The 57,456-nt window shown below is 67.7% G+C and carries 49 protein-coding genes, 1 tRNA gene and 2 pseudogenes (2 of these 52 cut by a window edge); 28 read left to right on the top strand and 24 right to left on the bottom strand.

Annotated elements, in window-relative coordinates:
* On the top strand, positions 1 to 364 hold the 3' end of the coding sequence (locus tag IG75_RS39390) for a hypothetical protein (RefSeq protein ID WP_156059262.1). It extends 545 nt beyond the left edge of the window; only the last 364 of its 909 coding nucleotides appear in the window; its start codon lies beyond the left edge, outside the window; it ends in the stop codon at positions 362 to 364.
* 996 nt (positions 365 to 1,360) lie between these two features.
* On the opposite strand, the gene IG75_RS0130830 is transcribed toward IG75_RS39390, so the two are convergent.
* Both IG75_RS0130830 and IG75_RS0130825 read right to left on the bottom strand, forming a co-directional pair.
* Positions 1,361 to 1,942 (bottom strand): GNAT family N-acetyltransferase, encoded by a 582-nt coding sequence (locus IG75_RS0130830; RefSeq protein WP_030524864.1) that lies wholly within the window; start codon positions 1,940 to 1,942, stop codon positions 1,361 to 1,363.
* Positions 1,939 to 3,258, bottom strand: coding sequence for an NsdA family TPR-like regulatory protein (locus IG75_RS0130825; RefSeq protein WP_486644355.1), 1,320 nt, complete (start codon positions 3,256 to 3,258; stop codon positions 1,939 to 1,941). Before IG75_RS0130825 ends, IG75_RS0130830 begins: the two co-directional genes overlap by 4 nt.
* Before the next feature lie 756 nt (positions 3,259 to 4,014).
* On the opposite strand from IG75_RS0130825, the gene IG75_RS0130820 reads away from it, so the two are divergent.
* From IG75_RS0130820 to IG75_RS0130805, 4 genes are all read left to right on the top strand, one after another.
* Positions 4,015 to 4,488 carry a hypothetical protein gene (locus tag IG75_RS0130820; RefSeq protein WP_036515583.1) on the top strand — a complete coding sequence of 158 codons (474 nt, stop codon included), beginning with the start codon at positions 4,015 to 4,017 and terminating at the stop codon, positions 4,486 to 4,488.
* Positions 4,485 to 4,778 carry a hypothetical protein gene (locus IG75_RS0130815; RefSeq protein ID WP_030524861.1) on the top strand — a complete coding sequence of 98 codons (294 nt, stop codon included), beginning with the start codon at positions 4,485 to 4,487 and terminating at the stop codon, positions 4,776 to 4,778. The genes IG75_RS0130820 and IG75_RS0130815 overlap by 4 nt, the downstream gene beginning before the upstream one ends.
* Before the next feature lie 233 nt (positions 4,779 to 5,011).
* Entirely contained in the window at positions 5,012 to 5,551 is a 540-nt protein-coding gene (locus IG75_RS40470; RefSeq protein WP_030524860.1) for a helix-turn-helix domain-containing protein, read from the top strand.
* A 12-nt stretch (positions 5,552 to 5,563) separates the two neighbouring features.
* A complete protein-coding gene (locus IG75_RS0130805) occupies positions 5,564 to 6,136 on the top strand; it encodes a PIN domain-containing protein (RefSeq protein WP_030524859.1) in 573 nt (190 codons plus the stop codon).
* Between the two features lie 306 nt (positions 6,137 to 6,442).
* Here IG75_RS0130805 and IG75_RS0130800 read toward each other — a convergent pair whose 3' ends face one another.
* The gene (locus tag IG75_RS0130800) at positions 6,443 to 7,303 is read right to left on the bottom strand and encodes a MaoC family dehydratase (protein ID WP_030524858.1); all 861 of its coding nucleotides are present in this window, start codon (positions 7,301 to 7,303) and stop codon (positions 6,443 to 6,445) included.
* Positions 7,303 to 8,661 (bottom strand): 3-oxoacyl-ACP reductase, encoded by a 1,359-nt coding sequence (locus IG75_RS0130795; RefSeq protein WP_030524857.1) that lies wholly within the window; start codon positions 8,659 to 8,661, stop codon positions 7,303 to 7,305. Before IG75_RS0130795 ends, IG75_RS0130800 begins: the two co-directional genes overlap by 1 nt.
* 190 nt (positions 8,662 to 8,851) lie before the next feature.
* On the opposite strand from IG75_RS0130795, the gene IG75_RS0130790 reads away from it, so the two are divergent.
* Entirely contained in the window at positions 8,852 to 10,144 is a 1,293-nt protein-coding gene (locus IG75_RS0130790) for an acetyl-CoA C-acetyltransferase (RefSeq protein ID WP_030524856.1), read from the top strand.
* A gap of 338 nt (positions 10,145 to 10,482) precedes the next feature.
* Here the strand turns inward: IG75_RS0130790 and gnd are convergent, their stop codons facing one another.
* Entirely contained in the window at positions 10,483 to 11,514 is a 1,032-nt protein-coding gene (gnd, locus tag IG75_RS0130785) for a phosphogluconate dehydrogenase (NAD(+)-dependent, decarboxylating) (protein ID WP_030524855.1), read from the bottom strand.
* 839 nt (positions 11,515 to 12,353) lie between these two features.
* Here gnd and IG75_RS0130775 point away from each other — a divergent pair.
* Complete coding sequence (locus IG75_RS0130775) at positions 12,354 to 14,636, top strand: VanW family protein (protein ID WP_245713368.1); 2,283 nt, start codon at positions 12,354 to 12,356, stop codon at positions 14,634 to 14,636.
* A 58-nt stretch (positions 14,637 to 14,694) separates the two neighbouring features.
* Here the strand turns inward: IG75_RS0130775 and IG75_RS0130770 are convergent, their stop codons facing one another.
* The 3 genes from IG75_RS0130770 to IG75_RS0130760 form a co-directional block, all read right to left on the bottom strand.
* A complete protein-coding gene (locus tag IG75_RS0130770) occupies positions 14,695 to 15,786 on the bottom strand; it encodes a glycoside hydrolase family 183 protein (RefSeq protein WP_030524853.1) in 1,092 nt (363 codons plus the stop codon).
* Positions 15,787 to 16,161: 375 nt separating this feature from the next.
* Positions 16,162 to 16,689: a CAP family protein gene (locus IG75_RS36730; RefSeq protein ID WP_156059260.1), complete on the bottom strand. Its 528-nt coding sequence runs from the start codon at positions 16,687 to 16,689 to the stop codon at positions 16,162 to 16,164.
* A 711-nt stretch (positions 16,690 to 17,400) separates the two neighbouring features.
* Positions 17,401 to 19,236 carry an acyl-CoA dehydrogenase gene (locus tag IG75_RS0130760; protein ID WP_030524851.1) on the bottom strand — a complete coding sequence of 612 codons (1,836 nt, stop codon included), beginning with the start codon at positions 19,234 to 19,236 and terminating at the stop codon, positions 17,401 to 17,403.
* A 319-nt stretch (positions 19,237 to 19,555) separates the two neighbouring features.
* Between IG75_RS0130760 and IG75_RS0130755 the strand changes: the two genes are divergently transcribed.
* On the top strand, positions 19,556 to 20,155 hold the full coding sequence (locus IG75_RS0130755; protein WP_030524850.1) for an alpha/beta hydrolase family protein: 600 nt from the start codon (positions 19,556 to 19,558) through the stop codon (positions 20,153 to 20,155).
* 180 nt (positions 20,156 to 20,335) lie between these two features.
* On the opposite strand, the gene IG75_RS0130750 is transcribed toward IG75_RS0130755, so the two are convergent.
* From IG75_RS0130750 to IG75_RS0130740, 3 genes are all read right to left on the bottom strand, one after another.
* Complete coding sequence (locus tag IG75_RS0130750; protein ID WP_030524849.1) at positions 20,336 to 21,001, bottom strand: class I SAM-dependent methyltransferase; 666 nt, start codon at positions 20,999 to 21,001, stop codon at positions 20,336 to 20,338.
* A gap of 40 nt (positions 21,002 to 21,041) precedes the next feature.
* Positions 21,042 to 22,301: an erythromycin esterase family protein gene (locus IG75_RS0130745; protein ID WP_051715167.1), complete on the bottom strand. Its 1,260-nt coding sequence runs from the start codon at positions 22,299 to 22,301 to the stop codon at positions 21,042 to 21,044.
* Positions 22,302 to 22,396: 95 nt separating this feature from the next.
* Positions 22,397 to 23,500, bottom strand: a complete 1,104-nt coding sequence (locus IG75_RS0130740; RefSeq protein WP_030524847.1) for a glycoside hydrolase family 183 protein — start codon at positions 23,498 to 23,500, stop codon at positions 22,397 to 22,399.
* Positions 23,501 to 23,805: 305 nt separating this feature from the next.
* Between IG75_RS0130740 and IG75_RS0130735 the strand changes: the two genes are divergently transcribed.
* Positions 23,806 to 25,326 (top strand): thiolase C-terminal domain-containing protein, encoded by a 1,521-nt coding sequence (locus IG75_RS0130735; protein ID WP_030524846.1) that lies wholly within the window; start codon positions 23,806 to 23,808, stop codon positions 25,324 to 25,326.
* Complete coding sequence (locus IG75_RS0130730) at positions 25,326 to 26,090, top strand: crotonase/enoyl-CoA hydratase family protein (RefSeq protein WP_030524845.1); 765 nt, start codon at positions 25,326 to 25,328, stop codon at positions 26,088 to 26,090. Before IG75_RS0130735 ends, IG75_RS0130730 begins: the two co-directional genes overlap by 1 nt.
* 84 nt (positions 26,091 to 26,174) lie before the next feature.
* On the opposite strand, the gene IG75_RS0130725 is transcribed toward IG75_RS0130730, so the two are convergent.
* Positions 26,175 to 26,972, bottom strand: a complete 798-nt coding sequence (locus IG75_RS0130725; protein WP_030524844.1) for an alpha/beta fold hydrolase — start codon at positions 26,970 to 26,972, stop codon at positions 26,175 to 26,177.
* 278 nt (positions 26,973 to 27,250) lie between these two features.
* Between IG75_RS0130725 and IG75_RS0130720 the strand changes: the two genes are divergently transcribed.
* The 5 genes and pseudogenes from IG75_RS0130720 (at position 27,251) to IG75_RS0130700 (ending at position 30,332) form a co-directional block, all read left to right on the top strand.
* Positions 27,251 to 27,586 carry a hypothetical protein gene (locus IG75_RS0130720; RefSeq protein ID WP_030524843.1) on the top strand — a complete coding sequence of 112 codons (336 nt, stop codon included), beginning with the start codon at positions 27,251 to 27,253 and terminating at the stop codon, positions 27,584 to 27,586.
* 71 nt (positions 27,587 to 27,657) lie between these two features.
* Positions 27,658 to 27,804: pseudogene (locus IG75_RS40950) on the top strand (cadherin repeat domain-containing protein); the annotation flags it as partial.
* Between the two features lie 484 nt (positions 27,805 to 28,288).
* Complete coding sequence (locus IG75_RS0130710) at positions 28,289 to 28,798, top strand: NADPH-dependent FMN reductase (protein ID WP_030524841.1); 510 nt, start codon at positions 28,289 to 28,291, stop codon at positions 28,796 to 28,798.
* 10 nt (positions 28,799 to 28,808) lie between these two features.
* Entirely contained in the window at positions 28,809 to 29,306 is a 498-nt protein-coding gene (locus IG75_RS0130705) for a flavin reductase family protein (protein WP_030524840.1), read from the top strand.
* A 222-nt stretch (positions 29,307 to 29,528) separates the two neighbouring features.
* Positions 29,529 to 30,332, top strand: a complete 804-nt coding sequence (locus IG75_RS0130700; RefSeq protein ID WP_051715165.1) for an alpha/beta fold hydrolase — start codon at positions 29,529 to 29,531, stop codon at positions 30,330 to 30,332.
* A 163-nt stretch (positions 30,333 to 30,495) separates the two neighbouring features.
* Here the strand turns inward: IG75_RS0130700 and IG75_RS0130690 are convergent, their stop codons facing one another.
* Positions 30,496 to 31,311, bottom strand: coding sequence for a class I SAM-dependent methyltransferase (locus IG75_RS0130690; RefSeq protein WP_030524838.1), 816 nt, complete (start codon positions 31,309 to 31,311; stop codon positions 30,496 to 30,498).
* An 85-nt stretch (positions 31,312 to 31,396) separates the two neighbouring features.
* Here IG75_RS0130690 and IG75_RS0130685 point away from each other — a divergent pair, with 85 nt between their 5' ends.
* Positions 31,397 to 31,879 carry a GbsR/MarR family transcriptional regulator gene (locus IG75_RS0130685; RefSeq protein ID WP_030524837.1) on the top strand — a complete coding sequence of 161 codons (483 nt, stop codon included), beginning with the start codon at positions 31,397 to 31,399 and terminating at the stop codon, positions 31,877 to 31,879.
* A gap of 379 nt (positions 31,880 to 32,258) precedes the next feature.
* Here the strand turns inward: IG75_RS0130685 and IG75_RS0130680 are convergent.
* Both IG75_RS0130680 and IG75_RS0130675 read right to left on the bottom strand, forming a co-directional pair.
* Positions 32,259 to 32,332: transfer RNA gene (locus IG75_RS0130680), tRNA-Gly, on the bottom strand.
* 92 nt (positions 32,333 to 32,424) lie between these two features.
* Positions 32,425 to 32,799 (bottom strand): VOC family protein, encoded by a 375-nt coding sequence (locus tag IG75_RS0130675; RefSeq protein WP_030524836.1) that lies wholly within the window; start codon positions 32,797 to 32,799, stop codon positions 32,425 to 32,427.
* Positions 32,800 to 32,943: 144 nt separating this feature from the next.
* Between IG75_RS0130675 and dcd the strand changes: the two genes are divergently transcribed.
* Both dcd and IG75_RS0130665 read left to right on the top strand, forming a co-directional pair.
* On the top strand, positions 32,944 to 33,519 hold the full coding sequence (gene dcd, locus IG75_RS0130670; RefSeq protein ID WP_030524835.1) for a dCTP deaminase: 576 nt from the start codon (positions 32,944 to 32,946) through the stop codon (positions 33,517 to 33,519).
* 93 nt (positions 33,520 to 33,612) lie between these two features.
* Positions 33,613 to 33,789: a hypothetical protein gene (locus IG75_RS0130665; protein ID WP_156059258.1), complete on the top strand. Its 177-nt coding sequence runs from the start codon at positions 33,613 to 33,615 to the stop codon at positions 33,787 to 33,789.
* 10 nt (positions 33,790 to 33,799) lie between these two features.
* Here IG75_RS0130665 and IG75_RS0130660 read toward each other — a convergent pair whose 3' ends face one another.
* Positions 33,800 to 34,369: a TetR/AcrR family transcriptional regulator gene (locus IG75_RS0130660; RefSeq protein WP_030524833.1), complete on the bottom strand. Its 570-nt coding sequence runs from the start codon at positions 34,367 to 34,369 to the stop codon at positions 33,800 to 33,802.
* A 94-nt stretch (positions 34,370 to 34,463) separates the two neighbouring features.
* On the opposite strand from IG75_RS0130660, the gene IG75_RS0130655 reads away from it, so the two are divergent.
* The gene (locus tag IG75_RS0130655) at positions 34,464 to 34,967 is read left to right on the top strand and encodes a hypothetical protein (protein ID WP_051715157.1); all 504 of its coding nucleotides are present in this window, start codon (positions 34,464 to 34,466) and stop codon (positions 34,965 to 34,967) included.
* Positions 34,968 to 35,055: 88 nt separating this feature from the next.
* Here the strand turns inward: IG75_RS0130655 and IG75_RS0130650 are convergent, their stop codons facing one another.
* Positions 35,056 to 35,499, bottom strand: a complete 444-nt coding sequence (locus tag IG75_RS0130650; RefSeq protein WP_030524831.1) for a hypothetical protein — start codon at positions 35,497 to 35,499, stop codon at positions 35,056 to 35,058.
* Positions 35,500 to 35,735: 236 nt separating this feature from the next.
* On the opposite strand from IG75_RS0130650, the gene IG75_RS0130645 reads away from it, so the two are divergent.
* The 3 genes and pseudogenes from IG75_RS0130645 to IG75_RS0130635 form a co-directional block, all read left to right on the top strand.
* The gene (locus tag IG75_RS0130645) at positions 35,736 to 37,112 is read left to right on the top strand and encodes a helix-turn-helix domain-containing protein (protein WP_036515578.1); all 1,377 of its coding nucleotides are present in this window, start codon (positions 35,736 to 35,738) and stop codon (positions 37,110 to 37,112) included.
* 176 nt (positions 37,113 to 37,288) lie between these two features.
* Positions 37,289 to 38,542: a pyridoxal phosphate-dependent aminotransferase gene (locus tag IG75_RS0130640; protein WP_030524829.1), complete on the top strand. Its 1,254-nt coding sequence runs from the start codon at positions 37,289 to 37,291 to the stop codon at positions 38,540 to 38,542.
* 323 nt (positions 38,543 to 38,865) lie between these two features.
* Positions 38,866 to 40,143, top strand: a pseudogene (locus IG75_RS0130635) (YibE/F family protein); the annotation flags it as partial.
* Between the two features lie 382 nt (positions 40,144 to 40,525).
* Here IG75_RS0130635 and IG75_RS37610 read toward each other — a convergent pair.
* On the bottom strand, positions 40,526 to 42,223 hold the full coding sequence (locus tag IG75_RS37610) for a DUF7159 family protein (protein ID WP_081877243.1): 1,698 nt from the start codon (positions 42,221 to 42,223) through the stop codon (positions 40,526 to 40,528).
* A 155-nt stretch (positions 42,224 to 42,378) separates the two neighbouring features.
* Positions 42,379 to 43,701, bottom strand: a complete 1,323-nt coding sequence (locus IG75_RS0130625; protein ID WP_030524826.1) for a UDP-glucose dehydrogenase family protein — start codon at positions 43,699 to 43,701, stop codon at positions 42,379 to 42,381.
* A 437-nt stretch (positions 43,702 to 44,138) separates the two neighbouring features.
* On the opposite strand from IG75_RS0130625, the gene IG75_RS0130620 reads away from it, so the two are divergent.
* The 3 genes from IG75_RS0130620 (at position 44,139) to IG75_RS0130610 (ending at position 47,184) form a co-directional block, all read left to right on the top strand.
* A complete protein-coding gene (locus tag IG75_RS0130620) occupies positions 44,139 to 44,672 on the top strand; it encodes a YdcF family protein (RefSeq protein ID WP_081877242.1) in 534 nt (177 codons plus the stop codon).
* 134 nt (positions 44,673 to 44,806) lie between these two features.
* Entirely contained in the window at positions 44,807 to 46,039 is a 1,233-nt protein-coding gene (locus tag IG75_RS0130615; protein WP_030524824.1) for an acyl-CoA dehydrogenase family protein, read from the top strand.
* Positions 46,039 to 47,184, top strand: coding sequence for an acyl-CoA dehydrogenase family protein (locus tag IG75_RS0130610; RefSeq protein WP_030524823.1), 1,146 nt, complete (start codon positions 46,039 to 46,041; stop codon positions 47,182 to 47,184). The genes IG75_RS0130615 and IG75_RS0130610 overlap by 1 nt, the downstream gene beginning before the upstream one ends.
* Positions 47,185 to 47,286: 102 nt before the next feature.
* Here IG75_RS0130610 and IG75_RS0130605 read toward each other — a convergent pair whose 3' ends face one another.
* Positions 47,287 to 47,940 carry a Uma2 family endonuclease gene (locus tag IG75_RS0130605; RefSeq protein WP_030524822.1) on the bottom strand — a complete coding sequence of 218 codons (654 nt, stop codon included), beginning with the start codon at positions 47,938 to 47,940 and terminating at the stop codon, positions 47,287 to 47,289.
* Between the two features lie 54 nt (positions 47,941 to 47,994).
* Positions 47,995 to 48,771, bottom strand: coding sequence for a phytanoyl-CoA dioxygenase family protein (locus tag IG75_RS0130600; protein WP_030524821.1), 777 nt, complete (start codon positions 48,769 to 48,771; stop codon positions 47,995 to 47,997).
* Positions 48,772 to 48,954: 183 nt separating this feature from the next.
* Here IG75_RS0130600 and IG75_RS0130595 point away from each other — a divergent pair, with 183 nt between their 5' ends.
* Positions 48,955 to 49,386: a PPOX class F420-dependent oxidoreductase gene (locus IG75_RS0130595; protein WP_030524820.1), complete on the top strand. Its 432-nt coding sequence runs from the start codon at positions 48,955 to 48,957 to the stop codon at positions 49,384 to 49,386.
* A 234-nt stretch (positions 49,387 to 49,620) separates the two neighbouring features.
* Here the strand turns inward: IG75_RS0130595 and IG75_RS0130590 are convergent, their stop codons facing one another.
* Entirely contained in the window at positions 49,621 to 50,040 is a 420-nt protein-coding gene (locus tag IG75_RS0130590; RefSeq protein ID WP_081877259.1) for a MerR family transcriptional regulator, read from the bottom strand.
* A gap of 53 nt (positions 50,041 to 50,093) precedes the next feature.
* Here IG75_RS0130590 and IG75_RS0130585 point away from each other — a divergent pair, with 53 nt between their 5' ends.
* A complete protein-coding gene (locus IG75_RS0130585) occupies positions 50,094 to 50,942 on the top strand; it encodes an LLM class F420-dependent oxidoreductase (protein ID WP_030524818.1) in 849 nt (282 codons plus the stop codon).
* Between the two features lie 119 nt (positions 50,943 to 51,061).
* Here the strand turns inward: IG75_RS0130585 and IG75_RS0130580 are convergent, their stop codons facing one another.
* A complete protein-coding gene (locus tag IG75_RS0130580) occupies positions 51,062 to 54,424 on the bottom strand; it encodes a (Fe-S)-binding protein (RefSeq protein WP_030524817.1) in 3,363 nt (1,120 codons plus the stop codon).
* Between the two features lie 470 nt (positions 54,425 to 54,894).
* On the opposite strand from IG75_RS0130580, the gene IG75_RS0130575 reads away from it, so the two are divergent.
* Positions 54,895 to 55,629, top strand: coding sequence for a DUF8020 domain-containing protein (locus tag IG75_RS0130575; RefSeq protein WP_245713359.1), 735 nt, complete (start codon positions 54,895 to 54,897; stop codon positions 55,627 to 55,629).
* A gap of 759 nt (positions 55,630 to 56,388) precedes the next feature.
* On the opposite strand, the gene IG75_RS0130570 is transcribed toward IG75_RS0130575, so the two are convergent.
* Positions 56,389 to 57,456: the 3' portion of a S1 family peptidase gene (locus IG75_RS0130570; protein ID WP_435824602.1), read on the bottom strand. Its footprint extends 249 nt past the window's final position; 1,068 of the gene's 1,317 nt are visible here — the last part of the coding sequence; the start codon falls outside the window, past its right edge; its stop codon occupies positions 56,389 to 56,391.

Raw genomic sequence — 57,456 nt, 5'->3', positions numbered from 1 at the left:
TAAAGTCGACCCTACAACAAGAGATGCTATAAACTTGTTCGATGAACGAAACGTTCAATCTGGCGATTTCTTAGCCACTTTAGGTATAGCCGCAGAAGACTATGAGATCGGTTCATTTCAATCGGTTCGTAATATTAGAACCGCTTTGGAGGGAGATGCGGTTATGTGGGAATCTAAAATGAAGCGAGTTATCAATGAGGTCAATCCTCCAGTAATGGGGTCATTCAGAAATATCATTCCGTTAGTATGCACTACATTTGTGCCCTATGTGGCATCACCGCATGCGATCGAAGAACTCCTTCCTGGGCTTAGGCGAATCGTTTCAGCCAGTGAATTGAGTAACTGGTTGCGCAAGGCTCCGTAGATTGCCGTTGCAGCAAAGATAGGCGTCGCTGAAACGGCAACCTCGGCCACAGATCCACGAGGAGAGTTCAGGGGGCTTATTATTCCAGAGCCGCTGGGAGCCCTCACAGGTAATTTAAAGGTCTGGCGGCAAAGCCCCCTTTGATAAAATATATGAGCTTGACCCGAGCGCGCCGACTTGGTACTAGAGCTCCTAACGGGATCGGTTGTGGAGCCTTCGCTGACACATCAAAGCCGCACGAGCTCAAGGAATCGCGGGGAGGTCGGAGCGACGTCCCAGCGGACGGCCAAACGTCGGCATCTTTGCAGCAGAGCCAGGGTGCCCCGGCGTGGTGTTAAGCCGACGGTCCGCAATGCGCCGAGGCCTTCCCGAAGTCATGTTTCGAAAGGGCGCCACGCCCAAGTAGCGACAATGTAAGACATGGCTAAATGTCTATGGGGGCGGGACCAGAACGGGACCACACGCTACAAGCGCTGCTCCGCCACCAGCACATCCGGATATCTGGCGAACAGCCAAACAACCCTTGTGACCTATGGTTTCGGGCCACGCCCGAGCTGGGGGTGAAGTGGGTCGGTGACGACATGTCGACGACGCCGCCGACGACAGCAGCGCCAGTCGCACCGTCCACTTCGAGCTGCCGGAGGGGCGAACCGCCCTGATCGTGGACCGGTCCAAGTCGGGCAGTGTGGAGTGGTCGTGTCTTCCGTGCTTGCCACGTCGGTCAGCCTTGGTGCCTGGATGACACCAGTCGTGACACCAACGCTGACACCAATACAAACCAGGCCGACACATCAGACAGGTCAGACACTCACGCAAAAGGTCCTGCCAGGAGCTCCGCTCGACCCTCGTAATGAAAGGTCCGGAGTCGGTTCGCCCTGCGGTCCAATTCTCCCGCTGGCGATAACCCGAGGTCATCGCCTTCATACCTGCTGGCGGGCCTGGAACGATAGGAACGCGCACTCGCCCAGAATGATTTGTTCGTTGAGCTGTCTCGGTTCAGAGCGGCAGGTCTCGCATCAGCACATCGAACCTTGGGGCGTTATCCCAGTCCGGACGTTGCCAACCGACCCGGTACCACCCCCACTTCCGATACCGGGCGTAAGCGCGCTCGTTGCCCGGGTTCACGAGCAGCGTCGCCCGCTGCTCGGGGCGACCCGCCAACAGTTGGTCGTGCAAGGCGCGAGCGAGTCCGCGCCCGGTGTACTCGACGCACACCATGATCTCCGAGAGAGCGAAGGTTCGTTCACCAGTCTCGATTGTGAACTCCTCCAGATCGGAGTCATTCAGCCCGCCGTCGTCCAGGTGCAGCCCGCCCCATCCCGCCGCGCCTGGTGACAGCGGCCAGCCCCAGGTCTGCCCTGCCGGTGCCCCGTCGATATATGCCGCCACCAGGTCGAACCCCCGGTTGCGAGCGGGATCGGTGTAGGCATCGAACCTGTGCATAAATGCCGCAATGGATTCGAACGGGTCGCCCGAGGCGATCGCATCGACGTAGGAACGCCGGTAGATGTCTTCGACGATGTCTCGTATTTCGCGGGCATGGGCGGCGGAGTAACGCCGGAATTCCGGTTCGATCATGCGCTTTCCTTACGTGTGGCATTCTCCAGCGCCGCGAACCGATCGCGGAACTCTTCAGCCGCAGGATGGTCGACGGTGCGTACCGGGTCCAGTACTCGCAGTGTCCGGCCCGACGTGACGTTCTCCAGTTCGGTGAGTACAGCCGTCCCCAAGGCGAGGGCCGACTGGATATCGCCCATGCGGACATGCGCCACCGCCGCGTGCGCTCGATCGTTCACGGCATTGCGGGTGCCTGCCTCCTCCGATGCCGAGGCATCGAGTAGTTCGATGCTTTTGCGGATCTCACCGATCTCGCCGTAACCGCGTGCCTCTAGCCCACGGATCTCTGCAGGTGTCACGAACCGCAACAGTTGTGGGCACTCTTCCAGCGGCTCATAGCAGATGGCATGTTCCACTTCCCGCCACGCGGTGGCGACCGCGCGACCGAATCCGATCCGGTCACCCAGCAACCCGCGTGCCGAAGCCTCCCGCCCAGCGATCAAAGCGTGAATCCGGCCCGGCGGGCGGCCGTGCGCCAGCGTGCGGGCACGGTCGATCAACTTCAGGGCGTGGTAAGGGCTGCTCTGTCCGCTGCGCGCAAGCACAATTGACTGATTCGCCGCACATAGGCAGATCTGAGCGATCAGGTCCTCGTCACCTGCCTCGCTCGCCAGCGCGAGTGCATCGGCGTAGCAGCGCCGTGCCACCTGGTGAAGGTCGGAGTCGTAGGCCAACCAGCCCGCGAGCACAGCCAGATGGCCTGCGGCCGAGGCGAATGCGTTGCCGGCTGCGGTGTCGTAGCTTGCTGTGTCGAGAGTGTGCTTGGCGTATGCCAGCTGTTCGAGCGCGAATTGGACCAGGGCACCGCCACCCATTTGCTGGTCTCGTTCATACAGTTCGTCGACAGCCGCCAGCAGTCGCTGCGCGTCCGCCGCTCCGATATGGTCCCCGCACGACCAACCAACCGCGGACGCGGTTACCGCAGTGGCCAGCTTTCCGAATTCACGACGTCTCACATCACTGTCGACTTCCCACGCATACGTCCCGAGTGCCATGCCCGGCCGGCCCACGACCTCGGCGCCACGAGGTATCGGGCCACCCACGGCTGCGGTCTCTGTATCGAACCGGGCACGTTGCTCATCGTCCAACTCGCGCAGCATTGTGTCGAGTGCTTCGGCGGAACGACCCCGTACCGGCTTGTCCCATGTCGCCCGGTGCCATTTCTTGATGGTCGGGAGCATGTACCCGGCGCGTTCGGCGAACTCCTCTTGAGTTTCGCGGAGCGCGGCCACGCGGAGTGCCCGCACTTCCATGCTCGTCCATCTGCTGACAGTCATTCCACCCCTCGGAGCAGCGGTCAACGTACTCGTTATCCGAAGCGTATTCCCTCCGTGGGCTTTTCGAGGCTCCTACAGCAGCTTCGGGTGCGTGACGCTGAAAGCGGCCCCGGCGCCGGGTGAATACAGAGATCAACGGTCGAAACGGCGACGTATATCGCCGGCCGAGGGAAGGCCCCGGCGCCGGGTGCCGGTCAACCGAGATCCGTCAGGAGGCACCATGCATCGCGAGCGCAATGAGAGAACCCCGACCCCGCCGTTGCCACCGAGGCCGACGACCAACCAGGCGATGTCCACGACGCTGCACCTGTGGAGTGAGAGCGAAAGCCACGACCGCGCATGTGCCCAGGACGTTCGCGCCCGTGATACGCCGACTGCCGCCGAGCAACCTACCGCGCAACGCGAGGTAGACGGTGTGATCGCCCGGTGGCGTGCCGCACATCCGGCCGAGGTGTGGCGTGTCTGCTGATAACGCGGTTCTGTATCGAATCGCCGCGCGTCTTCGGTCGGCGCCTACCGATTACATACCTCAGCCGACCAACGAGCGAACCGCGCGCGTACGTGCCGAATTCGCCGCGACTGTTTCCGCCTTGCGGAGCAGACCGCTTATAGATGTGACTCCGAACCTGCTGGAACAGGCACCATCTCGGCATTCCGGTGCGGAGCGCACCGGTATCGCGAACCACACAACGATCAGAGTCTCGCTGCTCTCCGCGCCTGTCACGCCCTTGCCGCCGAACCCAAGGGCGCTTCGTCATGAATGAGAAAGCAGGTGCTCACTGCGGAGATACGCCCACGACCCGATGCGCCTTCTACCGCTCGTGCGGACTGGCGGCAGTGGTGCAGCCAGAAACAGAAAGGATCGTCGTCGCGGCCGGGCCTCACCTCGGTGCAGTCACGATGCCCGCCGAGTTGGGTGCGGCGGCACATCGCTCGCTGCTCGGGCGTGGCCTACTTTCAGGGCCGGTGATCTCGCATCCCCGTTCAGGCCGGTGGACGTTTCTGATCACTCCTGACATCCCCGACGAGACCATGCTTTTCGCCGAAATGTTCCGCCTCAACGTGTCGGTGGTACGGAGCGGCACCATCGTGTTGCCCTCGCCGTCCCGACGTAGCGAGGCCTTCCGCACCTGGGTAACGCAACCCCGCGTCACCGGGACGCAGCCCTCGGGGATGGCGCTGGTCGCGGCGATCCGTGAATGCTCGGTCGGTAGGGAGAGTCGGTCGTGACCACCGAGGATCGGCGACGACGCGCGGTCGTTGTGGGCAGGTACAACACCGACACGCCTGATCTGGACGGCCTCGTCGCTCGTCATCACTTGAAGGTGGTGTTCACGATCACCGCACCCTCGGCGCCGAAACTGGCGACGCTGATCGCCGTTCAGCACCTCTTCGAGCACGATGCCGAGGTGGTGGTTCTTCCGCATCTCAGCGCGGCCGAGATCCGGGCCGAGCGATGTTGGCTGGCAGTGAGCGGACTGGCCGATATCCTCGCCGCCGACGGTGGTTGGCTTCGGTGACAGTATCAACAGTCTCGACCCCTGATCGAGCAGGGAGATCCGCCGAACAGGCCTGAGACCGGGACCAAGGCCCGGAGCCATGATGCCTATAACCCCTGGTCTGTCGTGGTTGGGTCGCACCGATTCGATATCGGCGTGTGACCGGACTCTGCTCGACATATTCAGCCGAGACGTGACACACTATTCGAACGTTCCGAAATTACTTTCGGAACGTTCATTTGAGGAGGTGTCGCGTGACTGCGCGAGCGTTGGAGGAAAGGACGTTCATACCGGACGAGGACCGCGAGAGCCTCACGTCCGTGTTCAGCTTCCTTGCTGCTCATGAGCGGCTGAGGGACTCCGGCTCCAAGCCGAACCCCAGCTATGCGCTGGTCGGTGTCGACGAGCACGATCGGATCGAACTCCCAGCGGAAGTCCACCAGGCTCTCAAACAAATCGTGGCCGCCCTGATGGCAGGCAAAGCCGTCACCGTGGCACCGCACAGCATGACGCTGACCTCGCAGCAGGCAGCCGACCTCCTCGGTGTCAGTCGACCGACCGTGATCCGGCTCATCGACAAACAGGAGCTGCCTGCCGAACGTGTAGGCACACGTCACCGGCTCCGCCTGGACGACGTCCTGACATACCGAGAGGCACGGCGTCAGGGGCAATACGACGCGTTGGCGGCGATGGGAGTCGACATCGACGCCGAAGAAGACCCAGCGAAGGTGCGTGAGCAGCTGCGCGAGGTCCGCCATCTCGTTGCCGAGCGACGCCGAAAAGCCAAGGGCTGAAATAATCCCGGCATGTTCGCCGCCCTCTTGGATACGTGCGTCCTGTGGCCCAGCCTCCAGCGCGATTTTTTGCTGTCGCTGGCGATCGAGGGCCTATATCGCCCGCTATGGTCCGACGCGATCCTCGAAGAGCTGGAGACTCATGAGGCCATCAAGCTCGGCCAGAGGTACGAGGTCGACCCGGAAGAAGCCGCAGCGCGAGCGAAGCGGCTCACCCTGCAGATGCAAGGGGCGTTCGATGATGCCCTCGTGAAAGGGTGGGAGCCCCACGAGGGCACCTTCGGTCTCCAAGACCCCGACGACGAGCATGTGCTCGCCGCCGCGCTTGTCGGCGGGGCCGGGGCCCTCGTGACCGAGAACGTGCGTCATTTCCCGGCTTCGGCTGTGCCGAAACACATCCAGATCATCAAACCAGCGCAGTTCGCTGCCGACACCGTGGCTGTTTCGCCCGAGACCGCGCTCCGGGCAGTCGAGGCGATTGTGGGCCGGCGCAGAAACCCACCGGTGACTGTCGACCAGGTACTGGACTCACTGATCAATGTGTATGGAATGCACGAAGCGGTAGATCTGCTCCGGACCGCGTGATAGCCGAGTAGCGAAGCGCGCAGCGACCCGGATCGCTCCGAAGCGGGGTTCCCGCGTGTGGGCCGCCGCCTCAACGCAGTGTGGCGGTGAGGTGCCGATAGCCCTCTCGGATCGCTATCCAGCACTCTTCGAACACGATGCCGAGGTGGTGATCGTTCCGCCGGGTGTTTCTGGGCCCCGATTACTATCATGGATGATAGTTTCATTGATGATAGTATCGCTGACCAGGTCAAATGGCTCGTAGGCAGATATAGAAACCCCGCCCCGAAGAGTTCGGAGCGGGGTTTCATCGAGTGGGCCGCTACTTCAGCGCAGTGTTGCGGTGAGGTGCGGATAGCCCTTCTTCGGATGCTTCAGGGCCAGATCCCACCCCTGCTCGACCTGATCGGCGTACACGTTCACGGTGGACGGCAGCAGGATCGGTTTGCCGAATTTGACCGCGTAGGAGACCTTGTCGGGGACCCGGCCCTCGACCGTGGCGAGGATCGTTGCCGCCGACCACATCCCGTGCGCGATCGCCCGGGGGAAACCGAAGGCCTTGGCACCCAATGCCGAGGTGTGGATCGGGTTCTGATCACCGGAGGCGTTCGCGTAGCGGGTGATCGTCTTCTGGTCCACCTTCCACGTCCGCAGCGGGGGCGGCGGCACCTCGTCGGGTTTCGGTTCGGGCTTGGGGCCGCCCGAGAGCGAGGTCTTCTGCTGGTGCAGGAAGGTGGTGACCTGCCGCCACACCAGTTCCCGGCCCACCCGGATCTCGCTGATCGCGTCGACCAGCAGGCCCTTGGGGTGTTCCCGCAGGTTCTCGATATGCGCGGTGATATCGAGCGGTTCGCTCACCGAGATCTCGCGGGTGCGTTCGATGAGGTTCTCCGCGTGCACCGCGCCGACCGCCACGAACGGGAAGTCGCGCTGCACCACGAGTTTCATCACCAGCGGGAAGGTGATGATGAACGGGTAGGTGAGCGGCAGGGTGTCACCGAAACGCAGCCCGGTGGCCGCGCAGTAGGCCGCCAGGTGATCCGGGTCGACCCGGTAGCCGTCGAGCCGGACGGCCCGGTCCGGGATGTCGGATTTCCGCGCCGAGACCAGCGGTATCGCGCCGAGTACGGCCTGTGCGTACAGGCCGCCGTTCTTCGGCGGTGCGTCGAGGGTGATGGTCTCGGTCATCACGCGCCGATCATGCTCTGGCCGCAGACCCGGACGATATTGCCGTTCACCGCGTTCGAGGCCGGGCTGGCGAAGTAGGCGATGGTTTCGGCGACGTCCACGGTCTGGCCGCCCTGGTTCAGGGAGGCCATCAGCCGGCCGCCCTCCCGGGTGGCCAGCGGGATCGCGGCGGTCATGGCGGTCTCGATGAAACCGGGCGCCACGGCGTTGATGGTGATGCCCTTCGCGGCCAGTTCGGGGGCCTCGGCGTTCACCATGCCGATGACGCCGGCCTTGGAGGCGCCGTAGTTGGTCTGCCCGCGGTTACCGGCGATACCCGCGATGGACGAGACATCCACTACGCGGCCGCCCTCCTTCAGTGCGCCCGCGGCCACCAGGCCCTGGGTGATGCGGTGCGGCGCGGCCAGATTCACGTTCAGGACGGCGTTCCAGCGGCCCTCGTCCATATTCGCGAGCAGTTTGTCCCGGGTGATCCCGGCGTTGTGCACGATGATGTCGATCCCGCCGAAACGTTCGGTGGCGAATTCGGCGAGCCGCTGCGCGGCGTCTGGTGCGGTGACGTCGAGCGCGAGTGCGGTGGCGCCCACCTTGTTCGCGGTCTCGGCAAGGGCCTCACCGGCGGCCGGGATATCGGCGACGATGACCTTCGCGCCGTCGCGGGCGAAGACCTCGGCGATGGTGGCGCCGATCCCGCGGGCGGCACCGGTGACCACGGCGACCTTGCCGTCGAGCGGCTTGTCCCAGTTCGCGGGCGCGACCGCGTCGTCCTTACCGACACGGATCACCTGACCGTCCACGAACGCCGATTTGGCGGACAGCACGAACCGCAGGGTCGAGGCGAGACCGGTGGCCGCCGGGGAGGCGTCGGGGTGCAGGTACACCAGCTGCGCGGTGGCGCCGCGCAGCAGCTCCTTGCCCACCGACCGGGTGAAACCCTCGAGCGCGCGCTGGGCGATCTGGCCGTCCACGCTGCCGGCGAGTTCGGGGGTGGTGCCGATGACCAGGACCCGGCCCGACGGCGCGATACTGCGCATCGCCGGCTGGAAGAACTCGAAGAGCTGAGACAGATCCTCGATGCTGCCGATACCGGTGGCGTCGAAGACCAGCGCGCCGTATTTGGTGCCGGTGGTGAGGGAATCGGCGAAGGTGTAGTCCTCGGCCAGCAGCGCCCGCAGCGGTTCGGCGACCCGGCCCTTACCGCCCAGCAGCACCGGTCCGGGTAGCGGCGGCTCGCCGGCCACGTAGCGCCGCAACTTCTCCGGTTTCGGCAGGCCCAGCTTGTTCGCGAGGAACCCGCCCGGCGCGGAGTTGACGAACGATCCGTAGAGGTTGGGTGCACCCTTGCTCTTGGCTGCCACAGTTCCCACCTTTTCCTGTTGCTCGATGTGGTGTCGGGAGTCGCCGGAGGCGGTGTCGACATTGAACTTACTCCGGAGTAAGTTTATCGTAAACCGAGCGCGGGCGGGCGTCGGACGCCGTGGCGGGGAGCCGCGGCCCGGGCCCGGAGCACCCGACCCTCTCGCCAACTCGACAACCTGGGAGACCCGAGTGACCACCACATCCCGTTCGACCCGTCCGGTAGCGATCCTCGGCGGTAACCGCATCCCGTTCGCGCGTTCCGACAAGGCCTACGCCCACGCCTCCAACCAGGACATGTTCACCGCCACGCTGGACGGACTGGTGAGCCGCTTCGGCCTGCAATCGGAGCGGCTGGGCATGGTCGCCGGCGGCGCGGTGCTCAAGCGGGTCGGTGAGCACGGCCTGATCCGGGAGAGTGTGCTGGGTAGCCGGCTCAGCCCCTACACCCCCGCTCACGATCTGCAGCTGGCCTGCGGTACCGGCCTGCAGGCGGTCGTCACCGTCGGCGACGCGATCGCGGCCGGCCGGATCGAGGTGGGTATCGGTGGCGGCACCGACACCACCTCCGACGCGCCGATCGGGGTCAGCGAGCGGATGCGTGAGTGGATGCTGAACATCAACCGTGCCCGCACCAATGCCGAGCGGCTCAAACTGGTCGGTCAGCTGCGCCCGGGCATGGTCGGTATCGAGATCCCGCGCAATGCCGAACCCCGCACCGGCCTGTCGATGGGCGAGCACGCCGCGATCACGGCCAAGGAGTTCGGGGTCTCCCGCGACGCCCAGGACGAACTGGCCTATCTGTCGCACAAGAACATGGCCGCCGCCTACGAGCGCGGCTTCTTCGACGATCTGGTGACCCCGTTCCTCGGCCTCACCCGCGACGACAATCTGCGCCCGAACTCCTCGCTGGAGAAGCTGGGCACGCTGAAGCCGGTCTTCGGGGTGAAGCTGGGCGACGCCACCATGACGGCGGGCAACTCCACCCCGCTCACCGACGGCGCGTCGGCGGTGCTGCTGTCCAGCGACGAATGGGCGGCCGAGCGCAATCTGCCGGTCCTCGCGCATCTGGTGGACAGCGAAGTCGCCGCCGTCGACTACATCCACGGCCCCGACGGCCTGCTCATGGCCCCCACCTACGCGGTGCCGCGGCTGCTCGCCCGCAACGGCCTGACCCTGCAGGATTTCGATTTCTACGAGATCCACGAGGCCTTCGCCTCGGTGGTACTGGCCACCCTGCAGGCCTGGGAATCGGATCAGTACTGCAAGGAGCGGCTGGGCCTCGACGGGGCGCTGGGCTCGATCGACCGCACCAAACTGAACGTCAACGGTTCCTCGCTGGCCGCCGGGCATCCGTTCGCCGCCACCGGCGGCCGGATCGTCGCCCAGGCCGCCAAACAGCTGGCGGAGAAGGGGTCGGGCCGGGCGCTCATCTCCATCTGCGCCGCGGGCGGTCAGGGCGTGGTCGCCATTCTGGAGCGCTGAACCGGCCGGGTACGGGTCCGTTCGGCGGGTGAGGGAAGCGCCCACAGCCGCGGCCGACTCCGGACCGGCGCAGGGGAGAGGAGGTGCCCCGATCGGGAAGGTCGGGGCACCTTCGCGCCCGGTGGGCGCGGTATCGCGTGCTCTCTGGTCCGTGGGTTGATTCCGACCTCTCGGCCGGACGGGCCCGGTGAACACCCGGGAAGCCGGCGCCCGGCACACCGGCGAGAATCCCGCACCGGCCGGGATCGATGCAGCGGTGGCCGCAATCCGTTCCGGCCGGTCGGCGGCGCGCGCCGATCGGTGGAGATGGGGTCGACTGCCCGTCACGGTCCCGGTTTCTAGCTTGATCCGGGCAGCTCGTGATGCCCGCCGAAGGCTTCGCGCATCGCGGACAGCGCCTTGTCCGCGTACGCCGATTCCCCGCGTGACGCGAAACGCTGGAAGAGCGCCGCCGAGAGCACCGGAGCCGGTACTCCGATATCCACCGCGGCGTCGAGGGTCCAGCGTCCTTCTCCGGAATCGGAGACCCGGCCGCCGAAGGAATCCAGATTCGGGTCGGCGTGCAGTTGGGTCGCCGTGAGGTCGAGCAACCAGGACGCCACCACCGACCCGCGCCGCCAGACCTCGGCGACCTCCGCGATATCGATGTCGTACCGGTAGTACTCCGGATGTTCGAGTGGGGTCTCCTCCGCGGAGTACTCGCCGCCGGCGCGGTTGCCGTAGTCGGCCTTGTGCATGATGTTGAACCCCTCGGCGTAGGCCGCCATGACGCCGTACTCGATCCCGTTGTGCACCATTTTCACGAAATGGCCCGCCCCCGCGGGACCGCAGTGCAGATAACCCTCTTCGGCCGGTCCGGGCTCTCCCGTCCGCCCGGGGGTCCGCGGCGCGGCCGCGACGCCGGGCGCGATGGCCCGCAGCAGTGGTTCCAGGTACCGCACCGGCGCCGGCTCGCCGCCGATCATCAGGCAGAACCCGCGGTCGCGGCCGAACACCCCGCCCGAGGTGCCGATATCGAGGTAGTGGATACCGAGCGGGGCCAGCTGCGCGGCCCGGGCGATATCGTCGTGGTACCGGCTGTTGCCGCCGTCGATGACGATATCGCCGGGCTCCAGCAATTCCGCCAGCTGGTCGACCGTGTGGCCGGTGAGACCGGCCGGAATCATCACCCAGACCACACGGGGCGTGTCGAGGTCGGCGACGAACTCCGCCAGGTCGGTGCTGCCCCGGAAGCTGTCGCCGAGTTCGGCGGTGAGCTCGTCGATCACGTCGGCGTGGCGTTCGCAGCCCACCGCCGTATGACCGGCCGCGACGATCCGCCGCACGATATTGGCCCCCATCCGGCCGAGCCCGATCATGCCCAACTGCATCTCGCGTCCCCTTACTCGTAGAGGTCGGATCGCATGCCGTCCCCGATTGTGCCCGCCGCTCGAGAACATTCGTCGAGTTCGTGTGTAACGACCCGCGTGCGGCGCCGATATACCGGTCGGCTCCGTGCATTCGCCTGACCCCCGACCCGGCGACTGCACGGGGCCACTTTGCTGTCCAGGGCTTTGTTCGGGCGATATGTCCCAACTGCGACGTCAGTGGCTATCCAGATGGCGCAGCTGTGATCGATCCGGCACTGAAGATTACAGTTCGGACAACTATCGTTGGCGAAGGCTCGCACCCCGCGAGTCCCCGAAGTATCGATTGGGGAGGACGGTTCGTGAGCAGCGAATCGAACACCGACCGAGGTGACAGACGCGACCACGGCCGCCCGCAGCCGATCGACGGCGGCCTACGTCAGCTGCTCGATACCGGCCGCGCCCAGCAGGGTCAGCAGCCGTCCGCACCGACCGAACCGGTCGAACAGGCCGACAATGTCGCCCCCGGCTGGCGCGGCGGCAGCTCCTGGCTGAACCCCAGCACCGGCTCCGCGGCGCAGCGGTCCGAATCGGACCAGGCCCCCACGCCGTCCGGTCCGGTTTCCGGCGGCGCTTCTCCCCACCCCTCGCCCCACGATCCGGAAGTTCCTCGCCCCGCTCGACCGGGACCGCCCGGCCGCGAGCCCGGCGCCCCGGCACCGTCCGGTCCCGGACCGGCAGGACCCACCGGTGCCCGGCCTTCCACAGGTCCCGGACCATCCGCCACGGACGCCCGGCCCTCCACGGGCCCTGGATCGGCGGCCCCAACCGGCGCCAGGCCTTCCCACGCTCCCGGACAAGCAGTGCCTTCCGACGCCAGGCCTTCCCACGGCCCCGGCGCGATGGCGCCCTCCGGTCCCGGACCTTCCCCGGGCCCCGGTGCCCCCTCGGGTTCCGGCGGACCCGCCGGTCCGGCTCGACCGCCCGGCCCTGCCCGCCGCCCCGGTCCCGGGCCGTCCACTCCGCCCGGCCCCGTCCCGGCCGACCCCACCGGGCCCGAGTACACCACCCAGCAGTTCCCGCTGCCCACCGCCGCGCCCGCGCCCGCCGCGTTCGCCGACGCGGACCCGGACGACGCGCCGACCGAGGTCTTCGATTCGAGCGCGCTGAACCAGCGGCTCTCCGGGGGACCGTCCTCCTGGCCGGGCCACCCGAACAACCCGACCAGCGCGGATATCATGGCGCACGGCGACAGATCCGATCCGCCCGCGCCACCGCGCGGGCCGGGCGGGCCGGGCGGGGGCCGCGGCACCGGTGGGTCCGGTGACGACAGCGGTCGTTTCTCCGCCGCCCGGTCCTGGCTGCGCGACTCCGCGAACGCCCGGCGCATCCTGTTGGCCGCCGCGATCGTGTTCGGTGTCGCGCTCGTGGGCTATATCGCCGACCTGGTGATGACCTCGGGCAAGATTCCGCGCGGCGTCGAGGTCGCCGGGGTCGCCATCGGCGGCATGGACAAAGACGACGCCCGAGCGAAACTACAGGAAACCCTCGACCCTCGGTCCGGCGAAGTCGTCCCGGTGAAGATCGCCGATGTGCAGACCCAGCTGGTTCCGGCCGCGGCCGGCCTCGGCGTGGACTGGGAGGCGACCTGGGAGCGAGTGGGCGGTCAGCCGCTCAATCCGGCTTCGCGGCTGCTGTCCTTCGTGGCCACCCGCAAGGTCACGGTGGCCAGCTCGGTCGACGAGGCAGCGCTGAGCCGGACCTTCGACGAACTGAAGGTGCACGACCAGCCGCCCGTCGAAGGCGGTATCCATTTCGAGGGCACGCGGCCGGTCGAGGTGAACCCCGTATCGGGCCGCGTCCTGGACCTCGCCGCGGCCCGCACGGTCATCACCGAGCAGTGGGCGACCGCGAGCACCCTGGATCTGCCGGTCGCCGTGGCGCCGCCCGCCGTCCGTCAGGACGCGATCGATGCGGCCATGCACCAGATCGCCGAACCCGCGGTGAGCGCGCCGGTGTCCTACACCGGTAAGGGAGACGCCACTGCCGCGCTGAGCCCCGAGCAGATCGCCACGATCGTCGGTTTCGTACCGGACGGGCACGGCGGGCTGCGGGTCGAGTTCGACCACAAGGTGGCCACCGATCTGCTCGCTCCACAGCTGGCCGCTACCGAAGTCGAACCGAAGGACGCGACCTTCACCTTCTCCGGGTCGCCCACCGTCGTGCCCGCCGTGGTCGGCGACAAGGTCAACTGGGCCAAAACGCTGGAGCAGCTGCCGGCGATGCTCGCCGCCACCGGCGCCCCGCGCACCACACCGGCGATCTACGAGCGGATCGAACCCAAGCTCACCACGCAGGCCGCCGAGGCGCTCGGTATCAACGAAACGATGGGCGAGTTCACCACCAGCGGTTTCACCGGCCCGTCCGGGGTGAACATCCGAACGGTGGCGCAGGAGGTCGACGGTGCGGTCGTCAAGCCCGGCGACACCTTCTCGCTCAACACCCACACCGGGCCGCGTACCGCCGCCGAAGGCTATGTGGAATCGGGCATCATCGATCACGGCCGGCCCAGCAAAGCGGTGGGCGGCGGGATCAGCCAGTTCGCCACCACCCTCTACAACGCGGCCTATTTCGCGGGCCTGGAAGACGCCGGCCACACCGAACACAGCTACTACATCTCCCGCTATCCGGCGGCCCGCGAAGCGACCGTATTCGACGGCGCCATCGACCTGCAGTTCCGTAACAACACCCCGCACGGCATCTACATCCAGGCCATGGCCGACAGCTCCGAGGTGACCGTACGCATCTGGGGTACCAAGACGGTGAACGTGGAATCGATCACCGGCGACAAGACCAAGCCGACGGAACCGGAAACCATCACCCTGCCCGAGGGTGACGACTGCATCGCCTCCACGGGCGCTCCCGGATTCACCATCTCCGACACCAGGGTGATCACCGATATCAACACCGGAGCGGAGGTCTCCCGGCACACCCGGACGGTGAAGTACGACCCGGTGCCGGAGGTCAAATGCGAGTCACCGGAGGACAAGAAGCCGGAAGAATCGACCGACGAGCCGAGCGGCGGCAGTCAGCCCAGCGGTAGCGCCCCCAGCAGCCGGCCCAGCAGCCGTCCCGGTTCGCGCTGAGAAACGACACAGTGCCCGCCCCGGTGAGCCGGGGCGGGCACTGTCGTCTCCGAGGGGGTTACAGCGGGGTGCGCATCAGGAGCACGTTGTACTGGCGATGCACGGTGAGCAGGAAGTACAGGTCGCTGCCGGTCTGGTAGGGGAAGATCATGGGCGCGTACGCCGTCGGCAGAGCAGCCGCTTCCAGCAGCACCCGGGGCGTGCTCCACGGACCCTGCGGCGCGTCCGCGGTGCGCAGCACCACCGAGTTGTACGGATCGGTGGTCAGCATCACGAACTTGCGCAGATGGTCGTTCCACTGCACCGACAGCTCGGCCACCCCGTCGACGACCGGCACGGCGGCTCTGGCGTCGTTCGGCTTCCAGCCCTGCCCATCCCAGTACTCGTAGGCGTCGATATTCGCGATATCGGCTTCCCGTACCCGGGACACGTACCCGGGATGGTTCCGGCCCGCCGGAGTGCCGTAGCGGTACACGAATCCGTCGTCCTTCACGAACGCGTTCTGCTGGAACCGCTCGTGGCCGTCCACATTCGCCCGGCGCGTGGTCGGCAACTGCGCCCAGGTCCGCCCGCCGTCACCGGACGCGGCGAGCGTGGCGAAGTTGGTGGACCACAGGCCGTGGTCGCCCCACTCCCTCACCGACATCATGCTCAGGTACTGCACGCCGCCCACCGAGATACCGGCGGTCGGGATGAAACTGATCTCGATCCCCGGAATCTTCGGGCTGGGCAGCGGATTCGGGACCGCGCCGTCGAAGACGATGCCGCGGGCCGGATCCCTGGTGTGGCTGAAGAACAAGGCGTTGCTGGTCCACGCCCATACACTGCCGGCCAGCAGATTCGGCACCCCGAGACCGGCGGAATCGCCGAACGCGGTAAGCATGGTGCCGGCTCCGTCGTCCCACATCACCCCCAGGTCGGTGCCCAGCACATTCACCCGCTGAGTCCGGTTGGGGCTGTCCATACCCGTCACCTGGTAGATGGCCTGGGTGTCCCCGGGCAGCGTCGGCAGACCGCGGGGTTCGCCGTTGATACCGGGAATCGGGTTCACATTGTTCGGATCCGCCACCGCCGGACCGGCCAGCACCAGGGCCGCGACGGCCCCGGCAACTCCGGTACGCACTAGGACGGACAGCGGGCGGGGCGTCATTCTCGATGTCCTCCTGCTGGGCGGCGCGGCGACTCAGAGGGTCATCTTGCCATGATCACAGCCGCCCCGCGGGGTGCTGTGTTTTCGACGCCGCCTTCGGCGATGGCGAGGTGGAGGCGGCTGCCGGTGCGGGAGGCCGGCATGTAGACCTGGGCCCGGGATTCGCGTCCGGTGGAGGGTGAAGACCAGGTTGCGAGTTCGGCGTGGCCGGCCGATGACGGCGCGAGAAGTATCCGCCGCGGGCATTGAAACTGGACGAGTTCCAGCGGATCCCACAATGTCGAATCAGGCAGACGCTCGAATTCACCTGGAAACGCCACTGAAGTTCACCTGCCCAGCCACTACGGCCGGGATGATGCCGTGGACAGGCCCGGCTCAGCGCGGGCGTGCCACGTTCTGGGGGAACTGCCCCTCTACGTTGCCGGCCGGGTTGTAGAGAGCGACGGCGGCGGTGTAGCCGCCCTCCGAGGCGTACCCGATACCGAGTCGGGTGCTGGCCTTCCACACCAACTGCGTGAAATGACCCGTTGCCATGCTGAACCCGGGGTTGTTGAAGTCGTAGGCCTTGACCTCGTCGTACCACATCTTCGTGCCCATCTGGACAAAGGGGACGCCGTCCCAGCTGCCCTCTCCTCCGACGAGGTTCTCCCCGGCCCCGTTCTTGTAGGGGCAGCTGTGATCGATCGTGCGCTTTTGGGCGTAGTACTGCGCGCATTTCTGGGCCGCGGCATTCAGGCTCTGGGTCAAGGTCATGGCCGGAGAGCCATGCTTGGCCCGGTACTGGTTGTGCAGGGTAAGCCCGGTCTGCGCGTAATCGCTCTGTCCGGTGGCAGGACCACCGCCGGTGACGAGCGCGGCGAGCATCACCGCAGCAACAACCGACACCAATCGACCGATACGCACGACAACCTCCCAAGACAGAGCAGAACACAACAGAAATGAGCCGCACGGACCTCGGAACCCCCACAGGCCGTGCGGGTTCCGGGATCAGGTGAGCATACCCGCGCTCGCCGCACTGCTCATCGAATCCCCGACACGAACTCGACCCCGGCAGCCGGCAACCTGCGAAGGCGGTACAGCAAAGACTGGGTAGTGGTGCCCCGCCCCGGCCCTGACACGACGCAAGCCCGAGCTCGGCGCAGCCTCGGACACTTGACGCCTTTGCCGTCGCGGATCTCCGCGATGTACTCGCGGCTGAGTTCCGGAGCCCGCGCGTCGCCGACGGGCCGACGTCGGCGGCGAGGGCCGCTCGGATCGATATGAACAACCCTGACGAGATCGACGGCGATATCGGGAGCCTGGACCGCTTGAATTCCTGGATCCGGTGCGCTGGCGTCGGCCGTGGGCGCAGTGGCCGCTATGGATGGGCCGGATTCGAGTTCGGCAGTGCGACCGGGTCGGCATCGGACCTGGACATCGAATGCCGACGCAACTCCATGCGTCGAGTTCTACGAGACGCCTCAAAGGGTTCAGCCTGTCCCGCCCTCGGCCGGAGATGCTCAACGGTCGGCCTTCCGTAGAAGGCCGACCGCATGTCGCATGCGCGAAGCTCGGATCTCGAGGCCGAAACTTCGAGACCACGGGGTCTCGACGCCGGAGGCGGCGCCAGAGAACTCAGAACGCGGCTTCGTCGAGCTCCATGATGTCGTTGTCGAGGTTGGCCAGGACGGCGCGGGTGGCGGTCAGTTCCGGCAGGATGTTGCGGGCGAAGAACTGGGCCACGGCGACCTTGCCCTGGTAGAAGTTCTTGTCCGCGCCTTCGGCGCCCGCGTCGAGGGCCGCGCCCGCGACCTCGGCGTGGCGCAGCAGCTGCCAGCCGATGAGCAGGTCGCCGACCGAGAGCAGGAAGCGGACCGAACCGAGGCCCACCTTGTACAGCTCGTCGGACTGCTCCTGGGCACCCATCAGGTGTCCGGTGAGGGTGGCGGCCATGGCCTGCACATCCTCGAGCGCCGTCGCGAGCAGTTTCCGCTCGCCCTTGAGGCGGCCGTTGCCGGCTTCGGCGTCGATGAACTTCTGGATCTGGCCGGCGACGTGCGCCAGGGCCACACCGCGATCGCGGGCGATCTTGCGGAAGAAGAAGTCCTGGGCCTGGATGGCGGTGGTGCCCTCGTAGAGCGAGTCGATCTTCGCGTCGCGGATGTACTGCTCGATCGGGTAGTCCTGCAGGAACCCGGAACCGCCCAGGGTCTGCAGCGATTCGGTGAGGTACTGGTAGGCCCGCTCGGAGCCGACGCCCTTGACGATCGGCAGCAGCAGATCGTTGACGCGGGCGGCGGTGTCGGCGTCCGCGCCGGAGACGGCGGCCGCGACATCGGCGTCCTGGTGGGCGGCGGTGTAGAGGTACACCGCGCGCAGGCCTTCGGCGTAGGCCTTCTGGGTGGCCAGGCTGCGACGCACATCCGGGTGGTGGGTGATGCTGACGCGCGGCGCGGTCTTGTCGGTCATCCGGGTGAGATCGGCGCCCTGGACGCGCTGTTTGGCGTAGTCCAGTGCGTTGAGGTAACCGGTGGACAGTGTTGCGATCGCCTTGGTGCCGACCATCATTCGCGCGTGCTCGATGACCTCGAACATCTGCGCGATGCCCTGGTGGACCTCGCCGACGAGCCAGCCCTGGGCCGGCACACCGTGGCCGCCGAAGGTGACCTCACAGGTGGCCGAGACCTTCAGGCCCATCTTGTGCTCGACATTGGTGACGAAGACACCGTTGCGCTCGCCCAGTTCGCCGGTCTCGTGGTCGAAGTGGAACTTCGGTACGAAGAACAGCGACAGGCCCTTGGTGCCCGGGCCGGCGCCTTCGGGGCGGGCCAGCACCAGGTGCATGATGTTCGGGAAGAGGTCATCGGAGTCGGCCGAGGTGATGAAGCGCTTCACGCCCTCGATATGCCAGGAGCCGTCCTCCTGCTGTACCGCCTTGGTGCGGCCGGCGCCGACATCGGAGCCGGCGTCGGGCTCGGTGAGCACCATGGTGGCGCCCCAGCCCTGCTCGACGGCGATCTTGGCCCACTTCTTCTGCTCTTCGGTGGCGTTGTTGTAGAAGATGTTGGCGAAGCCGGGGCCGGCGGCGTACATGAAGGCCGCGGGCTGGGCGCCCAGCACCAGTTCGGCGATGGCCCAGTAGGCGGCGCGGGGGAAGTCGATACCGCCGAGCTCGGGATCGACGGCGTAGGAGTCCCAGCCGCCTTCCTGCAGGGTGCGGTAGCTCTTCTTGAACGATTCGGGGATGGAGACGGTATGAGTTTCGGGGTCGAAGACCGGGGGGTTGCGGTCGGCGTCGGCGAAGGATTCGCCGAGCGGTCCCTCGGCCAGCCGGCGCACCTCGTTCAGCATCTCCTTGACGGTGTCGGCGTCGAGATCGCCGTAGGCGCCGGAGTCCAGAATGCTGCCCAGGCCGAGTACCTCGAAGAGGTTGAACTCCAGGTCGCGGACGTTGCTCTTGTAATGACCCATTGTGATACTCACTCTCCGTTGAGTCGGGTGCGGTCGGTGTCCATACCGTTCCCGCCCGTCGGTTGCCGTCGGGTAGCTGCCGGGTAACGACAGGCTACTCGCGGGTAACTTATTCATTATATTACCGGCGAGTAAGGCAGTCGGCAACGGAGTCGCGCCGCATTGTGATGCGCGGAACAGCCACAACGTCCCCACCAGCGGTTTCGGTCCGATATCGGTCGGCGACCGACGAGGCTCGCCGATATAACGGCCTGGTCGGCGTACCTCCGCTCGCGTGCGCCGCGGGCGTTTCGGAAGGCTTCGCCCGTTAGGGTTGGGCGTGCGGATCGAAACGGAATCGGGGCCCGCGGAGGCCGAGATCGATTACCCGGATGCCCCGGCGTTTCTGCTGGTCTTCACCCACGGCGCGGGCGGCGGCGTGGACTCCGCGGACATCACGACAGTGCGCGATACCGCGCTGGCCGCCGGTGGGGTGGTGGCGCGGGTGTTGCAGCCGTACCGGGTGGCCGGGCGTCGCGCACCCGGCAAACCCGAGCCCCAGGACCGGGCCTGGGTGGAGCTGACCGCCGCGCTGCGCGCGCAGCTCGGGCCGGATCTGCCGCTGGTACAGGGTGGGCGCAGCAATGGAGCCCGGGTGGCGTGCCGGACCGCGGTCGAGGTCGGTGCGCGTGGAGTGGTCGCCCTGTCGTTTCCGCTGCACCCGCCCGGAAAGCCGGAGAAATCCCGTCGCGACGAACTGCTGGCCGCCGGTGCCACCGAGGTGGTGGTGATCAACGGCGGGAGCGATCCGTTCGGTATCCCGGACGCCGCCGATGCCGCCGAGGTGCGGGTGATACCGGGCCAGCCGCATTCCTTCCGGAAGGGTTTCGACACTATCGCCGAAACCCTCGTGCCGTGGTTCCGGCAGTGGAGTTCCTGACGCCGCGGTCCGTCGCGGACGCCGGGTAACCGGCTCGATGCGCGGCGCCGCCGCCGTCCGTGTCGCCGCGGGAGGTCACTGGCCCGATCCGGCTGTCCGTGGGCGCCGGGCGAGCGCACAGATGCTCGTCCCGCACCATGCGACGGGAAGTGCCACAGCCGCCGCGGCGTCGTACCACGGCTACTGCTCGGGCATGGGTTTCCGCGCCACGACCAGGGCGTCGATCGCGTCCCCGCTCTCGGTCGGGCGCAGAACCTCCCGGGCCGTGTCGATTTCGAGCCCGGAATCGGCACCCAGATCCGCCACGATCTCCTCCGGTGTGAACAGGATCGCCGGGTCCTGCGGGCCGCCGTATCCCCGGGCCGGGTTCTCGCTGTGGTGACCGAGCACCAGCAGCATTCCCCCGGGTGCGAGCGCGGTGGCGGCCTGCCGGAGCAGCCGCCGGCGTTCGGGTGCCGGGAGGTGCAGGAACACCAGCAGGATCAACTCCCACGGACCGCCGAGGTCGAGGGCCGGATCGGCGAGGTCGGCGCACTCCCAGGTGATCCGCTCCCGGATCGACCGGGTGAGCCGGGTCGCCACGGTGCGGCCCTTGTCGATACCGACCTGGGAGAAATCGACACCGTGCACCCGCCAGCCGTGCGTGGCCAGCCACAATGCGTTCCGGCCCTCGCCGCAGGCCAGGTCGAGTGCCCGGGGCAGGTCCGGTATCTCCCCGTCGGGACCGGGCAGGCGAGGGACGCGCCGGTCCAGACCGTGTACGAACTCCACCACCGTGTTGTTGGGGGGTGCGCCCCACACCAGGTCGCTCTGTACATAGCGCGCATCCCATTCGGCCGCCTTCATGCCGCCAAGTGTATGGAGGCGGCCGGGGATCACCGAGCGGTCAGGTCGTACCGCTCTCGGGCAGCCAGCGCACCGGGGTGGTTTCGCGGATATGGATCAGGGCGTCGAAGGCGTCGCTTAGTGATTCCACCCGGAAACGGGCTTCCTCGTCGCGGGCCGGGTCGTACACGCCGCTGATCACCCGCAACCGGGCGCGGGCGGTGGCCCAGGACCGGACCGCCGCGGGCGTGCCGTCGCCGAGGCCGACGAACCAGGCGGGCAGGTCCACGGCGCCGAGGGTGGCGTCGAGCAGGTCGGGTAGCGGATCCGGCGCCTGCGCCACGCCGAGGTCGCCGTGATGGAAACCGATCGCCACCGACCGGTAGGCCGCACCGAAATACGCGCGCAGCCCGGCGCCCTCGGTGCGCATCGGCTGCGCGGCCGCGGCACCGGCACTCGGCGCGGTCGCCGCGGTGTGCGCGGTGCCGTCCCAGTACACGATCCGGGCGCCGGTGTGTACGTGGTGATCGATCAGGGTCCGCGCCGGATCCGGGTCGCCACCGCCGAAGCCGCCCCGGCCGGCCACACTGCGCTCGTGGAAATCCACGATCGAGCGCAGGAGTTCCAGGGCGGTGGTGAAGTCGGCCGCCGCGTCGGTTCCGGCCGGGCGGGGTAGCGATGCCACCAGGTCGAACGCGGCGCGGGCGTCTTCGGCGAACGGACGCCCGGGATGGATGCCCTGATGGCGTTGTACGTGCTCGTCGATCCGGTGCGCGGTACGAATCGGCGCCAGATGTGATTCGAGTTCCGCCACCCGGTCGGGCGCCCGGCGGCGCACCCGGGCGAGTACTTCGTCGTAGTCGGCCGGTTCGGCCGCCGGTGGCTGCACGCCGAGCACGCCGACGGGGTCGCCGGGGTGTTCGAGGTTGTAGGCGCGGATCCATTCGAGGGTCGCCACGGTTTCGCGCGTGCGCAGCGGCCGCCACGCGCCGGCCAGCGCCCGGTGGGGATCTCCCGCACCGGTGCGGACGTACGCGTCGAGCCGCGCACCGGACCGCGCATTGTCCTGGACGGCCAGTGTCCGGAAACCGTGTTCGGTGACCAGTACCCGGAAGATCCGATCCCGCACACCGTAGGTCTGCCGGGAGAACCGGGTGGATTCGCCGATGCCGACCACCGTGGCCGCGGCCAGGCGGTCGGTCAATTTCCGCAGGTCCGATCCGGTATCGGCGGCGTCGGTGCCGAGTATGGGCTGCGCCGCGCCGCGCAGCCACTCGTGCACCGCTTCGGTGGCGCCGGTCGGATTCGAGGTGGTGGTCACGAGGGCTCCCGAGGTCTCGGTGGAGTGTCGCGAACCAGCCTCGTACCTGAAGTATTGTTTAGGTCAAGCTGTGGGCTCGAATCGAACCGGGAGTCTCACAGCTGTGTGCGCATCAGGACCACGTTGTACTGATTGTGCACAGTGGTGAGAAAGTAGAGATCATCTTCGGTTTGATAGGGGAAAATCGACGGCGCGTATGCCGTCGGCAATTCACGAGTATCGATCAATACACGCGGTTCACTCCACGGTCCGGCCGGTGACGACGCGGTTCGCATCACCACCGAGTTGAAGGGGTCGGTGGTGAGAGAGACGAATTGTCCGAGGTAGTCGTTCCACATCACCGACAGTTCCCCCACGCCGTGCATGATGGGCTGTGCCGCATTGATATCGCGTTTCCAGGTGCGGCCGTCCCAGTATTCGTAGGCGGCCAGATCCTGGATATTCGGCTCCCGGACCCGGGAGATATAGGCGGCATTGTCGCGACCCGACGGGGTGCCGTAGACGTAAACGAAACCGTCGTCCTTCACGAAGGCGTTCATCTGGAAATTGCGGTTCGCGCCCTCGTTGGGCCGGCGGGTGAAGGCGAGATCGGCCCAGGTTTCACCGTTGTCCGCCGAAGCGGCCAGTCCGGAGTAATTGGTGGTCCATTCTCCGGGGGTGTCCCAGGTTTTCACCGACATCAGGCTCATGTACTGCACGCCGCCGATCGAGATACCGGCGGTCGGAATGCGGCTGATCTCGAGAAGTGGGATCTTCGGGCTGGGGATCAGGTCCCTGGCCTGGCCGAATATATCCTTGACGACGCTGTCGAAGTAGATGCCCTGCCGTGGATCCTGGGTGTGACTGCGCACGAGAACATTGCTGCGCCAAGCCCACATGCTGCCCGCGAGAAGATTGGGGAAGCCGACCCCGGCGGTATCGCCGAAAGCGGTGAGCATTTCTCCCTGTCCGTTGTCCCACATAATGCCCAGGTCGGTGCCGAGCATGTTGTAGTTGTGGGTCCCGTTCGGGCTCGCCATACCGGTCACCTGGAAAACGGCCCGAGTGGCTCCGTGTAACTGCGGAAGACCGTTGGTGCCGTTGAGTACGGGAATCGGATTGATGGCGTTGGGATTTGCCGTGGCCGGTGCGGTGACTGCGATCAGTGCAGCCGATGCGCCCGCCAGCACAGAAATAAGTATCGAGCGGGTTCTCTTCAAGTCCGTCGGACCTCCGGGTCATGTCAAAGACACCGCCGGCATATGGGCGGCGCCTCGATGGATACACGGAACATTTCGACTGGCTGGCAGAACCCGCACATGTTATCAGTGCATAGGGCCTGATCAGATGCATTGTCGGCGGTTCAGCGCAGGTGTCATTTCCGGCCCCGGGTAGCGGTGTTGTCCGGTCGGTGGCGGTACGGTCCGGCACCCGCGGTCCCCGGGCGACATAGATCACTCCATGGTCTAATCGGAAGTTAACCGCCGATTTCAGCGGGAGACTTCAGCGAGGAAGCGGAGGACGCATGCTGCCAGCCGGAATGGACCCGCGCACACCGGTGCTCGTCGGCGTCGGACAGGTAGTGCACCGATCCGGTGAACCGGGCCTGCCCGGACCTGTCGAGCTGGCCGTCGAATCACTGCGCCGGGCCGGCGCGGACAGCGGGACCGGGGACGCGCTCCTGCGCTCGGCGGATGTGATCGCCTCGGTGGCTCCGGTGAGCCGCCAGTACGCCGACCTGGGCGCACTTGTCGCCGCCGACCTGGGTGCCTCGCCGAAACGGACCCTGCAGTCGGCCCCCTACGGCGGAGACGCCCCGCAGCGGCTGCTCAACCTGCTGGCCCGCGAGATCGCCGAGGGGCAGTCGGATATCGCGTTGCTCTGCGGGGCCGAATCGGTCGCCTCGTGGAACGTGGCGAAGCGGTCCGGGATCGACCCGGGCTGGCCGGAGCAGGACGAGAACGCCCGGCCCGATCAGATCGTCGGCTCCGACGACGCCCCCAACACCGAGATGGAGCTCGCGGCCGGATTGTGGGGCCCGATCTATGTGTACGCGCTGATGGAATCCGCGATGCGTAATCGGCTCGGCCTCGACGAACAGAGTCATCTGGCCCGGATCGGCGGGCTCTGGTCGCGGTTCTCCGCCGTGGCGGCGCGCAATCCCTACGCGTGGCTGCCCGGTGAACGCGACGTGAGTGAACTGGTCACCACCGGCCCCGACAACCGGATGGTCTCCACGCCGTATCCGAAGCTGCTGATGGCGAACCTGACGGTCGATCAGGGCGCGGCGCTGATCCTGTGCAGCGCCGCGGCGGCGGACGCGGCCGGGGTGCCGCGGGATCTGTGGGTCTTCCCGCACGGCGGCGCCACCGCCACCGATACCTGGTTCCTCTCCGAACGCACGGATATGGCGGCGTCCCCGGCCATCGCCGCGGCCGGCCGGGCGGCGCTGGGCGGCGCGGGAATCGGCATCGACGATATCGCCCATATCGACCTGTACTCGTGTTTCCCGGTGGCCGTACAGGTGGGCGCGGCGGCGCTGGGTCTGTGCATCGACGATCCGGCGCGACCCCTGACCGTGACCGGCGGCCTGACCTTCGGCGGCGGCCCGGGCAACAACTACAGCACCCACGGCATCGCCACCATGGCCGAGATCCTGCGGCGCAATCCCGGCGACTACGGCCTGACCACCGCGCTCGGCTGGTACATCACCAAACACGGGGTGGGCGTCTACTCGGCGAAACCCCCCGCCGAACTGTTCCGCCCGGTGGCGGCCGAGGTGCCGGTCGCCCGGCGGGAGACCGCACCCGGCTACACCGGTCCGGCGGTGATCGAGGCCTACACGGTCCCGTACCGCAAGGGCAGCGCGGGCGACGAACCCGAAGCCGCTGTGGTGAGTGCGCTGAACCCCGCCGGCGCCCGCATACTTGTCCGGGCGACGGACAGCGAGACCATCGCGGCGGTCACCGCGGGCGACCGTTTGGGCGCCGCCATCGAGATCACCGCCGCCGACCGTTTCATTCTGCGTAGCGAGAGGACCGCCTGATGACCGAGACCGTGCTCCTGGACCGGTGCGATGCGATAACCGTGCTCACGGTGAACCGGCCCGCGGCGCGTAACGCCATCGATCTGGCCACCGCGAAGGCGATCGAGGCGGCGCTCGACGAGTTCGAGGCCGACGACTCGGCCCGGGTCCTCGTGCTCACCGGCGCCGAGGGGACCTTCAGCGCCGGAATGGATCTCATCGCCATGACGCGCGGTGAGGTGCCGGTGACCGAGCGACGCGGCCCGCTCGGCATCGCCTCGAAACCGCCGGCGAAACCGATGATCGCCGCGGTGGAGGGTTTCGCGCTGGCCGGCGGTTTCGAACTGGCCCTCTCCGGTGACCTGATCGTCGCCGCCCGGGACGCGAAATTCGGTCTGCCCGAGGTGAAACGCGGTCTGGTCGCGGCGGCCGGCGGCGTCATGCGGCTGACTCAGCGGTTGCCGCGCAGTATCGCCGCCGAACTGGCGCTCACCGGTGGGCGGATCAGTGCCGAACGTCTCTACCAGCTGGGCCTGGTCAACCGGGTGACCGAACCGGGCGAGGCGCTGGAGGTCGCGCTGGAACTGGCCGGTGAGATCGCGGCCGCCGCCCCGCTGGCCGTGGCCGCCAGTAAGCGGATCATCGACGAGACCCCGGACTGGACCGCGGCGGAAGGTTTCGCCAAACAGGGTGAAATCGCGTTGCCCGCCCTGGTTTCCAAGGACGCGGCCGAAGGTGCGCTGGCCTTCGCGGAGAAACGCGATCCGGTCTGGCAGGGACGCTGAGGTTCGGCGCCGGGCCGGGGTGCCGTTCGGCCCCGGCCCGGTCGGCGGTCGGCGACTCGGGTGCCAAGGATCCGGCCGGTACAGCTAGGCGGCGTCGTGCAGGGTGGGCAGCCAGTCCAACAGGACCCGGGCGCAGCCTTCGGGGTCGTCGTAGAAGGGCGTGTGGCCACTGCCCGCGAGCGTGACGTGCCGGGCTCCGGGCAGTACTTCGCGGGCCCGCCTGCTCTGCGTGGCGTAGGTGAGCAGGATGTCGCGGTTACCCCAGGCGATCGTCACCGGTACCTCGGCGAGCGCGGCGGGGTCGTGTAGCCGGGCGTCGGTGAACGAGGCAAGGGCCGGGGAGAAGCCCAGGGAGTCGATCGCGCCGCGCGCGGTGTCGAGAGCGACCTGGGCGCTGACGGCCCACGGTTTACCGAAGACCAGGCTCAGGAAGGCGGTCCGGCCGGCGGCGGTGCCGAGCACCTTGGGCATGGCGGGGCCGAGGATGCGGCCGATTTTCTTCGACCGGCCCAGCGACTGCTGGCACCAGACCCGGCCGGCGGTGTCCCAGAAGAAGATCGGGGAGAAGGCGGTGACCGAGCGGGCCAGGCCGCGGGCGCCCAGGTTCAGCGAGATGCCGCCGCCCATCGAATTACCCGCCAGATGGGGCCGCTCGATGCCCTGTTCGGCCAGGAAGTCGGCGAGCGCGTCGGTGAGCGTGTCGACGGTGGTACGTGGGAGCGGGGCGGAACCGCCGAAGCCGGGGAGGTCCACCGCGATCACCTCGTACTGGGCGGCCAGGGCGCCGATGACCGGTTCCCAGACCTGCCACCTGCTGCCGACGCCGTGAACCAGCACCAGCGGTTCACCGCGGCCTTCGCGATGGTGCTCGAGGATCGTCATGTTCGCCGCTCTCCGATCGGGACGCGATTCAGGGCCCCAGACTAACAGCAGGCGCCGGCCCTCAGTTGGCTCCGCGCGGGGTCGCGGGCGCGAGGAAGACGTGGCCCGCTCCAGCCTTCGAGAGGGTCGGCGGCTGTGAATCACATCCGAATTCCGGCCCCGGGTTGCACGCCGTATGTGAGTGCGACTACACACATGCGTGGACGTCGGCGGGTGGCCGTGGGTGCTGTTCCCCGGCCGACACGGCGTCCGTGTGATACATCTGAGAGAGGAACCCGGTGCGGAAGACCCTGATTGCCGCGACGTTCGTCATTCTGCCGCTGTTCGCGGCGGCCTGCGGTAGCGATACCGACTCCGCGCCGGCGCTGACCGAAGCGGACCTGTCCAAATCCCTGCAGGAAAAGGGACTCCAGGATCCCGCGTTCGCCGACTGCGCCGCGAAACTGTACATCGGCGAAGGTATTTCGCAGGACGGCCTGCGGACCATGGTCAGCGACGAATTCGATACCCGGATGGCGGACCCGGAAACTCTGGGCATGAGCCCGGAGGACGCCGACAAAGCCCGGGCGGCGACCAACAAGATCGTCACCGAATGTCTCGGTAAGGCGCAGTAGCAGTCGTGCGGAAATGATTCTCGCTGAGCGCAATACTGCTTTCGGGAATCACCTCCCAGCAGCATGCCTGCATGACACCACAGAATCCGCCCTTCGCCGCGGCCCGTACGGCCGCGGTGATAGGGGCCGACCCGGCGGGCGTCACCGCCGCGCTGGGGTTGCTCGACGCGGGATTCGACGTCGCCCTCTACAGCGATCGTGACCAGAACGCGTTGCGCAGTCGCACCCGGCCGGGTGTCCGGGCCGTCGCGGTGGCTCCGCAGCCGACGGGACCGGCGGGGAGCGGGCGCCGTCCCGCCCGCGCGCCGCGGCCGACCGGCCGTATCGCCTTCGATGGGTATGTCGGCGTCACGGTCGACAGTTCCTTCGAGACCGCGGGCCGGATCACCTCCTTCGTGGAGCGCGGCGGCGCCTTCCTGGTGGAATCGGTGACCCCGGAATCGCTGGGCGCGATCGCCGCGTCCACCGATCTCACCCTGGTCGCCGCCAGTCGCGGCCGCCTGGCCGGATACTTCCCGGCCGCCGCGGACCGGCCCGTGCACCGGGGCTCGCCCCGGTCCCTGCAGGGGCTCTACGTGCTCACCCGGACCACCGGTTCCGATCGCGCCGAGCCGAACCCTCCCGCCGCGGGGCCGAGAATGGTGCACTGAGAAGCACAGCACCAGTCGAGTCCGGCCCGCGCCGGAGACAGGAGGCTCCGGCGTGTCCGTGGCAGTTGTGGTCGGTAATCCGAAACCGGCATCCCGAACTCTCTCCGCGGCCGTCGGCCTCGCCACGGCGTTGCGGCCGGATACCGAGCCGGCGGTCATCGATCTGGTGGAGTTCGGGCCGGGCCTGCTGAGCTGGGGCGACCCCGCGGTCGCCGAAGCCGCCCGCACCGTCGCCGCCGCCGAACTGGTCGTCTTCGCCAGCCCCACGTTCAAGGCCACCTACACCGGTCTGCTGAAGCTCTTCCTGGAGCAGTTCGACGGCGGTACCGGCCTGGCCGGAGTGCTGGCCGTGCCCCTGATGCTGGGCGCCGGTCCCGCGCACGCGCTCGCCCCCGATCTGCTGCTCAAACCGGTACTGGTGGAACTGGGCGCGACCACCGCCCTGCCCGGGTTGTATCTCTCCGACCGGACCTTCGCCGAGGACGGCGTACTGGACGCCTACGCCGAGCGGTGGCGTCCGGTGGCGCGGGCGCTGTCGGCCACGGCAACCCATTCGAAGTGAAGGGCTGATCATGAACGATGTCTTCGAAACCCCCGCCGACGGCACCGGCCTGCGGCGTGCCTTCGCCAACTTCCCGAGCGGGGTCGTCGCGGTCTGCGCCGAGGTCGACGGGAAGCCGGTCGGCTTGGCGGTGAGCACCTTCGTTCCGGTCTCCCTGGATCCCCCGCTGGTGTCGTTCTGTATTCAGAACAGCTCGTCGACCTGGCCCAAGCTGGTCGACGCAGACTATCTCGGCCTGAGTCTGCTCGGCACCGACCAGCAGGAGGCCGCACGCTCGCTCAGCTCCCGGACCGGAGACCGTTTCCGCGATCTGGAGCTGCACGAGGGCACCGGCGAAGCGGTGTTCATCCAGGGCGCGTCGGTATGGATCGAGGGGTCGCCCGAAGCGCATGTCCCGGCCGGCGACCACACCGTGGTGATCCTGCGGATCAACCGGCTGGCCATCCACCCCGACCGCGAACCCCTCGTATTCCACGGTTCGCGCTTCCGCCTGCTGCACGCCAGCTGACCGGCACGGCCGCAAGGTATCGCCCAGGATGCCGCCGGTCGGGTTCGTTCGGCGTGGGCGTCGATCACCTGCCGGCGCCGTCGGGTCACGCCGGGGCGCGGTGGAGTGCTACCGCACGGTTGCGAGCCGCCGAACGACGGCATGCCGGATATCCGGGGAGAAGTAGGCGAAACCGGCGGCAATTCGCTGGAGGAGTGCGTCCGGCTTTGCGAGAGTAGCGGGATGGCACAGTTCACCGGCGAGCCGCCGGCGTCCTTCGATTCCTTCGACGGCACCCGCATCTATTACCGGCGGGTGGGGTCCGGTTCACCGGTGATCATGATCCACGGGTCCGGCGGGGGGCTGCACTCGTGGCAGCCGGTGGCCGAATATCTGGCGGACCGGTTCGAGCTGTGGCTGCCGGCCCGCCGCGGCTACGCGCCGAGCGGGCCCGGCCACGCCCCCAAGCACTACACCGACGAGGTGAGTGATCTCGGGGTCATCATCGATATGATCGGCCGGCCCGCGCATCTGGTGGGTATGTCCTACGGCGCCACGGTCGCCCTGCACGCCGCGGCGGCCGGACTCCCGATCCGTTCGCTGGCGCTGTGGGAGCCGCCGCTGTACGCGGCGGGCGCGGAGCTGGCGCCGGTGCTGACCCGGTTCGAGGAACTCACCGCGAAGGGCGAACGGGGGCGGGCGGTTCGGCTACTGGCGGAGAAGGTGTCCCGGGTGCCGGCGGCGCTGCTGGAGGCCGCGGGGGATCTCGAACCGGACGAGAACGAGCCCGACGACTCCTACGGCTGGAGTCGTGACCTCGAGTCGATGATCGCCGATACGACCTATCTCGAACGCTGGTCGAGCGTGACCACCCCGACGCTGCTGATGCGCGGCGCCGATACCTGGCAGCCGATGCCCGAGACGGTCGAACGGCTGGCCACCGGAATGCCGCACGCGCGGCTCGAGACGTTTCCCGGGCAGACCCATTTCGCGCCGTCGACGAGCCCCGAAACCGTGGCGCGAACTCTCGCGGAGTTCCTGTACTAGAGCTGCGGGACCGGCACCAGGTCATGGGCCCGGGCGCCATTCGGCCGGCGGGCGCCTTTCACGGATCACATCGTTCCCGCGTGGTGGCGAATCCGAACGCATTGCGCGGGATCGGTTCCGCCTCGGCGTAATGGGGCACCGCTCCGAGTTCGGGTCGCGCGGTTCAGAACCGGAACCGCACAATGCGGGTGGACCGTTTCATGCCCGGAAGCAGATTCAAGAGGCGGAATACGCGGCGTGCGTGCGCGGGCGCCTTGGCCATCAGCACCGGTGAGTCGTTCATCGGTGCCTCATCGATGTATTCGAGCCGCGGGTGCCACTCGGCCGGTGCGGCCGGATCGTCGAAGCCGCACTGGAACTGTGTGTCGTACTTGCGCAGCGTGGGGTCCCACCGTGAGGTGCGCCACGCCCAGACCGCCACCGTGTCGAGCTGGATCTGCCCGGTGGGGAAAGCATCGACAACGCTCGTCACGAGGCGCCGGGCGTCGGTCTCGGTCAGGTAGGGCACCAGTCCCTCGGCTATCACCAGCACCGGCCGGTCACGGGGGATGCGGTCCAGCCAGGTCGGGTCGGTGACATCGGCGTCGATCAGGGCGTAGTGGTCGCGCGGCGGCAAGAACTGTTTCCGCACTTCGATCATGGCGGGGTAATCCAGGTCGTACCAGTCGACCGTGGCCGGCGGGTCGATCCGGTACACCCGGGCGTCGAGGCCGCAGCCCAGGTGCAGCACTACCGCGTCGGAATGTTCGGCGAGGAAACTCCGGGCCCAGTCGTCGTGGATCTTGGCGCGCACCACTGCGACGAGGCCCAGTTGGCCGGTGCCGAATCTGCGGGTGTCATAGCCGGGGTCGAGGCGGCGCATCACCTGCTCGGCGTACTTGTCACCGAGGATCGGGTCCGGCAGCCGGTTGTCCAGTGCTTTGGCCGCGAGGACGGGACGTGCGGTTTTCTGCACTCCGACGAGTCCGCTGTCTTTCACGGTCGCCTACACTACTGATATTTCACGAACTTCGTGAAATATCTGACGATATGGCTGCGGAAGCCACGACGAGGAGACTGCTTCAGTGACGCGAGCGGACGAGATCGCCATCGCCGGCTTCCAGGAACGATTCGCGCAGATCATGGTCGAATCCGGTATGCCGCGGATGGCCGCGCGCGTATTCGCCGCACTACTGGTCACCGACTCCGGCAAGCTGTCGGCCGCCGAACTCGCCGAGCGGCTGGGCGTCGGTGCGCCGGCCGTCTCGGGGGCGGTCAAATACCTGGTGCAGGTGCGGCTCGTCGAACGCGGCCGCGAGCCCGGCAGCCGGCGTGACTTCTGCCGGATCCACGAGCACACCTGGAGTCACTACATCAGCCGGTCCGACCCGGTCCTGGGCCAGGTGCAGAGCGGCGCCGCCGAGGGCGCCGCACTCCTGGGTCCCGCCTCCCCGGCCGGGCAGCGACTGGACGAGACCCGCCGGTTCTTCGAGTTCCTGCGTGCGGAGATCGAACAATCGATGGCCAAGTGGCGGCGACTCCAGGCCGACGGACCCGCGTCCGGCTGACGTCGGTGGCCGCGGTCGTCGAGGAGATCATGCGGCGGGCCCCGGAGATGACACCCGCCGGTGCCTCGCAGCGCCTCGGGAACCAGGTCCTGCACATGGCCTGTGTGCCCAGCCGGTCGCGCTGGTCGCCGCTGCGCCACGAGCATCCCGACCCGTCGCGCTCTCCAGGCGCGATAGCCCCGGGGAGGGGCGCGGCCGGGTGCCGAACTCGGGGAAATATCCAGTAAGAACGACTTTCGATGACGCGCAGGTGGTACGCCGCCAGTGCCGGGTCCACGCATCCGCCATCTTCCCGACGTGGCACGTGTGTGGCACGCAACGGCTCGGAGCCGGCGGCATAAAGGAAGCCCGGAGGAAAGGTAATCCATCGAAGTGGTGGTGGAGCCGGTGACGGGAATCGAACCCGCGCCATCTGCTTGGGAAGCAGAGATTCTGCCATTGAACTACACCGGCATGCGCCCACAGGCGCGAAGGGCAGCTTAGCAGAGGGCGGGCCGGAGCTCTAAATCTTTCGGCTCACGCTCCGGCCGTCCGCACTCCGGAGGTCAGCGTTCGGACCACACTCCGAGCTGGTTGCCGCTCGGGTCGGTGAAATGGAAGCGGCGCCCGCCCGGGAAGTCGAAAGGGCCTTCGGTGACCGTGCCGCCGGCCGCTCCGACGCTCCGGAGGGTGGTGTCGAGGTCTTCCGAGTACAGCAGGACCAGGGGGCCGCCGCCGGTGCGGACCTCGTCGGTGGTGGCCAGTCCGCCCGCCTCACCTTCGGAGCCGTCGAAGCGGCGGATACCGGCGTAGGCGGGCCCGTAGTCGTTGAACTCCCAGCCGAATGCCGACCGGTAGAAGGTTTTGGCGGCGTCGAGGTCGGTGACGGCGAGTTCGATGTAGTCGATGCCGTGATGGGTGTGGGTGCTGGTCTCGGACATGGGCGTACCTCCTGATCGGCTGCGGCTGTGCGTGGGCGCGGGTGGGCTCGCCCATCGGGTGGAGTATGCCCGGGGGCGGTGACAGGAAACGGGATCGCGCGGACCGGGGGCCCCGCCCCGCGGGGCGGTCGCTACGCTCGTGGCGTGCTGCTTTCCGATCGTGACATCCGGGCGGAGTTCGCCGCCGGACGGCTCGGGCTCGAACCGTTCGAGGACAACCTGGTTCAGCCGTCGAGTATCGATGTGCGGCTGGACCGGATGTTCCGGGTCTTCAACAACACTCGCTACACCCATATCGACCCGGCCCAGCGCCAGGACGAGCTGACGAGCCTGGTGGAGCCCGCCGAGGGTGAGCCGTTCGTACTGCATCCGGGTGAGTTCGTGCTCGGGTCCACCCTGGAGGTGTGCACCCTGCCAGACGATCTGGCCGGGCGGCTGGAGGGTAAGTCGAGTCTGGGGCGGCTCGGGCTGCTCACGCATTCGACCGCCGGGTTCATCGACCCCGGCTTCAGTGGGCACATCACCCTGGAACTGTCGAATGTGGCGAATCTGCCGATCACCTTGTGGCCGGGGATGAAGATCGGGCAGCTGTGCCTGTTCCGCTTGACCAGTCCGGCCGAGAACCCGTACGGCAGCGCGGGCGCCGGATCGAAGTACCAGGGGCAGCGCGGACCGACACCGTCGCGGGCGTACCTGAATTTTCCGGCGCCGAGCCGGTGACCGCGCTCCGGACCCGTTCGTGAACCCGGCGTGGCCGTGATCGAGCCCTGGGCTGTCGGTGACACCGCCGTGTCGTCCGCGTCGGTGCCCGAGATGCTCCGGGCGAGGATCGCCCGTGGGAAGCCCGAGACGTGGCCGACCGGCTCGCGCGGCCGGTCGGCGGCCTTCGTCACGAATACCGAGCACGCGACGGTGCTGCTGTTCGACGGTGCGGGTGATCCCGGTGAGCACGCGGTGGACCCGGGCGCGCACCGGGTGGTCGATCGCTGAGCGGATGCCGCTACGAGTCCTCGGTGGCACGCGGGCCGAGCACGAGATCGGTGGTCCGGGCCTGCACCGCCGCGCGGTCGGTGCCGTCGAGCGGGTCGGCGGCCAGGAAGTGCATCCCGATCCGCGCGCAGAAGGCGAGTAGGCTGCGGGCCTCCACTTCCACGGGATCGGTGAAGTAGGTGCCGATCATTTCGCGCAGTAACGCCATGCGCTGGTTGTCCACCCGGCGCAGGCGGGCCGCGACCTCGTCGTCGCGCCGGGCCCAGTCGCGTACGGCGAGGTCGATGGGCAGCAGTTCGGGGGAGAGGGTGAGTGCCCCGGCCCGCTGGATCTTGGTGCGCGCGTCGCCGCCTTCGCGCGTGACACTGTCCAGGACGTCGTCGATGCTGCGCCGCTCCCAGGTGTCCAGCATCGCCTCGAGCAGGGCGTTGCGGTCGGCGAAGTACCCGTAGAAACCGCCCTTGGTCACGCCGAGCGATTTCGCGAGCGCTTCGACGCGGACGGCATCGGGGCCGCCGCGGGCCAGGGCACGGAGCCCTTCGTCGATCCAGCCGGTGCTCGTCGTCCGTACCGCGCCCATGTGTCTCCTCTCACGGACCGAGATCTATACGCCACCGTATATTCGCGCTAGCGTCTTATATACGCCAGCGTATAACAGGAAGTGGGTGTCGAAGATGACCGAGAATTCCGAGCTTCGCCCGGACGGCGCCGAGCCGGTCGCCCGGCGGCAGTACGAGATCGGCGCATCGATCCGGGCACACAGTGGTATGGCGATCTACGACTACGCCGACCAGTTCACGATCGACACGTCGCCCGGCGTGGCCGCGACGCCGGAAGAGTGGGCGTGCACCGCGCTCGGCGAAGTGGCCGGTGCGCGGGGGCAGTTCGTCTGGCGGGTCGTGCTGGGCCTGCGGTTGCGGCGCCGATCGACGGCCGGACAGGTGGCCGGCTGGCCGATCGTCGAACGCGGCGCCACCTGGATCACCCTGGGAGCTCGATCGTGGCTGATCAGCGGGCGTCTGGTGGTCGAGCTCGCCGACGGTACCGCTTCGGTGGCCACCTTCGTCCACTACGAACGCCGGATGGGCGAGCGGGTCTGGGCCGCCGTCTCCCCGGGGCATCGACGTTTCGCGCCATTACTGCTGACCGAGGCGTCACGAATTCTGTCCGTCCGGTAGGGACGCGGCCATATCGAACGGACGCACCGCGGCGTCCGGGCGGGCTACGTCCGGCGGACCCGGCCGCCGGACGTAGCCCCATCCCCGGTCATTCCGCGCCACCGGCCAGCAACGCGGCATTGATCACCGTGGACAGCGGGGGCAGCAGGCCGTCGCGTTCCGGCGGTACGACCCAATTGCATCCCTCGCGATTCCAGCGGCCCAGCCCGGTGGGCAGCATGACCGCACTCCCCACCCACGGGATATCGATATCGATGCGCTGCAGCATCTCGACCACTTCCGGATCCGGCCGGCGATCCGGGTAGGCCAGGAAGCTCCAGCGAATCTGGCGGGCGAGCATGGGAACTCGGATCTCCCGTGAATCCAGTAGGTCGCGTACGGCTTTCGCGCGTTCGGTCGGTAGGTGGACGACGCAGGCCCGGCTGGTGATCGGCAGCATGACGAAACCGCCGCGTTCGGTGGCCGGTAACCCGAATTCGTGGCGATAGTACGCGGCCCAGTCGTCGACCGTTCTGAGCTTTTCCACGTTCACGGTGAACCCCTTGCCTCCTGCTGCCGAGCCTCCCTGGCGTGCCGAGCCACGGCCTGTGCCGGTCTCGCCGACCTGTCTTTCCAGGATCGCGTCCGCACCGGCGCGTCGGAACCGCCTACACGCTCCCGTTCCACTGCCCTTGCGCTGCCATTGCCGGTGATGGCGAATTTCCTTGTGGTTGCAGTCACATTCGGCTCGTACCCTGGAGAAGGAAATCGTTCGGAAAGGGTGACAACGTGGTCGGCCAGTGGTCTGGAAAGGAGGCCCGGGCGCTTCGCGAGGCCAAGCGGATGAGTATCCGGGAGTTCGCGGCACATCTGGGTGTGCACGAACGACTGGTGTCCAAATGGGAGGCCGGGGGCGACCGGGTGCATCCGCGTCCGGTCAATCAGGCTGCCCTGGATACCTGTCTCGCCCGATCCGACGATGTCGAACGGACCCGGTTCGCGGCATTGACCGTTCCCGAACCTGCTCCCGGTCCGCTGCTGGACGCCGGCCGGTACGCCGCGCCCAGCGGATATTCCAATGACGCCGAACTCCTGGCCCTCATCGATACCGGTGCGGCCCGCGGGGAAGGGCTGGCGGCGATTTCGGAGAGGGATCTGATCATGGCGGCAGCGCACGAGGCGAGCGAACACGCGGGCCGGGCGGCGAGTACGAATATCGGTCCGAGCACGCTGGACCAGCTCGACGCCGATGTCACGCGGATCGCCAACGACTACGTGCACACCCCGCCGATGCCGATGATGGTCGAGATGCTGCGGGTGCGGCGCCGGGTGTACCGGCTGCTGGAGGGCCATCAGCGGCCCTCGGATACCGGCCACCTATATCTACTGGCGGGCTCGCTGTCGGGGCTGCTCGCCAACGCGAGTACCGATCTCGGCTATCTCGATGCCGCCGGGGAGCAGATCCGGGCCGCCTGGGCGTACGCGGAACTGTGCGGCCACAACGGGTTACGGGCCTGGGCGCGCGGGATGCACGCGCTGATCGAATACTGGTCCGAACGGCCGCACCGGGCGCTACAGCTGGCACAGCACGGTCAGGAGTACGCGGATTCGGCCACCGCCGCGGTGCGCCTGCACAATATCGAGGCACGGATCTGGTCGAAGATCGGGAGCGCCGCCGATACCGAACGGTGCATCCGCGCCGCCGCCGACGCGAGTTCCGGAGCCGGAATCGACAGCCTGCACGACGAGGTGGGCGGGGTGTTCGGTTTCTCCGACGCCAAGGCCGGCTATTACGCGGGCGCGACCTATATCCATCTCGGCCTGGCCGAACCCGCGCTGGCGGCCACCGAACGCACGATCGAGCTCTACCGGACCGGCCCGGCCCGGCAGCGTTCCTATGGCGCCGAATCCCTGGCCCGCGTCGATTCGGCCGCCGCCCATCTGATCAACGGCAGCCTCGACGGCGCCACGGCGGCACTGCTGCCGGTCTTGGCGCTCGACGAGGACAAACGGATCGCCCAGTTGGAGGAACGCCTCACGGGCCTGCGGCGGCGGATCTGCGCGCCGGCTTTCCGCGGGGTCGCCGAGGCGCGGGCTCTCGACGAGCGGATCGAGGAATTCTGCGGGGCGACCGCGTCCCGCAGCCTGCCTCCGGGCAGCGGGTAACCGGCTCTCCCGTGCGGGCGCGCGGGAGGTGATCGAACGGGCTCGGGAGCGGCGCGATATCGACCGGTTTCCCGGCCCTGTGCAGGCCGGGGGCCCGGCGTGCGTGTTCCGGGCGGCGGTAACGGACCGGCACCGGGCCGGGGCGGGCCGGATATCCGCTTGCCCCTGGTGGCACCATGGATCGGGTGAGTACTGGCCATTCGCACCCCGCGCCCCGGATTCTGGAGCAGTCCAAGAAGCTGCAGAATGTCGTCTACGAGATCCGTGGACCGGTACACGCACACGCGGCACGGCTGGAATCCGAGGGCCACCGGATCATGAAGCTCAATATCGGCAACCCCGCGCCGTTCGGCTTCGAAGCCCCCGATGTGATCATGCGGGATATGATCGCCGCCCTGCCGACCGCGCAGGGCTACTCCGAGTCCAAGGGCATATTGCCCGCTCGCCGGGCGATCGTGACCCGCTACGAGCTGGTCCCCGGTTTCCCGGAACTCGATGTCGACGATGTCTACCTCGGTAACGGGGTCTCCGAACTCATCACCATCACCATGCAGGCGTTGCTGGACAACGGGGACGAGGTGCTGATCCCGGCACCCGACTATCCGCTCTGGACGGCGATGACCAGCCTGGCCGGCGGCACCCCGGTGCACTACCTGTGCGACGAGGCCAGTGGCTGGCAGCCCGATATCGCCGATATCGAATCGAAGATCACCGAACGCACCAAGGCGCTGCTGGTGATCAACCCCAACAATCCGACCGGTGCGGTGTACTCGGCGGAGGTACTGCAGCAACTCGTCGACCTGGCGCGCAAGCACCGGCTGCTGCTGCTGGCGGACGAGATCTACGACAAGATCCTCTACGACGACGCCAAGCACATCTCGCTCGCGTCGCTGGCGCCCGATCTGCTGTGCCTCACCTTCAACGGCCTGTCCAAGGCGTACCGGGTGGCCGGTTACCGGTCCGGCTGGCTGGCCATCACGGGGCCGAAGGAGCACGCCGCCGGGTTCCTGGAGGGCGTGGATCTGCTCGCGTCGTCGCGGCTGTGCCCGAATGTGCCCGCGCAGCACGCCATTCAGGTAGCGCTCGGGGGTTATCAGAGCATCGAGGATCTGATCCTGCCGGGCGGACGGTTGCTGGAACAGCGTGATGTGGCCTGGGAGCGATTGAATGCGATTCCCGGCGTGTCGTGCGTGAAACCCAAAGGCGCGCTGTATGCGTTCCCTAGGCTGGACCCCGAGGTACACGAGATCCACGACGACGAGAAGCTGGTCCAGGACCTGTTGCTACAGGAGAAGATCCTGATGGTGCAGGGCACCGGTTTCAACTGGCCGCATCATGATCATTTGCGGATCGTAACCCTGCCCTGGGCTCGCGATCTGGCCGTTGCCATAGAGCGTTTCGGCAATTTCCTCACGAGCTATCGACAGTAGTCGGGCGGGTAACTCCGGGTTAAAACCGACTCTCCATCCGGAATAAACCCAATTTTCCGAACCTACTGGCACAAAAGAGGATCCTGTGTGTACAGTGGTCCTCGGCACCTCAAAGTGCCCGGCCAGGTTGTCTACCCCCCCTGGGCAACCTGGTCCTCGGGTTAGGCCGCCTACCCCCCTGGGCCGCCTGCCCGCGGGCGGCGGAGACATCCCCCTGCTCTCCGCCGCCCCTTCCCGAGGTTCTCGGAAATATCGCGAAATCGCAGCGTAAGCCGCATCTGCCGGTCACATGGGCCTTCTGTGAATCCTCTAGGCTGACCGGGGTGAGCGACCACCATCACCATCACGACCACTCCCGGCCGATCGCCATCGGCGCGACCGCCGCCCGCGTCGTGGTCGGTTTGCTGGTCGCCATCGGAATCGTTGTCGTCGTCGCCACGATCGCCCTGTGGCCCGACCGCCAGCAGGTCGAGATCCCGCTGCCCATGCAGAACGCCGACGGAACCGCGGTGGTCACCGAAGCCGGAAAGGTGATCCGGCAGGATATCGGCGCCTGCGGCAGTCCGTCCATCGGCCGCGTCTTCGACGGTGAACCCCAGCCGCCCACCATGCAGGTCTACGACTGCCAGCGGAGTCTGATCGCCATCGAATCCGGTCCGCACGAGGGTGAACACACGCTTCTCGAAATCGCGCCGGGCCCCGGGCAACCCGATCTGGCCGCCGGTGACGACCTGCGGATCGTGCGGCAGACCGGGCCGGACGGGACACCGCTGTACTCGTTCGACGATTACGCGCGGGGTATGCCGCTGAGCCTGATCGTGCTGGCCTTCGTCGTGGTGATCGTGGTGGTCGCCCGCTGGCGCGGGGTCCGGGCGCTGCTCGGACTGGTTTTCGCGTTCGCGGTGCTGGTGTTCTTCCTGCTCCCCGCGCTGCTCGACGGAAAGCCCGCGATACCGGTGGCGCTGGTCGCCGGCTCGCTGATCCTGTACGCGGTCCTGTATCTGGCGCACGGGGTGAACTTGCGCACCAGTTCCGCGCTGCTGGGCACCCTCACCTCCATGGTGGTGGCGGCGGTGCTGTCCTGGCTGACCATCGAAGCGACGACGCTGACCGGTCTGTCCGAAGAGCAGAACACCAATGTCGCAACATATATCGAGCATGTCAGCATCACCGGCCTGCTGCTGGCCGGATTCATCATCGGTTCACTCGGCGTGCTCAACGATGTGACCATCACCCAGGCGTCCGCGGCATTCGAACTCGCGGAACTGGACAAGAAGGCGACCCGGCGCGAAGTGTTCGCCGCGGCCATGCGAGTGGGCCGCGACCATATCGCCAGCACCGTGTACACCCTGGTGCTGGCCTATGCCGGTGGGGCGCTGCCGCTGCTGCTGCTGTTCAGTGTGGCGGGCCGGCCGATCCGGGATGTGCTGGTAGGCGACGCGGTGGCCATCGAGATCGCGCGGTCGGCGGTGGGCGGCATCTGCCTGGCGCTGTCGGTGCCCCTGACGACCGGTATCGCGGTCATGCTGGCCCGGCCCTTCGGCAACAAGCCCACCGGCGGTCCGGCCACCCCGGGCCGGCGGACCGCGGCGGCCCGGCACTCGGATACCGGTACGCACCGTAAGGTCGCTCGCCCGGGTGGTTCCGAAGGCGGCCCGCCGCGCAACCGCTCCGGCCGTGGTTATCAGCCGTGGCCGACGACCGGGGAACAGCCACGGGTACCGCGCAACCCCGGTGATCAGCGTCCCGGCCCGCGAACCGGTGAGACACCGGTGACACGGGGCGGGCAGTACGGACCGCCACGGTCCGCGCAGCGGTATCCCGGCCGGCCGGAGCCGGGCGACCGGCCGGCCGGACCGCCGCGTCCGGACAACCAGTGGCCGAACAGCGGTGAGCAACGCGAGATCCGCCGGCGGCGTCCGGGCCGTCCCGGTCCGGGCTGAGCTGTCGGCGCGGCCCGGAAGATACGCCGGTTCGGTCCTGTCAGCGGCTCGGCGGTGGCGGAAACAGCGGTGGAATGGTCGGGAGCACGATCGGCGGCAGACCCGGCACCTGGAAGGTGTTCGGGCCGGTGGTGGTCGTGGGCGTCTCGGTCTCCCGAGGCGCGGCCACCGGAGGCGGCTCGGCCAGCGATTCGTGCTCCGGCGCGGTGGTCAGCGATGCGCCCGCCATTCCGGGCCGAGCCGTGGGCGAGGTCGCCGAACTCGCCGGCGGTGGGGTCGTGCCTTCGACGGTGGTCGATTCCTGGCGGAACATGTGCTGGCCGTAGCCGAGACCGATACCGATCGCGGCCACCACCACCAGTGCGCTCACGGCCACCGCGGCGACGCCGAGCTCACGACGCCGGCGCTGCGGGGGTTCGCGGAACGACCGCCGGGGCAGTAGCTTCTGCGGAATCCGCAGCGCGATGGTGGGTGGATCCTCCTCGGGCGTCAATTGCGGAGCTGTGGACAGGACCGGGCGCGCCGCCACGGTCTGCGGCACCGCAGCGGTGCCGGTCGAGTACTTCTCGGGGCCGGGGCGCTCGGTGGCGGGACCGGTGCGTGCCACGGAGTCGGCCGGCAGGTCCACCGCGCTACCGGCGGGCGGGCCGAAGATTCCGGGTTGTGGCATGGGCATCTTCGGCCGCGAAACGGCCGGAGCGACAACGGTCGTTTTCGTTGCGGCGTCGTCCGGTGCTGCCGGGGGGCTTTCGAGTTCGGCCCCGAAAATGCCGACCTGTGGTGTGGGCGGGGAGGCCGGAGGATCGGTGGCCTGCGCCGCGGCGGCCACAAGCGGCGACGCCGAACTACCCGAACGCTGCGGGACAGCGGCCGCCCGCGACTCCGGCGCCAGCTGCGCAAGCAGGGCGGCGCCCCGCGCCGTCGCCGCCTCCGGCTCCGGTGGCACCAGCACCGGCATCTCCAGTATTTCCCGGAGCGTGCGGCTGACCAGCGGGATACGGACGCCGCCGCCCACCGCGAGCACAGCCTGCACCGGACGGCCTGAACGGCCGATGATCTCGCGGGTGGAGTGGACCGAGCTCTCGACCGCCCGGGCGATGAGGGCGGTGAAATTCTCCTGGGTGAGCAGCACCGGTCCGTAATCGCTGGGCAGCGCCACCGCGGAGGTCCCCGAAAGCTTTTCCTTCGCCGAGCGGCACAGCGTATCCAGCCGCGCCAGACCGTCCGGGTCGGGCGGATGGGCGATCCGGCCGGAATTGATCTGCTGCTCCCGGATCAGCGAATCGAAGTATTCGCCGCTGATATCACCGGTGCGTTCGGTGTGCACGATCTGCCCACCGGCGACCTCCACCACAGTGACCGACAGACCGGAGGCGCCCAGGTCGTAGACACCGAGCGTGCTGACCCCGGCCAGTGCGCCCGAGGCGGTGGCGAATTCGAGCGTGGCCTCGATATCGGGCACGATGTCGTAGTCGTCGAGCCCGTGTTCGGCCATCGCCACGTGCACGGCCTCGGCCTGCAACTCGTCGCGGCAGGCCAGGACGGTCCGGGCTATCCCGGGGTCGGAGTTCAACGCGGCGGCCACCGAGAGCGCGGCCCGCTCGGCGCTCGGGGTCTCGCTCGGGACGACGAAGGTCCGCAGCTCGAACGACTGTGGGTCGGACGTCGCGGCGCCCGCAGGTGGGCGCGCCAAGCGGATCGCGCCGGTTCCCACCGACACTCCCAGTGCTGAACTCATCGGCAGCCCATCCGTACTTCCCGCTTCACGATCTGCGAGCGTCGCCCGGTCGATGGTGACGGCTCATCCCCCGAACCACTCTTCCGACACTACCGCCCGGTCCCGTCGCCGCGGGAGGCAGCAGCCACCGGCGTGCGCGGACCGGCCCCACGATGCTACGGGGTGCCCAGCCCCGCGTACACCCATCCGGCCGAGCGCCAGGCGGCCCGATCGAGACAATTGCGACCGTCGATGATCGAGCGTGCCCGCACCACGGGGTCCAGGTCCTGCGGGCGCAACTGCACGAATTCGTTCCATTCGGTGAGCACCAGCACCACATCGGCGCGTTCGCAGGCTTCCACCACCGAGGTGGCGTAGTTCAGTGTGGGAAAGACGCGACGGGAGTTCTCCAGAGCCTTCGGGTCGAAGACGGTGACGACCGCGCCGTGCAGCTGGATCATGCCGGCCACGTTCAGCGCGGGCGAGTCGCGCACGTCGTCGGATTCGGGTTTGAACGCCGCGCCGAGCACCGCCACGTTCGCGCCGAGCAGTGACCCGCCGCAGGCACGGGCCGCCATATCCACCATCTTGGTGCGGCGTCGCATATTGATGTTGTCGACCTCGCGCAGGAAGGCCAGCGCGTGGTCGGCGCCGAGTTCCCCGGCCCGGGCCATGAAGGCGCGAATGTCCTTGGGCAGGCAGCCGCCGCCGAAGCCGACCCCGGCGTTGAGGAAGCGGCGGCCGATACGGGCGTCGTAACCGAGAGCGTCGGCCAGCACCGTGACATCGGCACCGGTCGCTTCGCACACCTCGGACACCGCGTTGATGAAGGAGATCTTGGTCGCCAGGAACGCGTTGGCGGACACCTTGACCAGTTCCGCGGTGGCCAGATCGGTGAGCAGGAAGGGGACCTCGGCAGCCAGTAGCTCCGCGTACAGCTCCTCCACCACCTCGCGCACCCAGGCCGACCGCTCCCGCTGCTCGTCCACGCCGAGCACCAGCCGGTCCGGCCGCAGGGTGTCGTTGACCGCGAAGCCCTCACGCAGGAATTCGGGATTCCAGGCGACCTCCACGTCCACCGCGGCGAGGGCGCGGGCGCGGCGACCGAGTTCGGCGGCGGTCCCCACCGGGACCGTGGACTTGCCGATGATCACCGACGGGCGGGTGATGAGCGGTGCGAGCGTATCCACGACCGCGTGCACATATTTCAGGTCGGCGGCGTACTCACCCTTCTTCTGCGGAGTGCCGACCCCGAGGAAATGGACGTCGGCGTGCTCGGCCGCCTCGGCATAGGAGGTGGTGAACCTGAGCCGGCCCGCGTCGAGATTGCGGCGCAGCACCGCCTCGAGGCCGGGTTCGTAGAAAGGAGTGACACCGTCGGAGAGTTTCGCGACTTTGCCCGGATCGATATCGACCCCGATCACATCGTGTCCGAGCTCGGCCATACACGCTGCGTGCGTGGCCCCCAGGTACCCGGTTCCGAAGACTGTGCATCGCATGATCGATTGGTAATCCCCGCCGGTGCACACACCAGAAAACCGAGGCGAGGTACCGGGCAACAGCAGATGTACACCGGGCGACGCGGATCGCCGAACAGCGCTGACCAGGGCGTACCTCCGCATTCGCTCCGGCCGTGCGCTCTTTGCGTACCTCCGCATTCGCTCCGGCCGTGCGCTCTTTGCGTACCTCCGGGTTCGCTCCGGCCGTGCGCTCTTTGCGTACCTCCGGGTTCGCTCCGGTCGTGCGCTCTTTGCGTACCTCCGGGTTCGCTCCGGTCGTGCGCTCTTTGCGTACCTCCGGGTTCGCTCCGGTCGTGCGCTTCCTGGGTGCCTTCGCGTTCGCTCCGGCTGTGTCCGGTCCGCGTGCCGCGCTTTCGGCCGGGCATACGCGTCCTGTGGATCTCTGTGGATGGACCGTGCCCGTTAGGATCGCGGCAGTGCGCCGCCGACTCGTCCTCGCCGCGGGAGTGGTCTCTGTCGTCGTGCTGGTCTTCGGACTGTGGCCGGTCTATGTGAGCCCGCAGCGTGAGGAGCCCGCGCCCGCCGATGCGATCCTGGTGCTCGGCGGTGCCCACGACGGACGGGAAGAGCTGGGGCTCGGGCTGGCCCGCGCGGGATACGCGCCGCGGGTGCTGATCTCCAACCCCTACGAGGACAGCCCCCTGGTGAACCGGATCTGTCACGGCGGATACAGCTTCGAAGTGGTCTGCTTCGATCCCTCGCCACGGACGACGCGGGGTGAGGGACGTTATCTCGCCGATCAGGCGCGCAAGCACGGGTGGGAGCGGGTCATCGTGGTCACCTTCACCCCGCACATATCCCGGGCCAGGTTCGTTCTGGGGAAGTGCTGGGACGGGCAACTGCTGTTCGTGGACACCCGTCCGCGGCTGTCGGTGCCGCGCTGGGCCTACGACTATGTCTATCAATCAGTGGGGTACGCGAAGGCGATTTTCGAGGATTGCCGGGACTAGTCCGGAGGATTTCCCGAAGCTTTGATGGCATATGCCGTCAGTTTGACGCGGTGCCGGTGACCTGGCTACATTCGCACTAGCACCGGTAGTCGCCGGACCTGCTGCGACGACGCATGAAGCCTTCGGGAGCGTGTATGGATTACGACTGGTCGGAGGGCGAACGGGCCTTCCGAGACGAGGTACGAACGTTCCTGGCCGAGAAGCTGACGCCCGAGGTGAGTACCGCGGGCCGGCTGATGACCAGTGTCTACTCCGATCACGAGGCGAGCCTGGAATGGCAGCGCATCCTGCACGAGCGGGGTTGGGCGGCGCCGCACTGGCCGGTCGAGTACGGCGGCTGCGACTGGTCGCTCACCCAGCACTACATATTCAGCCGGGAACTGACCCTGGCCGGCGCCCCCGCGCTGTCGCCGATGGGGATCCGGATGGTCGCCCCGGCCCTGATCGCGTTCGGTACCGACGAGCAGAAGAACTACTTCCTGCCCCGCATCCTCACCGGTGAGGTCTTCTTCTGTCAGGGATACTCCGAGCCCGAAGCCGGGTCCGACCTCGCCGCGTTGAACATGTCCGCGATCTCCGACGGCGACGACCTCATCTGCTCCGGTAGCAAGATATGGACCACCCACGCCACCGAGGCGAACTGGATCTTCGCGCTGGTCCGCACCTCGCGCGCGGGCAAGAAACAGCAGGGCATCACCTTCTTGCTGATGGATATGACCGCGCCCGGAATCGAGATCCGGCCGCTGGTGATGAGCTCGGGCGAGCAGGTCCAGAATCAGATCTTCTTCGACAATGTGCGGGTGCCCAAGAGCAATGTGCTCGGGCAGATCGACGACGGCTGGACCGTCGCCAAATACCTGCTCGTCCACGAGCGCGGCGGCGGGGCCATGGCCCCGGCACTGCAGGCCATGGCCCAGAACATCGCCACCGCCGCGGCCGGACAGCCCGGACGCGACGGCAACCCGCTCAGCGAGGACCCGCATTTCGCGGCGCAGCTGGCGGACGCGCGGATCCGCACCGAGGTACTGGAGGTACTGGAATTCCGCACCCTGGCCGCCATGGCCCAGGGCAAGGATCTGGGCACCTCCTCGTCCATGCTGAAGATCCTGTCCACCGAGCTCAGCCAGCAGCTCACCGAACTCGCGCTCACCGCCGCCGGACCCCGCGGCCGGGTCTACCAGCCGCACGCCACCGCGCCCGGCGGCCCGATCGCCGAGTACACCCCGCCCGCCGACGGTTACCTCAGCGGCGCCGACTGGCAGGCCGTCGCGCCGCTGCGCTATTTCAACGATCGCGCCGGTTCGATCTACGCGGGCAGTAACGAAATCCAGCGAAATATCCTCGCCAAGGCAGCATTGGGGCTCTGATGGACTTCACCTTCACCGACGAACAGCAGATGCTGCGCGACGCGGTCTCCGGTTTTCTCGCCGCCCGATACGACCTGGTGAAAAGCCGTACCGCGGTCAAATCCGGTCCCGGCTGGCAGCCAGAGATCTGGCGCGGGCTGGCCGAGCTGGATGTCCTGGGCCTGACCCTGCCGGAGGAATCCGGGGGTTCGGGCGGCGGCCCGATCGAAGGCATGATCATCGCCGAGGAGCTGGGCCGCGCCCTGGTCGTCGAACCCTATGTCGACACCGTGGTGGTCGGCGGCGGTCTGCTGCGCCGCTCGGGTGGCGAGCAGGCCGGGGAGCTGCTGCGGGGCATCGCGAGCGGTGACGTCCGGTCCGCCTTCGCCGCGCTCGAACCGCAGTCCGGCGAAGTGCGCCACGATGTTTCGACGACCGCACGTCGTGACGGGGACGACTGGGTGCTCGACGGATCGAAGATCGTGGTCACCGGCGTGCCCGTCGCAACGCATCTGATCATCTCCGCGCGCACCTCCGGAGAGCGTCGCGATCAGGACGGGATCTCGCTGTTCCTGGTGGAATTCGATCCCGCTTCGCCGCCGGCCGGCCTCGAGGTGCACCAGTACCGCACCATCGACGACCGCGTCGCCGCCGACCTCACCATGGAGAACTTCCGGGTGCCCGCGGGCGCGCTCCTGGGCGAGGAGGGCCGGGCCTGGCCCGCCATCGACGCCACCATCGACGAGGCGATCGCGGCGGTTGCCTCGGAAGCCGTCGGCCTGATGCGCAAGGTCCTCGACGATACCGTCGAATACACCAGGCAGCGGCAGCAGTTCGGAGTTCCGATCAGCAGTTTCCAGGCGCTACAACACCGGATGGTCGATATGCTGATCGAACTCGAGCAGAGTATCGCCGCCGCCTATCTGGCCGCGTACGCCGTGGAAGCCGAACCCGCCGAGCGAGCCCGAGCGGTTTCGGCCGCCAAGGTGACGATCGGCCGGGCGACCCGTTTCATCGGCCAGAATTCGGTCCAGCTGCACGGTGCGATGGGTATGACCGAGGAATTGGCCATCGGTCACTATTTCAAGCGCCTCACCGCAATCGAATACGAATTCGGTTCCAGCTCCGATCATCTCGCGCGCTATATCGCGGCGACGAAACCCTGATCGGACCGCACCCCACTCATCCGTGCGCCCGGGTGGGGTGCGGAAGGCCCGGTCGCGTGGTGGTTCGTCCAGAGGGGGATCACCGCGCGGCCGGGACCGGAATCAGTATTCGAGTTCCGTCCACGAAATGGTTATGGGGAAGGGGAATTCGATGCGTATGCCGTCCGGGTCCCCCGGGCTCCATTCGCCGGCGAGGAGATAGTTGGCCGACCGGAGCGGGCGTACGCCTCCGGGCAGTCGCCCGGGGCCGGTCTCCAGCCCGTAGGCGCGAACCGTTGCTATCGCGCTCACTTCCCGGGCCAAGGTGACCTCCCAGTACCAAGGGATGCCTGCGCTTGCGTACCGGCCTTTTTTCGCCTCCATGTCGGTTTGGGTATTCGACGGTGACAGAACCTCGCCGACCAGCAGCGTTGTATTTGCGCGAGTATCCTCGAACGGCGTCTTCGGACACCGGCACACCAGGAAGTCCGGGGTCAAGAAGTCGGACTTACCGTGACTGCCCAGAAATACGTTGGTCTCGGATTCGACCCGCCAGCAATGTTGCGGGTCTGCTGACATGGTCTTCCGGGCGCAGCTTTCGAGTGCGTTCGTCAGGCGGCGGCTGAAAGCTTGGTGCTCCATGGGTCCACGGCGCAGCCATACCACGCGCCCGTCCCACAGCTCGATCTGCTCGGCGATCTCTTCGGGTAGCTGCTCGAGTTCCTCCCATGTCATGTACTCGGGAAGCTCGGGCCGTTCGGTGTGCGGCAGCGACATGGCACCATCGTATGCCTGGTCAGGCCCGTATTCGCCACATCGATCCGGACTCGGTCACCCTATCGCGGCCCGGATCGCCGTCTCGACCGCCGAGAACGGTCCGGGTCCGGTGATACGCAACGGTTGGGCCGGCTCGAGGTTGGGCTGAGCGAGGAATCGGGGGTGGGACCCACGGTTCGGCTGACCCGCGTGGACCAGGAACGGGTGGCAGAGGTAGACATCGCCGGCGCGGCCGGTGGCGTGGGCGGTCGGGAGACCGGCGGTGGCCGGGTCGGCCCGGGCGGCGAGCTCGCGGGCGTCGAGACCGGCGTCGCCTTCCGGTTCGAGTATCCGGGCCACCTCTCTGTGCGAGCCCACCCGCAGCCGGGTGGGCGCCTCCCGCTCGCCGGTATCGGAGAACAGGAACAGCATCAGTAGCGCTCGATTCCTCGAATGGATATTGATGCGCCAGCTCAGATAATCGGTGGGCGACGAATCGGGGCCGGGGAAACTCGCGTCGACATGCCAGCCGTCGAGGACGGCCGTCTCCTGACCCGGAAAGCGGATCACGAAACCGCCGAGACTACGGCGTGGCGCCCAGCGCCCGGGACCGACGAGCGCATCGTAGGCCGAGCACAGCCGCGGGGTGGCCGCGGCGGAGACAAAGGGCGCGCTCGTGTAATCCGGCCGGAAGGCCGCGGGGGTGGGCCAGCCGGCGGGGTCGTCGGGGGAGGCATGCAAATCCCGCCAGATGATCGTGCGGCACTCCTCGGCGAGTGCGCGCGGAAACGCGTCGGGGACATGGACATATCCGTTGTCGATGAACGAGGCCACCTGTACGTCGTCGAGCACGGGCCTATTGCAGCCGGTGCCGATACCTCGCGCCAGTGATTTTCCCGCACGCGGGGCGCGCATGCCCGGCACGACAGCACCCGCTGTGCTTCGTCCGCCCGAGCGCCGAGCCGATCTGTGCCGGTGGCCCGCATTTCCATCGGTTCCGGAATACCGTTCCGTCCCGCCGACTTGGACCGGGATATGACGAGCACACAGTTCGATCCGCGCACCCTGCTCAGCGAGAGCCGGCTCGGCGTCCTGGCCACCATCAAATCGAGCGGTCTGCCGCAGCTCTCGCCGGTTACCCCCTACTACGACCGTACGGCCGAGATCATCTACGTCTCGATGACCGAAGGCCGCGCCAAAACCGTGAACCTGCGCCGTGATCCGCGGGCCGCGCTGGAGGTCACCCGGGCCGACGGTTGGGCCTGGGCGACCGCGGAGGGCACGGTCACCCTCACCGGCCCCGGTACCGACCCGTACGGGCCGGAGGTGGAAGCGCTGGTCGACTACTACCGCAAGGCGGCGGGCGAACATCCGGACTGGGAGGAATACCGGACGGTCATGGTCTCCGACCGCCGGGTCCTCATGGAACTCGCGGTGGAGAACGTGTACGGCGCTGCGTTGCGCTGAACCGCACCTTCCTCGGCTTCGCACGGCGGTCGTACTGCTCGCGTATCGGTCGGTGCGCGTGGGCGGGTGACGGTCGGCACCGCGCGCTGCGTGCCGTGCCCGTGTGATCGCCGAGGCCCGTCGCGCGGCATCGGTGCCGCGCCGAAGGGGTGCGGCCACTGAATCTGTGCTCGGACGGCGCGCTCGCCCGCGACGCAACGGCGGACGGCACCTTCGGAGTCCACGAGGACGGAATCAATGGCCGGCAATCGGCTCCTCGACGGTGGCGGCGCCCGCGGGTGCTCGGGCGTCCCGTCCGGACAGCGGCACACCCGAGTCGAGCAGGATCGAGGCGAGTAGGTCCCGGGAGCGGGCCAGATCCGCGGCCAGCGCATCCATTCGGTCGATCTCGGTCCGCAGGACCGCGACGACTTCCGCGCAGGGCTCGATCCTTCCGATCGCGTCGCGGGTGCACGGCAGTACGCGGCGGATCACCTCGGTGGTGAGTCCCGCGGAAAGCAGAGCCCGGATACGGAGCACGGTGCCGACCGCGGACTCGTCGAAGCCGCGATAACCGTTGCCGCCGCGTACCGCCGTCAGCAGGCCCTGTCGTTCGTAGTACCGCAGGGCTCGCGTGCTGCTGCCGGTGCGTTGTGCCAGCTCGCCGATCCGCATATCGCTCACCTCGACTTGACCTTGACGCTGATGTCAATGTTTACCGTAGCCGAATGCAGATCGGAATCTTCACGGGTGTGACCGACGAAAGTATCGGTCCGGCCGACCTCGCCCGGGCCGTCGAGGACCGTGGCTTCGAATCGCTGTTCGTGGCCGAGCACACGCATATCCCGGTCACCGTCGCAACGCCGTATCCCGCCGGCGGCGATATCCCGCGGGACTACTACCGGAACTTCGATCCGTTCATCTCGCTGGCCTTCGCCGCCGCCGCGACACAGCGGCTGCGGATCGGCACCGCTGTCGCGCTGCTCGTCCAGCGTGATCCGATCATCACGGCCAAAGAGGTGGCGAGCCTGGACGCGGCCTCGGGCGGGCGGTTCGAGCTGGGCGTGGGCGCCGGGTGGCTGCGTGAGGAGATGCGCAATCACGGAACCGATCCGCGCAGCAGGCTCGCCCTGCAGCGGGAACGGCTGCTCGCCATGACGGCCATCTGGACCCGGCAGGAAGCCGAGTTCCACGGCGAGCACGTCGATTTCGATCCGCTCTACTCTTGGCCGAAACCGGTGCAGCGGCCACGCCCGCCGGTCTGGCTGGGTGGCTGGGGGCCGTCCACGCACGAGCGGATTCTCGATCATGCCGACGGCTGGCTGGCTCCGGTGGGTATCCCGTTCGCCGAACTGGAGCGGGGGGTTCACGAACTGCGGGCGCTCGCCGATCGCCGCGGCCGGCCGCCCGTTCCGGTGATCGCCACTCTCTTCGATCCCGGCCCCGGCGACCTCGCACGTCTGGTGGAACTGGGCATCCACCGGACGTTGCTGGGTATCGTCCCGGTGCTGCCTCCCGATGCGGCGCAACGTGAGCTGGATCGTTTCGTGAACGTGGTGCACGAACTGGGCCGTTGAGTCCGGGCATGCCCGGAAAGCCGAGCCGGTCGAGCTGTCGGGAATCCCGGCCGGGTGTATACGCGGCAGGGCCCGGCGGAGTAGTTCCGCCGGGCCCTGCCGGTTTCGTGTTGTTCCGGTCAGCCCTTGCGGCCCGGTGCCCTGGTGCCGGACTTGAAGCCCAGCGCACCCGGCTTGGCCTGGGGCGGGGTCGCTCCCGAACCGTTGCCCGCGCTGCCGTTACCGGAGGCCCCGCCGGTCTCGGTCGTGGCCCTCGGCGCCGATTCGGCGATCGTCTCCGAAGACGAATCCGCAGTGGCCTCCGAGCCCGATTCCGCGGTGACCTCGGCAGCCGGTGCGGTGGTGGCCGCGGGTGCCGATTCCCGGGTGGCCTCGTCCGAAAGAGGTCCGGTTTCCGCGGTGGGCTCCGGCTCCGGAGCGGGAGCCGAAACCTTTGCGCCGGGCGCTTTGGCGCCCGGACGCTTGAACCCGGACTTCATCGCCAGACCCTTGGCCGGTTTCGACGGCTTGCTCTCGGCGGGAGCTGCCGCGGTGGCCTGCTCGGTCGCCACGGTGTCCGAGTCGGCCGGGGCCGCCGGTTCGGCCGGTACGGTTTCGGTCTCCGGCGCGGCGGCCGGGGCCTTGGCGCCGGGGGCCTTCGCGCCCGGACGCTTGAACCCGGACTTCATCGCCAGTCCCTTGGCCGCGACCGTGGGCTTGGTTTCGGTCGGCGCCGCACTTGCGCCGGCCTCCGTAGGCGCTTCGGTCGCCGGTTCGGCGGCCGGAGCGGGCTTCCCGGTGGCGGGTGCCTTGGCTCCGGGTGCCTTGGCCGCGCCCTTCATGGCCAGGCCTTTGCCGCCGGGCGCCTTGGCGGCACCCTTCATACCCAGACCCTTCACCGGCGGAGCTTCGGGCGCCGCGGTGGCCTCCGCCGCCGGTGCGGTTTCGGCCTTGGCTCCGGGTGCCTTGGCCGCGCCCTTCATGGCCAGGCCCTTACCGCCGGGCGCCTTGGCGGCACCCTTCATACCGAGACCCTTTGCGGCGGGAGCCGCGTCCTTCTCCTCGGTCTCGGCCGCGGGGGCGGCGGCTTTGGCTCCAGGGGCCTTTGCGGCGCCCTTCATGCCCAGGCCCTTACCGGGTGCCTTGGCCGGGCCCTTCATGGCGAGTCCGCCACCCGTGGGTGCCGCCTTCTCGGCCGCGGGGGCGGCTTCGGTCTCGGCGGCGACAGGCTCGGGCTCGGGTTCGGGTTCCGGCTCGGGTTCGGCCTTGGGTTCCTGGACCACGGTCAGATTGGCGGTCAGCCGGTCCGGCTGCTGCCGCTCGATCGACTCGAGCATCAGCTGCGCGACGTCCACGACCTCCACGCCCTCGCCCTGGCCGGATTCCTGGCGGGCGGTCACACCGTCGGTGAGCATGACCCGGCAGAACGGGCAGCCGGTGGCGATCTTGGCCGGTGAGGTCGTCAGCGCCTCGTCCACACGATCGATATTGATCCGTTTGCCCAGCTGCTCTTCCATCCACATGCGGGCGCCGCCGGCGCCACAGCACATGGACCGTTCACCGTGCCGGGGCATTTCCACCAGGGTGGACCCGGAGGCGGCCATCAGTTCACGCGGTGCGTTGTAGACCTTGTTGTGCCGGCCGAGGTAGCAGGGGTCGTGGTAGGTGACGTTCTGCGCTACCGGGGCCACCGGGACCAGCTGCTTACCGCGCACCAGCCGGTTCAGCAGCTGGGTGTGGTGCACCACCTCGTAGGTGCCGCCCACCTGCGGGTACTCGTTGTTGAGCGCATTGAAGCAGTGCGCGCAGGTGACGACGATCTTCTTCTTTTTCTGCTCGACACCCTCGAACACCGAGTTCAGCAGTTCGATGTTCTGCATCGCCAGCTGCTGGAACAGGAATTCGTTACCCGCGCGCCGGGCGGAATCGCCGGTGCAGGTCTCCTCCTGGCCGAGGACCATGAATTTCACCCCGGCGGTGGCCAGCAGTTCGGCGACGGCCTTGGTGGTCTTCTTGGCGCGGTCCTCGTAGGCGCCGGCGCAGCCGACCCAGAACAGGTATTCGTAGCCGTCGAAGCTGTCGGCGTCCTGGCCGAAGACCGGGATATCGAAGTCCAGCTCGTTGATCCAGTTGAGCCGGTCCTTGGCGTTCTGGCCCCAGGGGTTGCCCTTGTTCTCCAGGTTCTTGAACAGACCCGCGAGTTCGGACGGGAAGTCCGATTCGATGAGCACCTGGTAGCGGCGCATATCGATGATGTGGTCGACGTGTTCGATATCGACCGGGCACTGCTCCACGCAGGCGCCGCAGGTGGTGCAACTCCACAGCACCTCCGGGTCGATGATGCCGTTCACCTCGTGGTCGCCGACGAGCGGGCGCTCGGCCTCGGCGCGCGCGGCCTCGGAGACCCGGGCCAGCTTCTTCTCGTCCGGGTTGCCCTCGCCGTCGACCAGGCCGACCTCGTCGCCGCCCATGTCCTTGCTGCCGCCGGCCAGCAGATACGGCGCCTTGGCGCGGCCGTGGTCGCGCAGCGACATGATGAGCAGTTTGGGCGACAGCGGCTTACCGGTGTTCCAGGCGGGGCACTGCGACTGGCAGCGACCGCATTCGGTGCAGGTGGTGAAGTCCAGCCAGCCCTTCCACGAGAAGTCCTCGACCCGGCCGGCGCCGAGAGTGTCGGTGTCCGGGTCGACGTTCTCCATGTCCAGGGCGCGGCCCTTGGACATCATCGGCTTGGCCGCGCCGAGGGCGACGTCGCCGTCGTCCTCACGCTTGAAATAGATGTTGAAGAAGGCCGAGAACCGGTGCCACGCCACGCCCCAGGTGATATTGCGGCCGACGAAGTAGAGGAAGGCCATCCCGGACATCAGCTTCACGAAGGCGAAGATCGACACCATGGTCGGGCTCGCCGGCAGCAGCTTGGCCACCTGCATGGTGAAGAAGTCGGTACCGGCGTGGGCGTGCCCGTAGGTGGCGAGCTTGCCCGCCTTCACGAAGATCATGCCCAGGCCTTCGAGCAGGACGATGGCCTCGATCACGTAGGCGGGTCCGAACGCGGAGCCGCTGAACCGGGAGAGCCGCTCCGGCACCCGCGGATGGTTCAGCTGACGGATGACGATCAGCGCCACGATGCCGACGACAGTTCCGATGCCGAGGATCTCGTCCCACAGGTGATAGATCGCCGTGTTGCCGATCAGCGGCCAGTGGAAGGCCGGGTCGAAGGTCTGGCCATAGGCTTCGAACCAGAGGATCGCGCCGCCCAGGAAGCCGATCATCACGAGCCAGTGCGCCCAGCCCACCGTCCGGAACTTGTTCATCCGGGTGTGCGCCAGGAACTCCACCAGCATCTGCTTGAAACGCGGGAAGAACGGCCGCCAGCGGTCGGGGGCGGGCTGGCCCAGCATGATGGCGCGGACGATATCCCGGACGCCGCCGAAGAACGACGCCCAACACAGCAGGCTGAGCGCCGCTCCCAGGGTGCCCAGCGTCACTGTCAGGGCATTCATGTCGCGACCTTTCTTTCGAAGCAACACGAGGTACGAGGAACTGAGCAGTACCCCGTCCGGCTCGTATCGTAACCGCCAGTAAGTTACCCGCCAGTAACTAACGGTGTCCACTGTACGATCTGCGTCGGCCCGCGGCGCGTCTGCCTGGGCTTATCCGCATGGATCGCGGCGTGATCAATATCACTCTTTTCAGTTGGCTGCCCAAAGCGGATAAGGGCTGATTAACACCGTAAAGGGCCCGTCCGCGCAGGGCGTGATAAGGCCAGGCTTACCCGTGTTGTTTCTTACGCTTGGGAAACGAATCTCGCCTTTTGGCAGTGCATTCGACTACGCTCAGCCCGATCTATCAGGAAGCGTGACATCTCATAACGCTCGGGGAGGAATCAGGGTTCGATCACATCGACCCCCTCGCGTTGAGATGGGACGCCCCACACCCCGATTGGAAATGGATGACACTCCCGAGATCCACTGTGATCGCCGCACTGGTCACCGGCTCGCTCGCTATGGGATTCGGCACAGCCCATGCCGAACCGGCGGCGCCGGCACCGAAAGAGACGGTCAACTACGCCGTGCAACTCGTCGAGAAGACGGTTGTCGCCACCTTGGGTGGCGGAACCTTCTCCATCGTCGAGAAGGAGCAGGAGCCCGTAGCGCAGGAAGGAGCCGTCCCGGAGGCCGAGCCGGTCGCGGAAGCGGCCAAGACCCAGGTGCTCGAGATCAAGGACAAGGCCGGCGCCCTCGTCGGCTCGATGCCGCTCGAGTTCACCGCCAACGGTGTGGCCATTCCGGTGAAATCCGAGGTCAAGAACGACGGCACCGTCGTCGAGATCACTCCGGAGAAGCCGGCCGGTCTGGTTACGGACCAGCCCTTGGCCGTGAAGCCCATTGCCTCGCTGAAGGAAAACCAGCAGGCCCAGAATGAGTTCGCGAGCAACTTCGGCATCGCGACGGCGATCGGCGGTTTCGTCGGTACCGCTATCGGTGCCGTTATCGGCTGTGTCGTGACGATCGTGGCCGGCTGCGTACCCGGTCTGATCACAGGCGCGGGTGTCGGTGGAATTCTCGGCACTATCGCTGTCGGTGGTCCTACGCTGGTCGCTGCGGGTATCGAGCTGATCAACACGCTCCAGGCGCCCGCGGGCACCACCAAGTGGGCGAACGACGGGAACCCGGTTGTAGTTGAGGGCGCTGAGCCGCCGAAGTAGGTCGACCCGTTTATTTCGATCGGTCCGTCCCTTTCAGGGGCGGACCGATCTGCGTATCGGGATGGGCCCGACGGCAGGCCCGTCACGCAGGAGGAGCCCGTTACCGAGGAGAAGTAGACCCCCGGGTCACCGAATCGAACGAAAGGGCCGACAGCTCGCCGCTGTCGGCCCTTTCGTCTGTTCGCGTACGGAACCAGCGGCCGGGAGGTCTGCTCCTGTCATCGCGGCGACGGGAGCCGCTGACGGGGTGTGCCCGTCCGGGCCGGCACCCCGCTATCGGGCTACCAGGCGCCGCCGTCGGACAAGTGGATGAAGGACGCACGCAGTAGGGCGCCGGAGGCCGCGTCGAGCGGCAGCTCGGACGACCAGGTGGTCCCGGACAGGCGAAGGGGCCGACAGTCGCTACTGTCGGCCCCTTCGGGCGTTCGGGGGGCCGAGGGCGGGGTCCAGTGGCCGAGGGGCGGGGTGCGCCGGCTCTGCCGCGCTGTTACCGCACCCGGGACGGGGCAAGTCGTATCCAGACCGCCCGCTCGGGCCGGATGAAGGCACAGGAGGGCCGCGCCCGTGGCGTGGCGGGCCGCCTCGATGGCGGCAGATCGATGGCACGGGGTCTCGACAGGCGAGAGGGCCGGCAGCGTAACGCTGCCGGCCCTCTCGTTGCTCGATGCTCGGTGCGAGTCGCACCCGGGGGTGCGGTGCCGATGTCCTGCGCTCTCCGCTCCGGTCCGTGTGCGGCCGGTGCGGAGAGCGGGACGACCTCTAGCTCGTGCGGATACGCAGGCCCGGGTTGTCGGAGAGCACGACGCTCACCGGCTGCGCGAACAGCTGCGGGGCGTTACCGGTGAGCACGCCCAGGATGTTGGGGATCTCGCAGATGGGGTAATCGGCGACCGAGGAGGCGCTCGAGATGCCCAGGGCCTGCCGTCCGGTCACGATGGGGCCGCCGCTGTCGCCGGGGAGGGCGCAGATATTGGCGGAGAAACTCTGGGTGAGCTGCCGGTCACCGACCTGGACGGTCTGGTCCACGGCGTTCACCACACCGCAGCTGAAACCGGTGCGGGAACCGGATTTGCAGACCGGTGCGCCGACCACCGGGGTGGCCACACCGTCGACCGCGATCGGGGCCGCGCCGGGCACCTTGACCTGGTTGTTCTGGAAGCGGCCCGCGGCACCGTCCGCGATACTCATGATCGAGTAGTCCTGGGCGCCGAGTACCGACTTCTGGTAGGTGGCGATCTGCGGGCCCACCTTGTTGCCGCCGAGGGATTCGTGCACGGTGGCGGCACCGATATCGTCCAGGTTCGGGTTGCAGTGACCGGCGGTGATGTTGACGGTGTTACCGGCCGGGCCGATTCCGTTGAAACCGAAGGAGCAGCGCAGCGAGCTGTCACCGGCGATAGCGGCGAAGCCGTCGCCGCCGCCGACCGTCGCGGCGCCCGCCTCGGCGACCGCGGCCGCCTGGGGCAGCGTTTCGGCCGCGATCGGCGGGGCCATGACGATGACCCGGGCCGGATCGATGAAGTTCGGCATGGGCAGACCGACCTTGTCGACCCGCACCGCGATGCTGTTGTTCACGGTATCGATGACGACACCGCGCACCAGGGAGGACACCGCTTCGGGCTGGCCGTCGAGCCAGCGTTCGAAGGCGCTCTTCTCGCCGCGCAGCGTCGTTTCGCTCTTGGCGACATTGCGGACCACGAATCCGCTCGATTCGGCCGCACCGCGGGCTTCATCGCCGCCGGGGCCGTTGGACAGGGCCACTACTCCGCGGCCCTGCTCGTCGAGCCAGGCGCCGCCGAACACCTGGGGGAACTGACGCTGGGCGGT

The sequence above is a fragment of the Nocardia rhamnosiphila NBRC 108938 genome (assembly GCF_000720425.1).
In the GTDB taxonomy this organism is placed as follows: Bacteria; Actinomycetota; Actinomycetes; order Mycobacteriales; family Mycobacteriaceae; genus Nocardia; species Nocardia rhamnosiphila.
This window is presented reverse-complemented; position numbering and strand designations above follow the sequence as displayed.

What these genes read in the sequence shown, in the direction of transcription:
- IG75_RS0130830 (WP_030524864.1), bottom strand. Translation starts at nt 1,942, where the DNA reads ATGATCGAACCGGAATTCCGGCGTTACTCCGCCGCCCATGCCCGCGAA.
- IG75_RS0130825 (WP_486644355.1), bottom strand. Translation starts at nt 3,258, where the DNA reads ATGACTGTCAGCAGATGGACGAGCATGGAAGTGCGGGCACTCCGCGTG.
- IG75_RS0130820 (WP_036515583.1), top strand. Translation starts at nt 4,015, where the DNA reads ATGAATGAGAAAGCAGGTGCTCACTGCGGAGATACGCCCACGACCCGA.
- IG75_RS0130805 (WP_030524859.1), top strand. Translation starts at nt 5,564, where the DNA reads ATGTTCGCCGCCCTCTTGGATACGTGCGTCCTGTGGCCCAGCCTCCAG.
- IG75_RS0130800 (WP_030524858.1), bottom strand. Translation starts at nt 7,303, where the DNA reads ATGACCGAGACCATCACCCTCGACGCACCGCCGAAGAACGGCGGCCTG.
- gnd (WP_030524855.1), bottom strand. Translation starts at nt 11,514, where the DNA reads ATGCAGTTGGGCATGATCGGGCTCGGCCGGATGGGGGCCAATATCGTG.
- IG75_RS0130770 (WP_030524853.1), bottom strand. Translation starts at nt 15,786, where the DNA reads ATGACGCCCCGCCCGCTGTCCGTCCTAGTGCGTACCGGAGTTGCCGGG.
- IG75_RS0130760 (WP_030524851.1), bottom strand. Translation starts at nt 19,236, where the DNA reads ATGGGTCATTACAAGAGCAACGTCCGCGACCTGGAGTTCAACCTCTTC.
- IG75_RS0130750 (WP_030524849.1), bottom strand. Translation starts at nt 21,001, where the DNA reads ATGAAGGCGGCCGAATGGGATGCGCGCTATGTACAGAGCGACCTGGTG.
- IG75_RS0130735 (WP_030524846.1), top strand. Translation starts at nt 23,806, where the DNA reads ATGCTGCCAGCCGGAATGGACCCGCGCACACCGGTGCTCGTCGGCGTC.
- IG75_RS0130730 (WP_030524845.1), top strand. Translation starts at nt 25,326, where the DNA reads ATGACCGAGACCGTGCTCCTGGACCGGTGCGATGCGATAACCGTGCTC.
- IG75_RS0130725 (WP_030524844.1), bottom strand. Translation starts at nt 26,972, where the DNA reads ATGACGATCCTCGAGCACCATCGCGAAGGCCGCGGTGAACCGCTGGTG.
- IG75_RS0130705 (WP_030524840.1), top strand. Translation starts at nt 28,809, where the DNA reads ATGAACGATGTCTTCGAAACCCCCGCCGACGGCACCGGCCTGCGGCGT.
- IG75_RS0130700 (WP_051715165.1), top strand. Translation starts at nt 29,529, where the DNA reads ATGGCACAGTTCACCGGCGAGCCGCCGGCGTCCTTCGATTCCTTCGAC.
- IG75_RS0130675 (WP_030524836.1), bottom strand. Translation starts at nt 32,799, where the DNA reads ATGTCCGAGACCAGCACCCACACCCATCACGGCATCGACTACATCGAA.
- IG75_RS0130665 (WP_156059258.1), top strand. Translation starts at nt 33,613, where the DNA reads ATGCTCCGGGCGAGGATCGCCCGTGGGAAGCCCGAGACGTGGCCGACC.
- IG75_RS0130660 (WP_030524833.1), bottom strand. Translation starts at nt 34,369, where the DNA reads ATGGGCGCGGTACGGACGACGAGCACCGGCTGGATCGACGAAGGGCTC.
- IG75_RS0130655 (WP_051715157.1), top strand. Translation starts at nt 34,464, where the DNA reads ATGACCGAGAATTCCGAGCTTCGCCCGGACGGCGCCGAGCCGGTCGCC.
- IG75_RS0130640 (WP_030524829.1), top strand. Translation starts at nt 37,289, where the DNA reads ATGGATCGGGTGAGTACTGGCCATTCGCACCCCGCGCCCCGGATTCTG.
- IG75_RS37610 (WP_081877243.1), bottom strand. Translation starts at nt 42,223, where the DNA reads ATGAGTTCAGCACTGGGAGTGTCGGTGGGAACCGGCGCGATCCGCTTG.
- IG75_RS0130625 (WP_030524826.1), bottom strand. Translation starts at nt 43,701, where the DNA reads ATGCGATGCACAGTCTTCGGAACCGGGTACCTGGGGGCCACGCACGCA.
- IG75_RS0130615 (WP_030524824.1), top strand. Translation starts at nt 44,807, where the DNA reads ATGGATTACGACTGGTCGGAGGGCGAACGGGCCTTCCGAGACGAGGTA.
- IG75_RS0130610 (WP_030524823.1), top strand. Translation starts at nt 46,039, where the DNA reads ATGGACTTCACCTTCACCGACGAACAGCAGATGCTGCGCGACGCGGTC.
- IG75_RS0130605 (WP_030524822.1), bottom strand. Translation starts at nt 47,940, where the DNA reads ATGTCGCTGCCGCACACCGAACGGCCCGAGCTTCCCGAGTACATGACA.
- IG75_RS0130595 (WP_030524820.1), top strand. Translation starts at nt 48,955, where the DNA reads ATGACGAGCACACAGTTCGATCCGCGCACCCTGCTCAGCGAGAGCCGG.
- IG75_RS0130590 (WP_081877259.1), bottom strand. Translation starts at nt 50,040, where the DNA reads ATGCGGATCGGCGAGCTGGCACAACGCACCGGCAGCAGCACGCGAGCC.
- IG75_RS0130585 (WP_030524818.1), top strand. Translation starts at nt 50,094, where the DNA reads ATGCAGATCGGAATCTTCACGGGTGTGACCGACGAAAGTATCGGTCCG.
- IG75_RS0130580 (WP_030524817.1), bottom strand. Translation starts at nt 54,424, where the DNA reads ATGAATGCCCTGACAGTGACGCTGGGCACCCTGGGAGCGGCGCTCAGC.